We start from the raw sequence: 57,671 nt of genomic DNA, 5'->3' as shown, positions 1-57,671 counted from the left end.
TCGACACTCCGCCTAGATCAGCCAAACGAGGTTTTGGCACGGTGATTGTCGGCGCAATGGTTGAAAAGCAGCTTAAAGGACGTCTTCAGAAAATCTGGTCGGATGAAGGGCTGCTTATCGACATTGAGATCCCATCGGCAGGCTCGACCTCCGTGTGACGGCGCTTGTCAAATGGAAAGCGATATCAAGAACCCGCCATCGGGATCGAACGCTCCAATGTCCCGCTGCCCGAAGGCGGACCGAGGAAAGCGCTACCTCCTATTGACGCCAGTCATCTAGCACCGCGGCAACCATCGCCTCGGTGCGTCCTCCTGAACGAGATGCTTGGCGTCGGGGATGACTGTGAATAACGCGCCTGGGATGCGCCGCGCGAGTTCCTCGCCGTCCTTCAGCGGTATAAACTCGTCTTCAGCGCCCCCACAGGATGGTCACAGGGCAATGGATCTCACCTCTTCGCTATATTTGCCATCCATTTGGGCTATCTGGCGCCGGAACGCCTTCTGCGCTTCATCGTCAAGCCAGGCGTCGAGATGGAGCCGCATTTCCTCACCATGCAGCGCACGCTTGACCGTCGCACCGATATAGGCGCGCAGCATCGCTCCGTGGACCTAGCCGGCAGCCTGCGAATACCTGTCCGTGCGCCTTCGCGGCCTGTACAAGCGCTGAGCCGTGCGGGCTGATCGCAACTCTGAACACCATGCAGGATATCACCATCGGGGCTTGCTCGAGCGCTCATGACCAAGCATGTCGCTATAGAAAACCCGAACGAGGTCGCGCCAGCCACGGCGCGATCCCCCGCCACACACGCGAGGAAAATGGCGAACCATGCCATCACCACCGCAGGCGGCCTCTCGCCAATGACGGCCCAGGCGATGGCATTCCCGTTCATGGTCCTGACCCAGTGCCGCAATGGCTCCGCTCCTCATTCTCTCGGCCGAATTGAAGGTGGTGGGGTTGCACCCACGCAGGTAGGAGCAAGAACGCGGAAGCCAAGTTTGACAAGCTCGGGTGTGATCTTATCCCAACAGCGCACGTCATCCGGCCAGCCATGAACCAGCACGACTGGCTTTCCTTGCGGATTACCCGCCTCTTCGTAGGCGAGATTGAGATGAGGCGTTTTGATGTATTTCGTCATCAGCATGAAACCAAATATGTCCAACAGGAGTTTCAAATCTCGTCGCGGTGCAGCCGCTGAGCACGTCCGTCCAGATGGAAAGCGACTAGCTTTGCGGGTTCTGAGGCTAACCATCGGAGGCGGTGTTGGCTCCTGCACCTGGCGTTGCATGAAAACATGTTTCGGCTGCTTGTGAACAACAGCCGCCGATCCAGCATGGCGAGCATGACTTTAGACAGCGCTCGATGGTGCATTTCTCTACTGTTCAAACCGTGCTCGAGCGAGGCAAACGATGACAACATCATTCCAAGTGGAATGGTCACATGAAGCCGTTGAAACCCTGAGGGCGCAGGTGCGATTGTATCGTTTACCAGACTGGCCGGATGATGCCGACTGGTCCTACGGCTGTGATCCCCAAATACTGAGCGAACTCTGCGCCTATTGGACCGATCACTTCGATTTTGACACGATGGTCAGCGAACTTAACCGCTTTCCGCAGTTCACCGCTGAGATAGATGGACTCACGCTGCATTTCGTGCACGTTCGGGGCGAGGCTGAGGGCAAGCGCCCGCTGCTCCTGATCCATGGCTGGCCGGGCTCGGCTTATGAATTCTGGCCGGCGGTGGAAGCCTTGGCGTTTCCGTCCCGGGGTGGGGGACGTGCCGAGGATGCGTTCGACCTCATCATTCCGACGCTGCCGGGTTATGGCTTCTCCGCCAAGCCCAAACGGCCGATCAGTCCACAGGACGTCGGTGCATTGTTCGATAAGTTGATGTACGACGTCCTGGGATACGATCGCTATCTCGTCCACGGAACCGATTGGGGTGTGGTGATCGGAACATGGATGGCGCTAGACAAAACCCATTCAGTTCGCGGTCTGCACATTGATTATCTCGGCACCGTCCCCGAAGACGCGCCGCGGGACGACGCCGAGCGGCGGTGGATGCAGCAGTTTGCAGATTACGAGAAGCGGCTCGGAGCATATTCACATCTTCAGTCAACTCGGATGCAATCGCTCGCCTATGCAATGCAGGGCAACCCCGTCGCCCAAGCCGCCTGGATCCTTGAGCGTTTTCATGATTGGGCGGACCTCCGTGAGCGATCGCTCGTGGATGTGTTCGGCCGCAACGGATTGATCACCAGCATCATGCTTTATGTCATGACCAACAAGTTCGCGACATCGACGTGGATCTATACCGCATCGGAGCGAGAGAAGAGCAAGGTGCTGCCGAAGGGCCGCAGGATCGAGGTGCCCAGCGGCTATGCCTCCTGGCCCGACCCGCGGCACCCGGCGCCGCCACGGTCGCTTGTTGAGCGTGCCTTCGATCTCGTCCACTGGAGCGATCAGCCTCGCGGCGGCCATTTCGCAGCCACTGAGGAGCCGAAGGCCTTCGTGGCCGATATCCGCGCCTGGACTCACAATATCAGCATGTGATTAGCTATCCCTTCGTTGGCAACGGCCGCTGAACCAGGGTTGTCGGCAGTCGTGTTCTCGATCTCCAGCTCTGCGATGTGTCGGAAGCACCCGCGCGGCCCTGAACCTTCATTGTTTATCGCAGTGGGTCGGTCTCGCGTCGATTGCGCGCGATGTAGAGGAGGAGGCAATGCCACGTCTGCCAGGGGACCCCCAGCATAACAACTCACCCCGGCAGGAGACCTTTCTGACCGGAAGCTGGGAGACAGCGCCATTGTTGAAACCGTCCCCGACCTCCTGCGCCGTTTCAGTATCCCACCGGAGCAGGCGGCATAACTAATCAAAAAAATGATCATCCGAATTTCCCGGGAACTTCGATGGGACGAAGCGGTTCGGCGAGCGTTTCACTAGGAGATCTGATTATGATCGGAAGGCTTGAAGGCAAGGTTGCAATCGTCACTGGCGCGGGAGCGGGCATCGGCGAAGCGATCGCCCACAAATTCGCGGTCGAAGGCGCAAGACTCGTTCTCGCCGGCCTTCCGGATGATCCTGTCGAAGATGTCGCCTCGGCGATCTCAAGCCGCAATGGTGAAGCGACTGCCTATACAGGCGATCTTTCCGAAGAGTTCCACGCCCGATCCTGCATTGAGCAGGCGGTGCGGCAATATGGGAAACTGGATGTTCTCATCAATAATGCCGGCATGTTCCTCGAAGTCGCGGAATGTCAGGATTATTCCATCGAAAATTTCGATCTCACCATCGCCAACAACATCCGCTCCGTCTTTCTGATGACGAAATACGCGCTTCCTCATCTGGGAAAAGCCGCGGCGTAGTCCTGTCGGCCGGCTCCGAGGCCGGCGAAGTCGGAGAGCCGAATAATGCTCCTTATGGCGGCACAAAGGCTTTCGCCCATGCCTTCATGCGCGGCGTCGCCTTCGAACAGGGAAAATACGGTGTCCGAGCGAACTGCGTCTGCCCCGGACCGATCGATACCGCCTGGACCCATAAGGAAACGGGGCCGATGGATGAGCAGATGGAGGAGATGACGCTCGCCGGCACAGTCCTCGGCCGCCGCTGAACCACTGAAGAGATCGCCAATGTCTATGCGTTTCTCGCTTCCGATGAGGCGAGTTACGTGACCGGTGCGCTCTGGTTTGCCGACGGGGGGGCGACGATCGCCAAAGGCGGACCCGGTCGCCAAGTGCAGGATTTCGTCAAAATGCAACCGAAACCGACACTCGACCTTTCACATAGCCATGACGGCCTCAAGAACAAACAGACGGCAAATCGGCTGCAGTAAGCAGTCTAGCCGCCAATCCATCCGAAGACGGAGAAGGAGATGCGCCGACATCAATCCAAGCAACAGAAAGAAACCGTCGCCCGCGTAATGCATGAGTTCAAACAGGGCGAACTGAAAATCCGCGGCTCAGGACCGAAGGTGAAGAATCCCAAGCAGGCTGTCGCGATAGCCCTTCATGAAGCCGGTGCTACCCGCCAGGAGAGCCCGGCCGAAAACAAGCGGAACCTGCAGCGTACGAAAGCGAAGGAGCGCAAGGGCGAGACGGCGGAGGCCGAGAAGGAAGGCAAGACCGCGCAGCGCCGGACGATGGAAAAGCCGACGGCGCGGCGGACCGCGCCCCAGTCGGAATCGACCAAGGACGAGCTTTATGCCGAGGCGAGAAAGCGCGGCATCGAAGGTCGCTCGAAGATGTCAAAGCGCGAACTGGAGCGCGCGCTCCATTGATGGGCAGACGCCGCGGCGAAGGCTGGCAGGAAGACCGAACCGCCCACCTTTTCGGCCGAAGTGGTGAGAAGCAGAGAGATCGTCCTGCGGGCGCGGTGGCGCAACATCGTCTTTATTTGCGGGTCGATCGGCTTGATCGCCTCGCGCTGTTGCTGCGCTTCACGAAAAGCTGATCTCCTTCAGGCTGCTTCGCGATATCGAGAAATAAAGGCGAAGAATTCCTCGCGTGATGGATAGGACGCCTGAGCGCCTCGTCTGCCGACAGAAAATGAGGCGGCCGCGACACCCAGGCGAGCGGCCTCCAGATGTGAGTGTCCGTCAAGTAGAGCGACGGCGAGAGCGCCCATAAACGCATCGCCCGCTCCGGTCTTGTCGACCATATCGACATCGGGAGCCGCAATGAGCAATACATCGCCATTCTCGCACAGCACGCAACCGCCATTCGAGAGTTTTAGACAGACGGCATTGACGCCGTTCCCCGAGAGTTGCTTTGCCGCCGCAATGGCGTCCTCGGCTGTTTTGATTTCGCGGTTCAACAGAGCTTTCGCCTCGGTTTGATTGGGCGTGATCGTATCGAACCGCTCTAGCTGCGAAAGCTCAATCTCCTCCGGAAAAGTCGGATCAACGAAAATACGCATAGCCCGCCGCTCGGCACTTGCGAAGGCGGCGTCCAGAACGTTTCCTGGAATTTCAACACCTCCCGCTCCAAAACGGAAAGTGTTACCCATGTCTACGGTACAAAACGTCACCTACCTCTCAGGTCGGGCACGGTGTCCAGCTCTCGAGGACGCTTGCCTGTCAACGAGAGTCGCACTTGCTCAACCCAGAAGGGGAAGATCAGCTGCGAGGCTGCAGCAGCGCCAAGGCGACCGTCGATGCGGCTAGGACAGCGGTAACGGTCAAAGGACCGACAGCGCCGTAGTGATCGACGACATAGCCGCCGAAAACCGCGCCGATACTGATGGCGACCTGAAAAGAGACGACCATCAGGCTCCCCGCTGCCTCCAGAGCGTCGGGTGCTCCGCGGGACAGATTGGTCGGCAGCACCACCGGCGCCATGCCGAACGCCAAGCCCCAAAGTGAAACGAAGGCGAACGCAATGCCAATATAGGCACCCCAAAGCACCAAGGCGAGCGCCGCAATCGCCATCAGCGCGGCAGTGACACCAAGCGCCAGGCGGATACTTGCGTCGGCCATTCGGCCACCGGCGACGTTGCCGATCACAGAGGCGATGCCAAACCCAAGCAGCGCTAAGGCAATCCATTCGGTTTGAAGGAGCGTCACTTGTTCGAGGAAGGGTCGCACATAAACCGAGCCAGCAAAATGCCCCGTCATCAGCAAAAGGATGGCAAGCATTCCCAATTGAACGCCACGCCGGCCTGTGAGCCGGAACACGTCGGCAAGCCTGTTACTTGTGCTTGCGGGCAGCGTTGGCAAGCTGAGCGCCTGCAGCACCATGGCAAGTGCGGCAAGTCCGGCAGTCATCGCCATGGCGATGCGCCATCCCAGCCAATCGCTGATCAAAGCGCCCATCGATGGCGCAGCTATGGTGGCGAGCGAGACGCCGAGGGTGACAACAGCCATGCCCCGACCTGTTGCATTGGCGCCAACCAACCGAGCCACGACCGCGACTGAAAGCGCCCAGAAACCGCTAAGCGCGATGCCTAGCCCAGCCCGTCCCAACAACAATAGCCAAAAATCAGTCGCTAGCGCTGCGAGAATATTGGATGCGATCGCCAACGCGCTAAGACCGACCAGCACCGCCTTGCGGTTCAGTGTGCCGATAAGAACATTGCTCAATAGGGCCGTCACGGCGCCGACGGAAGCGGTCGCGGTGACGACCTGTCCGGCTGTTCCCTCGGTAATCCCGAGATCGCGCGCCATTGGGGTCAACAGGCCCGCCGGCAGGAATTCAGCCGATACCAGCGCAAAGCTGGTTGCGGCCATGGAAAGAACGGCAAACCAAGTCGCGGCACTCCAGGCGGCTGGCTCGCCGGTATCAAACTCTATCGCCGCGTCGTCGAGTTCTGATGTCGTGTCTGTCATTGAATTATCTCCACGTCTGGAGATTTGATAGACGAACTTCTTAAGATGATATGTATCTTAAAATCCGAAATTCATGTCCATTCGTCCAGAACTTGTGCGACGCACAATGCCCGGCGACACGCTGGTGATGCGCTTGAAGGCGCGAGCGAAGGATGCCTCGGATTCATAACCTAAACGGGAAGCAACTTCGGCAACTGACATGCCGCTTTGGCCCAGCAACTCGCTGGCAAGCTGCATCCGCAGACGGCCAAGATAACGTGCCGCGCCTTCTCCTAAGATAGCGCTGAAGCGCTCGGCAAAGATCGAGCGCGACTGGCCTGCCACGGCCGCGAGGCTTTCGAGGGTCCAGTTATGGCCGGGGTCCCGGTGCATCGCTGCCAACACACGACCGATGTGGGGGTCGCGGATGGCGGCGAGCCAGCCGGTGGTCGAGGCTCCGCTGCAATTCACCCAGCAGCGGATAAGCCGCGCTGCAAGCAAGTCTGCCATACGCGATAGGACGGTCGCGCTGCCCATCTGGGGCTGTGAAGCCTCCGCCGTCATCGCCGCCAGCAGGGGACCAACGATCGGGTCATTGCCGGCCACATCGCAGCCCTTGATGATTGGCGGCATCAAAGCGATCAAAGGATTAAGCGCATACGCGCTCAAAGCCATAGAACCGCAGAAGAGGGTACTGGTCGCGCCCGTTCCTTCCCGAACCACTTCGCAGACGTTGCTGCCCAGACTTGTTATCTGACAGCTTTTGAGGGAGTCGCCCTCAACATCTGGCGCGCTGGCCAATCGATGCGCGATACCTTGCGGCAGCAGAACGAGATCTCCGTCGTTCAACTCCTGCCACCCTTGAGCTTCGGTATGGATCCAGCACGGACCTTGGCTCACGAAGTGAAAACGAAGCAGCTGTTGTTTCGGAAAGGCGATGCTCCACGGATGTCTGAGTTCGCAGCGCCCATAGTTGACGCCACTCAAGCGAAAGTCTTGTAGTACTTCGCTTAGCGCATCCATGGGGATATTTGGCGGCGACAAAGGTCGAGACGAATGGTCAAGCATTCAGCCAATTTAGGTCTCGACCGTCTGGCATGCAAGTACGATCGTGTCGCAAGGCAATTGTCTTCTGGAAAACTGCACCGCTCCGGTGAAAGGCGCTAATGCCTTCTGGAGCCCGAAGTCGCCAGACGGTTCTCAAAGAGACGCTGCGAGGATTGGGCGGCGCATGATTCCATCACGATCAGGGCTGTTCCCACCTTGATTTTTCAAACCTGTTTCGCCATTTGATCGGCGCTAATTCGCTTTCCTGGAGAACCCGAGCACATGACAAAGACTGCAGAACAGACCGCCGAAAGCCACGTCTTTGAGGCCGACGTTGCCCGCCTTCTGCACATGATGGTCCACTCCGTCTATTCGGATAGGAATGTGTTTCTGCGTGAGCTGATTTCGAACGCAGCCGATGCCTGCGAGAAACTTCGATATGAGGCGATCGAGACACCGTCGCTCCTCGGTGCTGATGCCGAAAACCGGATCACGCTAACGCTGGACGAAGAGAACCGGCAGCTTATCGTCGAGGACAATGGCATCGGCATGGGCCGCGACGAAATGGTCGAGGCGCTGGGAACGATCGCGAGATCGGGGACCCGGGCGTTTATGGAGCGAATCGAAGCAAGCAAAGCCGCTGAAGGTGCTCAACTGATCGGGCAGTTCGGCGTCGGCTTCTATTCCTGTTTCATGGTGGCGGAGCGTGTCGATGTGATCTCGCGTCGAGCCGGAACGCAGGAAGCCTGGACATGGACTTCGGACGGCAAGGGAAGTTACAGCGTGAGCTCGGCAACGAGCCTCACTGAAGCTCCATCCCGTGGAACGCGTATCGTCTTGCATCTGATGGAGGACGCTAAGCAATATACCTCCCGCTGGACCATCGAGCGTATCGTCAAGGAACAATCCGGCCACGTGCCAGTTTCGATCCGCCTTATTGAGAAACCGGGCAAAGAGCCAGTCCAAATAACGGACGGCACCGCACTATGGACGAAGTCGAAGAGCGATGTCAGCAAGGAAGAGTATACGGACTTTTATCGTGGCGTCTCCGGGCAGTACGATGAACCGGCGCTGACCGTACATTTCCGTGCTGAAGGCCGGCAGGAATATACGGCTTTGGCGTTCATACCCGGAACACAGCCTTTCGATATGTTCGATCCCGAACGCAAAGGAAGAATGAAGCTATACGTCAAGCGGGTGTTCATAACCGATGATGCGGATCTGCTGCCGAGATACCTGCGCTTCGTTCGTGGGTTGGTCGATACCGCCGATCTGCCGCTCAATGTTTCTCGTGAGATGATCCAGGAAAGCCCTATCCTGGCGGCGATCCGCAAGGGCATCACCAGCAGGATCATCACCGCGATAGAAAAAGTCGCTGAAAGTGACGCCGACGCCTTCCTCAAGTTCTGGGAGAACTTCGGCGCCGTCCTCAAGGAAGGCATTTACGAAGATTTCGAACGACGCGCTCAACTCTTGGCGCTTGCTCGGTTTCGGACGTCCTCATCGAACGAAGGCTATCGTTCACTTGCCGACTACGTCAAAGATGCCAAGGAAGGCCAGAACGCGGTCTATTATGTGGCGGGCGGCAGCCTTGATCAGCTTAAGGCATCACCACAGCTTGAAGGGTTCCGGGCGCGCGGCATCGAAGTGCTGCTTTTGTCGGACTCAATCGACAGCTTCTGGACGATGAATGCTCCAGACTATGAAGGCAAGGCGTTCAAGTCCATCACGCAGGGTGCTGCGGATCTCGCACAGTTTGCGAAGCTTGACGGTCAGACAACGCAGGAAGCGGAAGACAACAGCACGGCGACCTTCCTTGTATTCGCCAAGCAAAAACTTGCCGACCAAATTGCCGATGTCCGGGCTTCGGACCGTCTGACGGAGAGTGCCGTCTGCCTCGTAGCACCCGAAGACGGCTATGACAGGCAGATGGAAAAAATCCTGCGGAACGCCGGTCGCCTTCAAGATGCGTCCAAGCCGATCCTGGAGATCAATTTGCTGCACCCTTTGATCAAAGCGATTGCGAGCGTGGAGGGTGATGCTTCGTACCAGGAGGACGCCGCGTTCTTATTGCTCGACCAGGCCCGTATTCTAGATGGAGATCGGCCAGCGGATCCACGCCGATTTGCCGAGCGGCTTGCACGGGTCTTTCAGAGGTCGGTGCAGTCGTAGCAACAAGCAGAGGGTGGGGTTGGTCTGATCCAGCCTTTCGCGAATATGCGGCGGATGTCGCAAGCGGCGCTTACCCGGCCGAGAAGCATAAGGTTGCGTTAGAGCCACACCAACTGGAGCTTTTTCTGACTAGGCTTGGGGGCGCTGCGGGATAAAAAATGGCGCGTTGCAGGATAAATTTCGATGACATGAACATGGAGATTTGCTGCGGGAGGCGAACCAGCACCCAGACGCCGAGATTGTCGGAATAACCGATACATCGGCAGAACGGGTGCAGCCAGCGCTCGCGGCCTTCAAGAGCTTGCGATCCCTCTCGAAAGTTCTTAGGTCGAGGGTCTCTGCATTGTGCAAACCCGTGCTTAAGAGACCGAGATGATCCTCATCCTTTCAGGTGTTCAAAAAGCGTATTCCACGGCCGAGGGCCTCATCGAAATCCTGAAGGGCATCGACTTGGAAGTCGCTGCTGGCGAAAGCGTCGCGCTCACCGGAGAGTCCGGCAGTGGCAAAAGCACATTGCTGCATCTGGCAGGCGGGCTCGACCGCGCAGACAGCGGCTCGGTCATGATGAACGGCAACGACCTGGCGCTATTTGGAGAGAACGAACGGGCTCGATACCGGAGAACAAGCGTTGGTCTTGTTTTCCAGCAGTTTAATCTCATCCCATCCCTGAGCGTCGCAGCCAACATTTCGTTCCACGCCAAGCTCGCGAACCGGTACGATCAGGCTTGGGAAGCGCAGTTGATCGAGAAACTGGGACTGCGCGAATACACCACTCGGTATCCCGAGCAGCTTTCCGGAGGCCAACAGCAGCGCGTTGCAATCGGGCGAACCTTGGCTGCCCGACCACCTCTCATCCTTGCTGACGAGCCAACGGGCAACCTGGATGAGCAAACGGGCGATGCCGTCCTCGATCTGATGCTCAATCTGGCTCGGACGGCCGGATCGGCTCTGCTTCTCGTCACTCACTCCACGAGGCTTGCAGCGCGTTTGGACCGAAAGGTCATCCTTCGCGGTGGGAAGATTGCCGAATGACCTTCGTTGCATTCGCAGCCTTGCTGTCACACTGGTGTCGGAGACCTCTCCAGCTGCTGACGCTGGTCATGGGCATTGCGCTGGCGACAGCTCTCTGGTCCGGCGTTCAAGCTATCAACGCCGAGGCGAGAGCGAGCTATGCCCGGGCGGCATCGGTTCTGGAGCAAGGCAACCTCCGGCAGATCGTCGCCAAGGACGGTGATGGCATAGCGACTGAGGTCTATGGCGGCCTGCGTCGAGCGGGCCTCAATGTTTCGCCCGTAATTGAGGGCAGCTACCGCTTCGGAAGCATAAGGCTCCGTTTGGTCGGGATCGAGCCTCTGACGATGCCAAGGGACTCCCCGAATGCGACGATCGCCAGCGGTTCAGATCTATCCGCCTTCTTTTCAGCCAGCGGACAGTTGCTCGTGTCGAGCGCCACTGCCGAGCGGCTTCGTGGTGCCACAAACATGAGCATCAAAATCGATGGCAACGTTCCCGACGGCGCCGCCTTCGTCGATATAGCGGTCGCCGATCGATTGCTCGAGAAGCATGGAAAAATCGACCGCCTGGTGGTCGCAGGCAATCAAAAGATTTCCGCCGAAGCAATCGACCAGGCGGGATTGACGATCCGCGAACCGCCTGAACAACCAGACGTCGCTCGCCTCACAGACAGCTTCCACCTCAACTTGACTGCCTTCGGCTTCCTTTCGTTCATCGTCGGGCTCTTCATCGTGTATTCGGCCACGGGCCTGAGCTTCGAACAGCGTCGAGGGACTTTTCGGACACTCAGATCGCTTGGTGTCTCGCTTCAAGCATTGACCACGATGCTCCTGATCGAGCTTTCGCTGCTGGCGCTGATGTCGGGCTTGATCGGCGTCATACTCGGCTACGTCATAGCATGGCTCCTCATGCCGGGCGTCGCCGCGACCCTCAGGGGCCTCTATGGCGCGAATGTGTCAGGCTCGCTTTCCATTCGGCCGGAATGGTGGTTGGCTGGACTGGCGATTGCTCTCGGAGGAACCGCTGTCTCGTCAGCTCAGAGCCTGTGGCGGGTTTGGAAACTGCCGATTTTGGCTGCCGCACAGCCGCGAGCGTGGGCAAGAGAGTCGGCCAGATCGCTTGCCTTTCAAGCGGGAATAGGTGGATTTCTGGTGATCTTGGCTGCTATCCTGGCGACTACTGCGTCCGGGCTGCTGGCGGGTTTTGCGACACTTGGCTGCCTGCTGCTTGGAACAGCTCTGATGCTACCTGGACTTATTGCGGTCATCTTGACCAGAGCGCAGCAATTGTCGCGAAGTGCCGTCATGGAATGGTTCTGGGCCGACACCCGCATACAGCTTCCCGGCTTGTCGCTGGCTTTGATGGCTCTGCTGCTGGCGTTGTCGGCAAACATCGGCGTCGGCACGATGGTATCGAGCTTCCGGCTGACTTTCACCGGATGGCTGGATCAAAGCCTGGCCGCCGAGCTTTACCTGACTGCCAAGGATGAGGAGCAAGCTGTGCGGCTCCGGGCCTGGCTTACCAAACGCTCGAGCGCGGTCTTGCCCATCTGGAGCGTGGACGGCGAGGTGCTTGGCGAACAGATCCAGATCTTTGGTGTCGCGGACGATCCAACTTACCGAGAGCACTGGCCCTTGATTGCTTCCGACAATGACGTTTGGGATAAGGTCGCCGCCGGGCAGGGTGCACTAATCAACGAGCAGATGTGGCGTCGTGGCGAAGCGAAGATCGGCCAGCCGTTGGCCATGCCCGGAGGTTGGAGCTTAACCGTGGTCGGCGTGTACTCAGACTATGGAAATCCGAATGGGCAAGTGATAATCGGGATCAAAACGCTGGTCGATCATTACCCCGATGTCCCGAAACTTCGCTACGGGGTCCGAGTGGCTCCCGAGCGAGCGTATGATCTCAAGCGCCAGTTGGTCGAGGAGTTTGGTCTGTCGGATACCGCCATCGTTGATCAGGCTTCGCTCAAGCGACAATCGAGAGCGATTTTCGACCAGACGTTCAAGGTGACGGGCGCGTTGAATGTCCTCACCCTTGCTGTGGCAGGATTTGCCATGTTCTCAAGTCTCCTGACGCTGTCTGCTATTCGGCTTCCGCAGCTCGCGCCGGTGTGGGCAATGGGTGTCCGGCGACGGGATCTGGCGCTCTACGAAGTTGCCCGGACACTTGCTCTTTGGCTGGCGACATTTATGGCTGCGATCCCGGTCGGTCTTGCCCTGGCGTGGGTTCTGCTTGCGATCGTGAACGTAGAGGCTTTTGGTTGGCGATTGCCAATGATGGTGTTTCCAATGGACTGGTTTTGGCTGGGAACAATCGCTCTTATTGCTGCATTGGCATCGGTGCTGGTGCCGGTTCGGCGTCTGGCCTCGGTAAATCCTGCGGACCTGCTGAGGATTTTCGCCAATGAACGGTAGATTGTCGGCATCTGTCCTGATAGCTGCGGCTGTGATCTGGGCGAACGGTCAGACATTTGCGCAGGGCTTTGCCGGATTGGGATCGGATGCGCAAGGTTTTGCGATCCCCGAGCGGGGCTCTATTCTTTCTTTCCCCGCCGATCATGGTGCTCATCCTGATTATCGCATTGAGTGGTGGTATGTGACCGCCAATCTCGAAGATGAGAATGGCAGGCAATATGGAGCGCAGTGGACGCTGTTTCGCTCTGCGCTGGCTCCGGGAGACAGGGTAGGTTTCGCGGATCCGCAGATCTGGATCGGGCACGCAGCGATCACCACTCAGGGCCATCACTATGTTGCGGAGCGCTTGGCGCGGGGAGGCGTCGGGCAGGCGGGTGTGGCCGCAACACCATTCCGGGCTTGGATAGACGACTGGCGGATGGAGGGTAGCGAGCGAACCAGCTCGGACGTCCTTGGCGACGTTTCAGTCTCTGCGGGCGGGCCGGACTTCAGCTACACCCTAGACCTCAAGGCCGACGGCCCGCTCATTCTTCAGGGAGACAACGGCTTTTCCGTGAAGTCGGCGAACGGACAGGCGAGCTACTATTACTCACAGCCTTTCTATGAAGTGGCGGGGACGATCACGACGTCCGGATCGCCGGTTAAGGTCAGCGGCAAAGCGTGGCTGGACCAGGAGTGGTCGTCGCAGCCGCTTGCGTCCAATCAGACGGGCTGGGACTGGTTCTCACTGCACCTGAATTCCGGCGAGAAACTGATGGCTTTTCGGCTTCGTGACGACAACAACGGATTCATCTCCGGGAACTGGATATCCGCGGATGGACGAACGACAGCTCTGTCGAAAGACGACATCCAACTGGAGCCAACTCGGAACGCAACCGTCGATGGCCGCCAAATGCCGGTAGCGTGGCGTATACGCGTACCGGGTAAGTCGCTCGATATCACGACCAAACCGTTGAACGACCGGTCCTGGATGGCGACCTCAACGCCCTATTGGGAGGGGCCGATTAGCTTCACGGGCTCTACGTCAGGGGTCGGATATCTTGAGATGACCGGCTACTAGCTGTTACCTTTCACAACGGGCAACAGCTCCTTCGTTGAAGGGTGCAAGCTCGCCAGCCCTTCGGTAAATTCCTGCAGGATCGATCGGAGTCTCGCCTATTCAGGAAGCGTCCGGTGATGTGTTGATTAGTGTTTCAGGGGTCGATCCGCCCGAATGGATCGGGCGGCCGAGCGTTGACGAAGGTCCTGAAGCGGTAGCGCGGGCTCAAGCGAGGAGCGGTCAGTGTCCTCACGCCAGGCTCGGTCATACTCGAACATGATCGTCTCGGCACCACGCATGCGATTACTCCGCGCCAGCCCGATTGGACGTGTGCGGCCGTGTAAGTCGAGATGAACTTCGAAATCAGCCATCACGCGACGATCGCTTCAGGTGGGCGTGTTTACGGAACTGCGCGCCGGCGAGCGACTGACCAGCTGTGATTACTAATGTCGGCGACCTGGCTCAGTGCAAGCCGAGTGCCTGTAGAACGCCTGCGTAGATGCCGATGCTGACATTGGTGTCCTCGGCTTCGATCTTTTGAAGCGTTGAGCGCGAGGTAAAGGCACGCTCGGCCACCACAGCCATAGGCAGGCGCCGACACCGGCGAGCGTCGTGTACGTCTGCGCCCTGTTTGCGTAGCGCGCGAAGCACGGCGGCCGGAGGATTATGAGGTGTTGGCGTTTGCCACCTTTTACTCCAGAGGAAGTTTAGGGGCTACGATCAGATCCCTTCGTCGTGCCGAGCCGAAGTCCGAATGTGCGAGACTCCTGGCTCTCAGCAGGCCACTTCGATTTGGTCATCCAGACCTACCAGCGAACGAGGCGCAGGCCGCGGCACCAAGTGCCGCTCGCCGTCAACGGAGACGATGCAAGCTTTTGGAAGGCTATACGAATAGATAGCATGCCTGATTCCAACGCATCTCTTCATTAGCGGGTACAAAAATGCTCTACTATGAGCGCCTGCTTAAAGGCAACGAGCCGCCTAACTCTTTGTGGTGCAACGGTTCCTTTACCACCCGCTGAAGGCGGGGCTTCTTCCTCTGCCGAGCTGCCGACTAGCGTCACGAGCCTCGCAGATGTCCAAGAGCAGCCGGGCAGTCATGTCTGATAGTCCGCTCACAATTGACGAAAGTCGTTACCACATGGAAGCCGTTCACAATGCCAGCTCAAAGATATAGCCGTTGCAAGAACCTCAATATTTACTGGACTGTGTTGGACAAAGTCATGGGACAGGCGGTTACCATCGATGGGTTTGTCATGGACATGCTCACCGCCGAGGAGGCCGATAACTTGGTCGATCTATTAAATCGTGGCAACCAAGAGAGCCTCTGGTGTCTTGCCGAACGGTGTTAGAAGCAACGGTCGATACCGGCGTGCTCGTGCGGCACTTTGACAGACTGAAAACCTTAATCTCGACGTCCTTTCGACCACGGCGTTCATTTGGATGCTGGAAAAATGATTCGGTGTGGAGAATGCAGCCGCCATTTGATTGATCATCAATATTGGCGCTGGCGTGAACGAGCACAGTAGACCTAGGATTCCCGGCCCATTTCCTGAGGACCCCATCCACGTCCGAAAGCCGTACTTTTCGCTTTCGGTTGCGGTAGCATCTATTATACAATTCCGGATAGTCCCTGGTCGGATTAGTTCCTTTAGAGATTTGCGAAGCCTGCCATTTTTTTCGGCCGTTGGACATGCATCGATGTGCTTGGACCTCAATTCCCTCGGCGAAGAACATTGAGGGCGTCTTGCAATCTAAGGGCAGCCAGCGCCTTCGTTGCCTCGTCGGCCGGCCATCCGGCTTCCATCGCCGCCGACAGCAGGGTGGCGTCGGTGTGAAGCTCAAGTCTCTCGTAGAGGGGCTCAAGCGCTTCTCGGGCGGTAACAACGTGCTCGTCCGCAGGCGTGATAGGAGTCGGAGATACCGTCGGCATTCTGCGTCCCTTCTTAACGGTTTTGGAACCTGAAAATTGGCCAAGGTTCCAATGTCTAGTCAATGGCTGCCGACGCCCGGTGCGAACATGACCAGCCTAGGGAAGCCTGCACTCATGAGAAAAATCTAAAACAAACCGCGTAGGTCCGCCATCATACTTGTGTATGCGCAACTTATACGGAGGCAGCACCAGGCGGGCTGCTAGAGAGTTATGCTCAGCTCGGCCGTGCGTTTCGAGCATGAAGCGTCTATACATTTCTCGACGAGAGCATCTCATCGGGAAGGAGCGGGTGGTAGTCTATCTGATTTCTGACCGTGGCCCCCGACGGGCGTCTCCTAAACCCCTGTATAAGGCATCCCCTCCCTCTTCGCTACCCGACCCTTCCTCAAGATCAATAGCAGGTCGAACTGCGCCCTGTTACGGTCGTCGTACTTCCTCCCGCGCGGCAATGTCATCAAGGTCGCAAAGGAGTTCATCGCCTCGCGATGCCTGCATCAAGAACAGACTTGAGCACAGTTCGCCAGGGGTAGGTGTCCGGCGAGCCGACGGGTCGGACCGTTTGCCTCTTCGCTCCCTAGCGTTCTTTCGAAGGATTGACACCATGATACACGACCTCCACCGCATCCAAATCGAGCTGATTCCATTGACGCTTTTTCCTAGAGCATCGGGGGAAGCTTGGCCGTGGGCTCCAGGCTCTCCGCTCCACACGCCGCCAGATATTGCATCACGGCCGTCCACGGACTTGGAGGCTCATTTGATGATGTTTTCCGTCATGCCACGCACCACGATGGAGTGTCCCTGGGGACAAGCTTTGCACGCCTGGAGATCTGCCTTCATCCTATACGTTACTGGAACGCAGTTCGATCTTTTTTGCTACTCCGCTGGGCTTGTCCGTCTTCTAGACGACTTCGGAAATCTCACTCCTTCAGCGATTTCCGTGAGCATGCATTAAGCCCGACCGCCTCTTGCGTGCAGAATTGAGGAGCAGCAAGCTTGGCGCCTGGCACCTTTAGCTGGTGCAGACATGTTGATGCTCTCCAACCCCGTCCAGTTTCCGGTTGCGCGATTTCGCACGGTGGTCGATGCGACCGTTGCTTTTCGCCAGTGCCATCGGCCCGATCGCGGCATCGTAGAGGTGAATCCAGCTCCGCTGCGCCTCGTCGTCTGGTGATGGCGACGAGGGGCTCTGCCTAAGGCCTAAACACTTCGCAGAGACCTACTTTCTGCGAGAGCTTCAGCCAGTTGTTAGTCCTACGCAGTCTCCCACGCCGCCATTTGGTCGGCTGGCTTTGCGCCGATGGTTTCGTCTCGTTCGAGAGGCAGGGTGAACAGAAACATTGCCCCACAAGTTCCATTGGCGGTTGCCCACATCCGGCCGCCGTGAGCCTCGATGATCGAGCGGCAGATCGCCAGGCCCATACCCATGCCGCTGGATTTGGTCGTGTAGAAAGCCTCAAATAGACGGTCCATGGTCTGCGGGTCGAGACCTGGACCCGAGTCGCGCACCCCGACGACCACGCCTCCTGAGGACTCTGACTCGGTGCTGATCAGCAGCTCGCGTTCTTCTGCGTCGATGCCGCTCATCGCCTCGATGGCATTCATGATCAGGTTTAGGACCACCTGTTGCACCTGGATGCGATCTCCTTTCACGGACGGAAGGCTGGTCGCGAATTCGGTTTGTAGCGTGACGCCTTGCCGATGCGCTTCACTGCTGGTCAACGCAATGACGTGACGAATGGCTTCATTGAGGTCGAACTGCCCATCGCGAGGCGGCTCTTTCTTGACCAAGGCACGGATCCGGCCAATGACGTCGCCGGCTCGATTGGCGTTCTCGGCGATTCGGCCGAGTGCCTGAGCCACTTCCTCCAGATTCGGCGGATGGGTACCTAGCCACCGCAAGCCGGCCTGGGCGTTGGTGAGCGAGGCGGCGAGCGGTTGATTGACTTCATGGGCGATAGAGGCTGTGAGCTGACCCATTGTGGCGACGCGGTTTGCGTGGGCCAGTTGCCCCTGCGCCACCCGCAATGCTTCCTCGCTCTCCCGCAACGCCTCTTCGGCCTGCCTGCGCTCCGTCAAATCGAGGACGAAAGAGACGCCTTCGTCCCTGCTTTCTTCCAATAGAGCACTGCCGATCAGCACGGGCAGACGGCTGCCATCTTTCCGAAAGTATTCCTTTTCGAACGGTTGCACTGACCCGATCTTCTTCAGCTCCGCGACGGTCCGTGCGTCGCGGTCGCGCCATTCGGCCGGCGTCAGCTCCGTCCAGCATAGCCGACCCGAGGCAAGATCGTCTCGGTCGTATCCCACCATGTGGAGAAACGCGTCGTTGGCCTCGAGGATGCGACCTTCGATATCCCAGATGACGATCCCGATGATGTTGGCCTTGACGAGGCGACGGATCTTGGCTTCGCGTTCAGCGAGATCGCGGTACAACCGGGTATTCTCGAGTGAGATCGCTGCCTGAGAGGCGAGCAGCTTCAGCACCGCGATCCTGGCCGGCGCGAAGACCCGAGGGGCGAGGTTGTTTTCGAGATAGAGTACCCCGGCCAGTTGGCCCTGATTGAGCAACGGCACACAAAGAACAGAACGAGCACGGTGTTGACAAATGTAGGGGTCCGCGGAAAACCGATTCTGAGCAATGGCGTCGTCGAGAACGACGCTTTCGCTTGTGCGCAAGACATAATGAAGGAGCGATTGCGGCAGGGTGTCTCCTGTCACGATCTCGTCACGCATCTGCACCAAGACCGTTTCGCCGCCCGTCGTGGCTTCTGCCGTGATCCGTGACTCACCGCCACGCGGCAGGATCAATAAGCCGCGCTCGGCGCCCGCCTGCTCAACGGCGGTGCGCAACACGGTGTCGATTAGCTTTTGAAGCACAATCTCGCCCGACACCGCCTGCGAGATTTTGATAACGGTTGCGAGATCGAGCTGTTCGACCGGTGCACCGATGGTGCTTGTTGGAGAGGAGGCGCGCTCTTCGCCTCTCAGGTCGGGATAGAGTTGGTCAAGTTGCCGCACCTTACCGTCGGCGCCCCAGCGCAGATAGCAGCCACGCGCGTTGCGGAGATAGAGACGAGCGAAATCCTCGAAGCCTCCCAGTTCATAAAAGCGGGCGGCGAGTTCATATGCGAGGGCTTCATGATGAACGAAGCCGTTAGCGCGCGCCGAGCGGATCGCTTGTTCATAAAGACGCACGGCGTCGATTTCGCGGCCTTCGAGGCGTGCTATTTCGGCGCCGACCAGCGCGGCTCGGTTCTCGAAGTTCTCCGGGCAATTCTTCGCATAGATCTGAAGCTGTCGGTGGTGGGCGACGAGAGCCTCGGTATGCCACGCCCGCTGCTCAGAGACAGCATGGTCGCAGCATGCGGCGCGGGCCAACGCACCGTAGAAATGATGCTCCGGCGTTTCCTCGAAATGCGACACCGATGTCCATGGCAGCCTCTGCGCCCGCAATGACGCATCGACGGCCGCCTCGTAGTCGCCGGCAAAAAACCGCGCCTGCAGTTTTCTGACAAAGTAGCAGGTTTCCGCAAGATTCGGATTTTCGGAAAACCGACGTTCGATCTCAAATTCGTCGAATCGCTCGTCGTCGAAGGAGCCGAATTTGCGGGTCAACCCGCGCAGGGTCCGGACGAGTCCGAGCTGCGCACTGGCGAGATCTACAACGAACTGGAACCGCACCTCCTGCGCGAACGTGAGGCCAATCTCCGCTTGGCGCTGCACTTCCATAAGCGGATCTCCCGCCGCCAGCAGGTTCGAATTCAAACTGACATAGCTGTATCCGGCAAACGTGAGGTCGCCGCTCTGGTTGGCGATGTCAAGCGCTCGCCGCAAGATGTCGCGGCCGGTTCTGACATGCCTCGTCCACGGTATGACGTGAGCCCCGAAGTCTTTGTAAGTCCTGGCCTGAAAGCGCTTCAGGTCGTGCTTTTCGACGAGATGGCAGCCTAGCTGACCGAACCTGAATCCGGCCTCATAGTCGCCGAAGCGCGGTCCGGCAATATAGCCAAGCGACACATAATGGTAGCAGGAGCCGTCGCTGTTGCCTCGCTCGAGGCTCAGGTTCACAGCCAGGCAGATTGCCATGCAAGCCAGATTCGCATCCGTATGCCATACCGCCCCAACCAGACGGGTGAGAATATCCAGCGTCGAGGAGGATGCTGGGTCGCTCATCAACGGCAGATCAATGAGTTCCTCGATCGCGCGGCTCCCGAGCTGCGACCATATTCGGCCGTATTCTCGTTGCACCTCCTCGTCGGCCGGATGCGGCGCCCAGTCGATGCCGAGATGTTGCCTCACATGGTCGAGACCGACTGCGGCCGACCGGCCGGTCTGACCGAGCGCAGCATAGAGTTCGATGCGCAGGCAGGCGACAGCAGCCTGATCGTCGGAGCAGACAGCACGATTGGAAAGCTGTGCTAATCGCTCCTCCGCGTCCGGCAACGCGCCAAGGTGGAACTCGCATTCGGCTCGGTTCAGCTCAAGTGCGAAGGCCAGTTGGCGCTGGCGCTCCCAGGCGTCTTGCGGCAGCAGCGTCGTGCCTGCTACAAAATAGTTGAGCGCCGAGGCGTATGCCGTCGACGCCTTTGCGCGCTTGCCGGCCAGCAGATTGAACTCGGCCAATTGCTCGCGCTCCTTAGTTGAGGTGATCAGTGCGGCTCCTCGATTGAGTTGACTGACAATCTCGAAAACATAATCGTCAATCAGCTCCGGCGCGGTGTTCGCAGCAAGCAGCCTCCCAATGCGGAGGTGCAACTCTCCGCGTCGCTCCTTCGGGATCAGCGAATAGGCGGCTTCCTGAACGCGATCGTGGACGAACCGGTATGCGTCTGCCAACCGCTCGAGCAGTTCATGAGCGATGGCAGGCGATAAGGCGCCGGCGACTTGCTCCTCTGATATCCCGAGGACGAGTGAGAGCGTCGCAATATCTGCTATGTTTCCAAGGCAGGCGAACTGCTGCAACGCTTCCCGCGTTTCGGGCGGCTGGCGCTCAAGCTTGCCGACCATGAGGTGCACGACGTTGTCGGTGTATCCCTTGGCGTGAATGCGCCCGAGATCCCAGGACCAGCATGCCGTGTCATGATCGAAGGCGAGCATTCCCTCTTCGGTGAGCGAAAATAGGAACTGACGGACGAAGAACGGATTGCCGCCGGTCTTTTCGTGCATCATTTGTGAGAGCGGGGCTGCACGATCGGTCTGACAGTGGAGCGCATCCGCAGTCAACTGCCGGAGATGGTCTTTAGTAAGCGGCGCAAGCGTGATCTCCGCGACCTTGCCACCGGCGGTTTTGATCGCGTCAAGTTTCCGCATGAGCGGGTGGGCGGCGGTGACTTCGTTGTCGCGATAGGCACCAACCAACATCAGGTGTTGCAGATCCGACCGCGTCAAGAGATCTTCCAGCAGATCGAGCGTCGCCGCATCAAGCCACTGCAAGTCATCCAGAAAAAGCGCCAGCGGATGTTCCGGCTGGGCGAAGACACCGATGAACCGCCGGAATACCAGCTCGAATCGCCGTTCCGCATCCTGTGGCGGAAGTTCAGCGACCGGCGGTTGGTCGCCGATGATGAGTTTTAGTTCGGGGACGAGGTCGACCATCAGTCGTCCGTTCGGCCCCAGCGCCTCTCTCAGCGTCTCGCGCCAGAGTGCCAAATCGGCGTCGCTCTTCGCGAGAAGCTCCCGGACAAGGCTCTGAAACGCCTGCGCCAGGGTCGCATATGGAATGTCGCGCTTGTACTGATCGAACTTGCCGGACGCAAAAAGGCCGCGCGGCGGCACCAGAGCTTTGTGGAGTTCATTGACCACCGCCGACTTGCCGATGCCGGAATAGCCAGAGACCAACACCAACTCCGGCGCCCCGCTCGACACCACGCGGTCGAAGGCAGTGAGCAACGTCTCGACCTCGTGCTCCCGCCCGTATAACTTCTCGGGAATCAGCAGGCGGTTCGGGATGTCGCGTTCGCCGAGCGGGAATGCGTCAATCCGGCGCTGCGTTTCCCACTCGCTGAGACAGCGGCTCAGATCGTGCTCGACGCCGCCTGCCGTCTGGTATCGTTCCTCGGCCGTCTTGGAGAGCAGCTTCATGACGATGGCCGAGACTGCCGGTGAAACATCCGCCACCCGCTCGTCGGGCGGTGTCGGCCGTCGTGCAATGTGGCAATGCACCCATTCCATCGGGTCGGAGGCGGAGAACGGCAGGCTGCCGGTCAGCATTTCGTAGAGCGTCACGCCGAGCGCATAAAGGTCGCTGCGGGAATCGACGGAGCGGTTCATGCGCCCGGTCTGCTCGGGGGCCATATAGGCGAGCGTTCCGGCGACCACTTGGGGCGGCTCGTGCGTCTGCCGCTCGCGGGAGAGACGCGAGGCGATCCCGAAGCCTGTTAGCCGCACCTCGGTGCCCGTGCCCGTTACCAGGATATTGGCCGGTTTGATGTCCTTGTGAACGAGACCGCGCTGGTGGGCCCCACCGAGCGCGGCGGCGATGCCGATCCCAATGCACAGGAAAAGCTCCGTTTCCATTGCCGTTCCGAGCCGCCCGGCGAGCGGCTCGCTCCCCGGATCTTCAAGCACCAGCATGGTACGCCCGCCTTCGCGTACCAACTCAAGCGGTCGCACCGCCCATGCGCTATCGAGCTCATCCTTCAATCCATATTCATGGTCGAGGCGGCCGAGGCTCGTAGGTGTCGGGTGTTCGAGCGCCGAAAGTACGACCAGTACCTGGTTCCACTTGCCGTCGGCACCCCGGCGCCGTTCACGGTGGAACACGCGATCACCATCCTCCCAAAGAACCTCCAAACTCCTATCTCCACCAACGCCGAAGAAAGAGGATGTGCTTCCGGCACTGCCACTTTCATTTCGGAGATCCGTCCAGTCAAATTGGCAAAAGCGAGCACATATGACGAACCTCGGCCACTTCCCCACCTCTTTAGCACATCTCGCCTGTTCGTCCCAACAACGAGCGGCCATCGCCCACCCGTTCGTGGTGCACCTATACGAAAGACCGCCCAGCGGCTGCTGGGCGGTCAGGCGGGTCATGGCCCCACAGAGCTTCGGATGGAGGAGCGCCGAAGCTTAGTGGTAGCAACGGGGGGATTCGCTACCTGCCCGAGGCAACGAGTAGACACTAGCGACGGAAGGGACGACGGGAAATTATACTGTGGTTTGGTCTTGCGATACCTTGGGATACCGGCACGGATACCCATCAGCGAACTTCCGCTCGGCGATCGACATGTCGGCGACGTCGTCCGGGTCCGACGACGATCGGGGTGACGGTCTCTCTCCTTGTCTTACCCAGCAGCCGGGCAGGTGGTACGGCCGCGGAGTCGCCTAAGATACAAGGCCAGCACATGGTCAACATCGGCGTGCCTCGGCGTGTCGTGCCAACGGTTGCGATTCGTTGTCGCTGTTGAAGACGAAAGTGTCTTGCCCGCTCTGAGGCCTAAAGGGAGCCAGAGCCTCCCGCCGCGTGGGGAGGCTCAAGGTGGGCCGATCGGGAGCGATACGGCCTGGGAGGAGGAGGTGGAGGACGAAAACCCGCATCATAGAGGAGGGCTCTCGCCGGGGCTATCGGCCACCAGGAAGGATCGATTACCAATGGGGAGGGGGTGAGCTATACGCAGAGCCAAGACTTTTACGAGTGCGTTTGCGGCTTTCCCGGCGCGAGCATCAGCTTGTCAGCCATACGCGCGAGTTCGGGCAGGGATCTGGTACCCATCTTCTGCATGACCTGGCTGCGGTGAACCTTCACGGTAATCTCGCTCACGCCTAGATCACTTGCAATTTGCTTGTTGAGTCGTCCGGTCACCACCAAAGCCATCACCTCGCGTTCCCGCGGCGTCAGGCTATCGAAACGCGCTCTGACCGTCGCCAAGGACTTTTCATTTTCAAGCCACGCGCGGTCGCGCGCCAGGCCGACGTGAACGGCATCGAGCAAATCCTGGTCTCGGAACGGTTTCGTTAGGAACTCGACCGCGCCCCCTTTCATCGCCTTGACTGACATGGGAATGTCGCCGTGCCCGGTGATGAAGACGATCGGCAACTGAATATTTTCTCGCGACAGCTCAAGCTGAAAATCAAGACCGCTTTGCCCCGGAAGGCGGACATCGAGCACGAGACAGGTCGGTCCGTTGGGTCGCCCAGATCTGATGAAGTCGCCGACCGAAGCAAGGAGGTTGACGGCAAAGCCGACGGAACGCAGCAGACCGCCAAGCGCCTCGCGGATCTCCGGGTCATCATCGATGACAATGATGGTTGCTGGCGCCTCGGTCAATCGTCAGAACTCCCAAGATGAATCGACGTTTTGGGATATATACTATCTACCCGCACTGCAGCAGCAGCGCGCCAAGCCCAACCAGCATAGGGCCGGTCACGCGATGAGAACACTCCTCCACTCTCCTTCGCTAATGCCGAAACGGGCCTTCTTTCGGACATCAGAATGCGCGATAACGACCTCGGCCACAAGGCTAGATGCGAGCGGCCGCAAAAGCGCTTGCGCGTCCAGCAGTCTGCCGTGGCTTGCCGATGCGCCACATGTCCGGCGATGAAGCGCGCGCAAGTCTTAGACAATCTATACGATTGTATAGCTTGCGACGCTTTTGTCGCCGTTCAATACTAAACCCCTCCAGTCAAGCGCGCCACAACGCTAATTCGGCACGATGCCGGCCGGCGAAGTTGGGAGGCGGCAGTGCCAATCAAGAGACCTCTGATTGCGATCGTCGACGACGACGAGTCGATGCGGGACGCTATAAAGGGGCTCATGAGGTCGATGGGATTTGACGCCGAGTCTTTTTCATCCGCTGATGATTTCTTGATGTCGCCTCATATCCGCCGCACGGCCTGCCTCGTGACGGACATCAATATGCCCGGAACGAGCGGACTCGATCTGCACCGCCGGCTCGTCGCACTGGGCAAGAGCATTCCGACTATTCTGATCACCGCCTTCCCGGAAAATAATATGGGCGCGTCAGCATTGGACGCGGATGTCGTCGGCTGCCTGACAAAACCGTTCAACGGACAGTTTTTGCTTGATTACATCCGTTCTGCGCTGGCTCCCAACGGCGAAGGCGAAAGCGGTTCTTGAGGTCGCAGAGATCTGTTGTGGGTTACACCACAAGGCCGACTTTCAGCATCTTGGAAAGAGAGGCTGTGAAGCCCGTGGTTCGTATCTCATCAAGAGCCGCAGCAAATGACTTCCGCATCTCTATCGATGCTTCGTTCAAAACCGCTTTACGCGTGCGTGCGTACCGCAGGTGGCCTCGGAAACACCAAAGCCGCCGTCCGCTCTTTGACGTAACGAGAAACAACCACCCGCAATTATCGCCTTTGCATTCCCGGATGAGGCGGCGCCCATTGCGCCCGGTGATCAAATCACTTGCCGAAACGGCGAACAGCGCAACGAGGTCGCCCGGGTCCTTAAGAGGCAGCAGCCACGTAAAACCGTCCTTGGTTTTGGATAGCACCTGCCGGGCGCGAGCCCTCTTGGCAATGTCGTGGACGATTTCGGAAGCTAGATCCGGGTAAGGCTGGCGAGCGTCTTCCGATAGGAAGAGCGTATAGATTGCTTCACGAAGGATCACCGCTTCTTTCAATGAGGCCTCGGCTCTGCGGGGGATGAGCTTTAGCAAACGCACTAAGTCCGGCCATTTGTTCTTCATCTATGAGGCCGGGCCGTGGTGCGAGGACGACGACATCATCATACGAGTGCAGGAGATCGGGTCCCCGTCGATCCCCCCGATTGTCGACCGTATTGGCGAAATCCAGGGCGGATGCCCACCGCCGTTCCGGGAAAGGTCGCAAACTGCACCCCTGACGCGCCGAGCCGGGCTCAAGGCTGAACTCAGCTCGGCATCCACCTGTCGCATCAGGTGACGTCGAAATTCCGCAGTCTCGTCCGCGCATTCGACAGACGAAGGGACAAATTGCGGGTCGAATTTCGGCCTATTCAATCGCGGTGGATCTTGACGTTTGCTGTTGCTGCCGGCTCCTCAGCCGGCCCGGCCTCATGGGGCGGCCTCTTTGCCTCCGTTGGCACTGATCAAAAAAGCCGATCCGAGATCATAGAGCGGGCAACATCTGAAATCGCCAGCTTCATCGGAACTGTCCTAGGGCATTAGGAATTACCATGATGGCCGCCTGCCATCACTCAGGAGGTGATGGCGCAGTGCCATGAGGAGCGACATGACGGGGAATGACGCACTCCGCGAGGAAATCTATCGGCTTGCCGCGGTGGCCGAAACCGACCCAGCAACAACGTCGAATTTGAAGTCGCTGGCCGTCCAACTCTGGGCACACTTCGACGAGTTCACTGTCGAGGACCTGGAAGATATACTGAGGGACGAATGGAGGACTCGCGGCCTACCGTTCAACGACAACGCGGAAATATAGTGATCGCTCAACGTCGTTCCCGGCGGCGGTGCCCCACCAACTCGGTTTATCGCCAGGCGCTCGGAACCATGTGACGCCTTTTGCGGTAGAACACACGTCATCGCCCGGCTATAAAGATATGCTGCGTTGGCTTTTTAGCGGTAACCGATGCCCAATTCTCCCGAATCCTCAGATGAAAGCGTTAGCAACTCGAGCTCGGCTCGCAATCAGACAGTAGATTCGGCAGCGCAAGCGGCCGCCTCGGATTCGCCGGGAACCATTCAAGTCGACGACCCGCAACCGCCCCATCGATCCTTTAGCCAAACTAGACGAGCCGTCGGGACGCTGTTCCGTGCGCTGCGCCAAGATCTGCAGGCAAGTTCAGCTTTGACAAAGATCAACACGGCCGCATTGGCTTGGGGGGCGAAGCTAAAGACATGGACGCCGTTCACGTCATCTCCCTACATGTGGATTACGACTGCTTTGGTCGAAGCAGGGCGCCGTTTTCGCAATCAGCATTCAAAGCCGCGTGAAAGTCGCCGCAGCGCTTCGCTCGTTGCCGGCTGGCGGAAATTCGCTGTTGGATTCGCGCTTCTTGTCTGCCTCCTCGCAGGAAGCCTGCTGGCGTGGGCACTCAAGGACGTGCCCTGGAGCGAAATCCGGGATGGAACGTTAAAGCCGGTGGTGGTGCTGGAAACCGCTGACGGGGCGCCGTTGGTGAGACAGGGACCTTATCAAGGGCCATATGCTCGATACGACCAGTTTCCGCCCCATCTGATCGATGCCGTCCTTTCAATTGAAGATCGCCGGTTCATGCATCATTTCGGCATCGATCCGAGGGGCATCGGGAGGGCGCTTCTGCGGAACCTGGAGGCGGGTTCCGTGGTGGAGGGTGGCAGCACGATCACCCAGCAGCTCATCAAGCTGCAATACCTCGACAGCGACCGAACAATAAAACGAAAGGTTCAGGAGGTTGTCATCGCGGTCTGGCTGGAGTGGAAGCTCGGCAAGAGGGAAATCCTGACGCGCTATCTCAATAGCGTCTATCTCGGCGCCGGCGCCACCGGCATGCCTGCGGCCGCGCGGATCTATTTCAACAAGGATGTCGGTGACCTCAACCTGCCGGAGTCGGCGATGCTGGCGGGGTTGCTGCGGGCGCCGAGCCAATGGAATCCCATCGACAATTTCGAAGGCGCCCGGCAGCGCACCATGGTCGTTCTCGACGCGATGGCGGCCAATGGCAAGATCACCGCACCACAAGCGGCTCAGGCCAAGACGAGCTTTGCCAGGCTGCAACCTACGACGCCCACGCCGCGCTCCGGAAGTTGGTTTGCCGACTGGATTTCGCCGCAAGCGAGCGAAATCGCCGGCTCCTCACCAGGTTCGACCACGGTGCGCACCACGCTGGTGCCGCAGTTGCAGCTGATCGCCGAAAGGGTCGTGAAAAGTGCTCTCGACAGTCAGGGAAAGACGGTCGGAGCATCGCAGGCCGCGTTAGTTGCGATGATGCCCGATGGCGCGGTCGTTGCCATGGTTGGCGGGCGTGACTACAAGGAAAGCCAGTTCAATCGTGCGGTCTCTGCGATGCGACAGCCCGGTTCTACCTTCAAGCTGTTCGTCTATTACGCAGCATTGAAGGCTGGGCTCACCTTGTCTGACCAGGTTTTGGACGCGCCAATCGACATCAATGGCTGGTCGCCTGAAAATTCCGGCGGCAGCTATCGCGGTTGGGTGACGCTTGCTGAGGCGTTCGCGCGATCGCTCAATACCGCGTCAGTGGCGCTTGCCGAAGAGGTAGGTCTGGACAATGTGATTGCCGCGGCGCGCGAACTCGGCATCGATGCGCCGCTGGCCAACACGCCGTCTCTGGCGCTTGGCACATCCGAAGTTAATCTGCTCAACCTCACCAGCGCCTATGCGTCTGTCCAGCTCGGTAGGGCACCCGTCAAGCCCTGGGGCATCATCGACTTTCAAGCGGCAGGGCAGCCTAAGGCCTTTCGAATTGGCTTACAATCAAAGCCGAATGTCGATCTTTCGCCCTACCAATCCGATCTCCTCGGCCTCCTTCAGTTGGTGGTCGAGCGCGGGACTGGACGTGGGGCAGATCCCGGCACGTTTGCGGCCGGCAAGACCGGCACGAGCCAGAACAATCGTGATGCCTGGTTCATCGGCTTCACGGAAGCGCTCGTCGTCGGTGTCTGGGTTGGCAATGATGATGACGCGCCGATGAAGGGAGTGACGGGCGGCGCCCTGCCAGCACATATTTGGCGGGATTTCATGCGCGAGGCGGCGACCGAACCGATGCTGAACGGAGTGCGATCGACAGAAGCGGCGAGCGATGGTCAAGGCGCACCGCAATCTTGCAATATAAACGCCTGCTCGCGCAGTTACCGCTCCTTTCGTCCGTCCGATTGTACTTATCAGCCATATTCCGGAAGCCGACGGCTTTGCGAAAAGTGATGCGGCCCGGCAGAGATCGAGCACCGGTCGTCCTTGCCTCACGCCTTTAGGCTGAACGTCATTGTTTAATGCGACGACCTCTTGCTGCGAGCGGTCGCGCTGCCCAGTTGCTCTGCATCCATCTGTCAACAACCTACAGCTCACACTCACCATAGACCGCAAAGAGCGTGTCTCGGATCTAGCAGAATCCGTTCAGCTTGAGGATCTTATGGGCGTCGATTGCCGCCCGGAGTTCATCTTCGGAGTTTCGATCTCCTCGGTTAGCGTCCGGATGGTGCATCTTGAGCATCAGTTTGTAGCGTCGCCTAATTTCCACAGGCGTCGCGTCCTGCGAAAGGCCAAGCGTTTCGAAAGCTTTTGCTTCCAATACCTTGAGCTTACGCTGCTGGAGATCGGCTTTCGTGGCCTGATGTCGTGCAGCAATCTTGCGTGCGTTAAGAGTTTTTGCCGTACCGGAGCGAACGGTCGAAGGAAGCGGCGTCTCTGTCGCCGGCTCAACGCGGGTCCCCCACGTCTTTCGGCTGCCGTTTGCTGCTTCCCTCTGATAGCGGGCGGTCACCGGATCAGACAGATTGCTCGCGAAATTATAACCCTTATTGTATTCCCTCGCATGTTGAGGACAGAACATCAGGTACAAACCTTCTGCATCTCGCCCAACGGGCGCACGATTGGTGCCGCCGCTTTCGCAACCGTCCCACTGGCATTTCTGCTGGTAAAGCTCGCTGAGCGGAGCTGATTTTTTGCGCGTTGGCCTCAGGCCTACGAAAATCTTCGAATCAAACGTCATCGCGCGTTATATGGCGATCTGCAGAGAGGCGGCAAGCAACCATGCAGGAGGGGTTCCTGTTTCGGCATTTTGACTTCTTGCTCGTCACCGGCCCTCAGTACCTCGCGCACTATATCCTCGTCCTGACCCGCCTCGGTGTCTGCAGCGACGGTCGTCTCGATTTCCCGTGTTCTGATGCCTGCGAAGTGTCTCCCAGGTGGCGCCTAGCAGGCTCGAGACACTGGCAGAGGTTCGGGGCGCGATGCACATCTTGACAGCCGCGCGTTCAGGACGGCAATCCAGGCGTTAACGTCCAAGGGGCGAAGTTCTCTTGAAACTTCATCGCGGACATTAAACGTATACACGTTGTGGGAGCGCCGAGCACGCCTCCACGGCGTGCTCGCTTATACTTTTCGCTGAACTCGTCGAGGCGCCGAAACCGGCAGCACAATCCGTCAACCGTTGAGGCTCCGAACAGCCGCGGCGCTAGCTCCGCCGGCAGCCCGGCGCGTAGGAAGCGCCTTGGCCGAAAGGAGTGCGTAAATGATCAGCGGAAGGCAGACCAGATAGGATATCCGGATTCCAGCATGCTCGGCAATAAAACCGAGCAGCGGCGGCGCCAGGAAGAAAACGACAAAGGTCATCTGGCCGAGGGCGGCGACGTTGAGATGCGCCGCTCGATCTATGCGCTGGGCCGCCGCCGAGACGGCGAGGGGATATACCGCACTGCAACCAGCGCCCATCAAGGCAAAGCCCGCCAGCGCGATATAGGGATGCGGCGCTCCCGATACCGCGCAGATGCCAATCGCCGAAAGAATAAGCAGCATCGTGGCGACGGCCCGCGCGCCAAACCGATCGACCAGCGGATCGACGAACAGGCGCGCCAGCGCCATGCAGAAAGTAAAGAGCGTCAATCCCAGTCCGCCAATGAAGGGCTCGACCGAAAAAACGTCGCGCATATAGATCGCCGACCAGTCGATCCCGGCACCTTCGACGAGAAAGGCCGCGATGCCGATCACGCAGAGCGGCATGAGGCCCCAGGTGGGAAGCGCTACCGGCGGTGCCTTGCCTTCATGCAACGCGATCCGCGCCGGCGCATTCCGCATGCCGGCAATCGTCCAGATACCGATGACAAGAACCGCGACAAAGGTCACGGCGAGATGGAGTTGCATCGAAATGCCGGCTTGGCGGACGATTGAGGAGACAAGTGCTGTGACGAAGAAGCCGAGGCTCCAGAAACCATGCGCTCTGTTCATCACGCCGCGTCCTAGCTGCGCTTCGATGCGGTCGATCTCAACGTTGAGATTGATCTCCAGCGCTCCGGCGAGCAGCCCCTCGACGAAAAGCACACAGAATACGACTGGCGCCGCACCGATCCAAGGCACCAGCGACAGCAGCGCAGACGTGCCGAGAACAGTAATGAATGCGGTCGTACGCGCGCCGAGCCGGGCGATCAAGGGCGAAGATAAGGTCAACGAAATTAAGGCGCCGATGGCAGCCCCTATCAGCGTTAACCCAAGCTCGGATTTATTGACGCCAAGTGCAACCTGCAAATCCGGCATCCTCGACAGCAGCGCCCCCAGCGACACAGCGAAGAGAAAGAAGCAGACATAGATCCGCTGCTGCGGCGCGATTATCATGATGCAACTCCGGGGATTGGCGCGTCCAAGCAGAACACGCGCTTATGGCGCCTGTGATGTCTATCTCACGGGGCCGGAGATCGAAACTTGTTTCTCAGTGGAGTATGGTCGAGAAATGATCTCACAACAGGGCGCAATTATTGCAGAGCGGGTTTGAAATGTCTCGAGAAAATAGCCTGAATTCTGCATTGCTTGCCTCGAACCAGAAGCGGTAATGGATCAAATGTTCCGCCTCAACCAGAAACGGTCGGCGGCCGTTCGTGACCGAAGAGCGTCACAATGGGTCTTCATCCCCACTCATTGCCGCGGCCGTTCCAATATCAGCGATGTCGCGAGTGGCGTTCGTACTCAGCGGTCGAGACAATCAGTCAGTGAAGGCCCTGCAACCTATTCCGGCGCTCGCTCAATAACTCCCGTTGAACCAAGGCCTTAGCGTGCTCGCGAAGACCGTTCGGTCCGGACAGGCCGAGTTCAATAAACCTCGTTTCTATTTCTTTGGGCATACTATTCGCTTCGTGCTGGCAAAGCCGCACCAGCCACTTCCATTCATCGTTGGTTAGCTGCGTTCGCGTGATCGTCATCTGTTTCCCCCCGGAAGACGATTATCGCAGGTTCAGAGAGAGCTGCAAGACCGATATGCTTGGAAATGCGGCGAATCCAGATCCGGCGGCACCGCGTTTTCCGTTTCGCCATTGATGAGCCGTGGGTTGGCCGTGTACACGCCTCAGCCGCCAGCCGCTCGACGACGCTAATCTGGGGTGCGTGCCTAAGTATTTCCTACCGGATGCGCGGCATGCCACCCCGACCATCGGAATGTCGGCATGCCTTCGGGACACGCCAGTTCCATAAATAAGGGTTATCCAACTCGAACTGTGTAGCGACTATTTAGTAATGCGACAGTTGGGCCAGTTAGAGATGCGACAGTCGTCGCCTCTTCATCGACTCGAGCGGAAACCCCGTCGGCAGAGAATACTTGTCGAGGATACGGTCTGAAGACCGGGGCGTTGCGGGCGCGCGACTAAGCCTCCGGAAGCGAATAGCGCGTGAGAACCGCGTCCTCGCCATCGAGGCTCACTTCGACGACCTCGTTCACCATATCCTGTGCCCCTGCCAAGTCCTGCAAGATGAGCGCAAACAGATCTCGTTGCAGCGCAGGTAGCACCTGGGGAACTATTATCACCAGACCCGCATGCAACGCCTCTTTTGCGTAGAGCTTCCGGAAGTCGCGCGCATTGTTCGTTACGAACGTGAAATCCTCTGCTACGATGCGAGGCATCAGATCCCAGTCGGTCTCGCCGCTCAGCCCCAGCCAATTCACATGAAAGCAATCGTGACCATGCACTTGCGCCACGGCGACGAGGGACGTGTGAAGGCATTCATCAATAAGAAACTTCACGAAGGTGAGCCGGAGGGCTTAGCAGCACTTTCGCTGCGAATTCGCAGACGCTTCTCAGACTTCACCTTCAGGCCCTGCTCCGAGAGCTTCCGCGGCCGTCCCCTGGCGGGATGGGCCACAGCCCAGATCTCGGCAAGCTCCACCATGCGCTCGGTGAGCGAAGGGTAACCCTCGACAATTTCCGCGGTGCTTGCGCCCTGGGTCTTCATCGCGGCAATCGTTCGCACTGGAACACGGGTTCGCTTGAACACCGGCTCGCCGCCCACGACGCCCTTCACACTCTGGATCATTCGTTCAGCTTCTCGAAGCGCCTCGGCACGTGCGGCCAGTTGCTCCCTTGCCCGCGCGACATCGACGATAAGATAGTCGTCCGCCCTAACGGTATCGGCATTCGGGTTCTGGTCTATGGTATCAAAAAGACGTTTGCGGCGCTCGGCGGACAAGATCGATCCGACGCCATACCAGAGCTTCAACCGAAGCAGATCCTCATCAGTAAGCGCTCTACCCTTGCCGCCGATGAGATGAGTCGCGATGATCCGCTTGTCGATCGCATTGTGCACCGACTTCACAGCGATCCCGCTGACTGCTGCGGCCTCGGCGGGCGTGTAGGCGTACGATGCGTTGGCCATAATCATTCTCCTTGAGGAGAATATATAATGCAGGTGCCGTCCCCGGTAAAGATCGACCGAGCGTTTCGATCTCGCTTCTAGTCAGCTTGTTGGTGGGCACTTCTTCTCAAGCGGCCGTTCGGTCACACGAAACAGTGTTTCCGCCCAGGCGAGGGACTTGCTTGCGCCGGATCGTCACTTGGATGCCTTGAAGATCAAGAGCCGGGAATTTCACAAGATTGGCTCTCGCTGAGTGTTGTAATTGCACGGCTATCGGTTCTGCTGCCATCAAGGCGTGCATCGATGGTTTTCGCAATGGCGGCTGAAACAATGCCAAACGAAGGCTCTGCACCCTCGTTGAGCCGTGACATCACTCTCGCCTTGCCTGAAAGCTGTGATCGGCTGACCGCCAATGCCATGCCGGTAAGTGGAACGAGCGCACAATTGCGGTAAGATGTTTCGTTTCCGGTTCTTGAGGTCCAATGTCTGACGTCGATTGGTTAAGCCATCTCCTGCAAATCGTCACGGTAACCGGTCAGCTCGAGGTGCGCTGTGCCTATGGTACGCCGTGGCGTCTGACGTGGAGCCGGGCGGCGGCGAACGAAATTCCCTACCACGTCATCGTCAAGGGCCGGGCCATCTTCGAGGATCCGGAGACGCGAACGGCGAGGGAGCTGGTGAGCGGGGATATCGTGCTGCTTCCTCACGGTGCGGCGCACGTGCTTCACGACGGTAGCGGACAAACGCCAATCCCCACCCAGCAGCGCAAAGGCTCTGCCGGATGGATGTTGAGCGAGAACGACAGTCAGGGCGAGCAACTCGATTTGTTGTGTGGGCGATTTTTCATTGCACCGCCCCACGATCGGCTGATCCGCAATTACCTGCCTACGAACCTTGTGGCGCGAACGATCGGCGGCCTCGGAAAAGACGGTATCGGATCGGCTGCCGATCAACTGGCCAGCCTGGTGGGACTGATGCGGATGGAGTCTGCCGGCGACCGCGCAGGAGGGCGGGCCGTTCTCAACGCCCTTTCTTCGGCCCTGTTCACGCTGGTGCTGCGAGCGGCGAGCGAATCCGACAAAGCTCCCGAAGGCTTGTTGGCCCTGGCCGGCCACCCGCGATTGGCTCCGGCAATTGCCGCCATGCTCGCCGATCCGGCCCAGCCATGGAAACTGCCCGATCTGGCGGACTTGTGTGGCATGTCACGCGCCACATTCATGCGGCACTTTCAGGACAGGCTGGGTTGCTCCGCGCTCGACCTGTTGACCGATCTCCGCATGAGTTTGGCCGCCAACGAGCTAAAGAAGCCAGCAATCAGCACCGAGGCTGTGGCCGAAACAGTCGGCTATCAATCTGTCTCGGCATTCCGTCGTGTATTTACTGAGAGAATGGGAATGACCCCCGGGGAATGGCGCCGACAAGCGCATACCGGACCGGCACGCGGCGAGGAATGATCCTTTCGCGCATCATATTGAGGTAATTCAGTCTCGATATTCGCACCGATGGCCGTAAATTAGGCTCCGTAATCACTTGATGAGGAGCCACCCAATGAACTACATCAGCAACGCAGCCAACGAACTGACGCCGACGAACGCCGTCATCGAAACCATCCTGAGCCGTAGTGCTGCCAAGTACTATGACCGCGCCGCCACCCTGAGCGACGATGAGATCCGCAACCTGGTGCGGATCGGCACGTCCGCACCGACATCGTTCCACCTGCAGAACTGGCGGTTTATCGCCGTCCGTACGCCTGACGCCAAGGCACTGCTCCATCCGATCGCCTGGAAGCAGCCCGCGATCCTCGACGCCGCCGTTACTTTCATCATCGTCGGCCAGTTGGCCGATGCCAGCACGGTCCCCGCGCGCCTGGCGCCGGTCGTGGAAGCCGGCATCATGCCGGACCATCTGGTGCCGGAATGGGAAATCCCCGCTCGCGGCCTGTATGACGACCAGCCGCAGCGCCAGCGCGACGAGGCGGTGCGCTCCGCTACCTTCGGCAGCGCCGCAATCATCTATGCCGCCCGTTCGCTCGGCCTGGGTTCGACACCGATGATCGGCTTCGACGCAGAGGCCGTGCATCGCGAATTCGGCCTGGCCGAAGACGAAATCCCGGTGATGCTGCTGACCGTCGGGCCGGAGCGGGCCGGCAACTGGCCGCAGAAGCCGCGCATGCCGGTGGCCGACGTCCTGTCCTTCGCCTGATTACCAATCCAATCAAACAATAGGAGATTACAATGTCCAGAACCGTTGTTCTGACGCCGGAACAGGTGCCGGCTGAGTCGAAACAGACGCTCGACACGTTCACCAGGAACATCGGGTTCACGCCGAACATGATGGCGGCCTTTGCGCAGAGCCCCATTGCGTTCAACGCCTGGGCCACCCTGCTCGGCTCCCTGAGCAAGGCGCTCGACGTAAAGACACGCGACAGCATCGGCCTTGCCGTCTCGGAGGTGAACGGGTGTAATTACTGCCTGACTGTTCACAGCTTCACCGCTGAACATATGGCTAAACTGCCGGCCGATGACATCATTCTCGCGCGCAAGGGTCATGCTACCGACCCGAAGCGGGACGCCGCCGTCCAGTTTGCACGCAAGGTCGTCGAGACCCGCGGGCAAGTCAGCGACGCCGACCTGAAAGAGGTCCGGGATGTCGGCTACACCGACGCCAACATCATCGAGATCATCGCACTGGTGGCGATGTATTCGCTGACGAACTTCTTCAACAACGTCTTCGATCCCGAGAAGGACTTCCCTCTCGTCACTCCGGCTGGCTCGATCTGAGCCTTCGACTGCGCAACCTTTTGAAGCTTTGGGATCATTGACATGAATATTCTCCATATCGATAGCAGCCCGAGACAGGGATCGCACAGCCGCCAGCTTTCGGCGGCGATCATCGAAAAGCTTCTTGAGGTTGCGCCCGGCGCGAGCATCATTCGACGTGACCCTGGGGGCTGAACCCCTGCCGCAAACCGAAGCCATCTACGCCGTTGCGTTGGCGTCGCCGGCAACGTTGGCCGCCCCGCCGATGGGTTCTCTCGATCTTTCCGAAGCGCTTATTCGGGAAGTCGAAGCGGCCGACGCGATTGTCATCGGAACGCCGATGCACAATTTGACGATACCCTCGGTCCTCAAGGCGTGGATCGATCAGATCCTGCGTGTCGGCCGCACAATGAAGTCGACGCCATCAGGGAAGGTGGGAATGCTCCGGGACCGACCGGTCTATATCGGCGTGGCTTCCGGTGGCTTCTTCACCGGCGAGCGCGCCAACCAGCCGGATTTTCTCACACCCTATCTGTCGCTGGCACTCAGCTCCATCGGTCTGAAAACGCAACAATTTCTCCCGCTTCAAGGGACCGCCTTCCTGGATCGGAGCCAGGCGCCGTTAGCGAGGGACAAAGCCCTCGCCGCTCTCGACCTGACCGCCGCTGAGCATTTTCGAGAATTCCACGATCGTCCTGCGGTGCTTACGAGCGCTGGCAGACCGTTTCGCGATCCCCTCTGCTCAGGAGAGCGTCGCCAGCAGCATTCTGACCGCGCGCCGCAGGTTCTTGGCACGCCCGTATCTCAACCTCCGGCCGCCGCCGGACCGTGAACATGAGGTCTCGTTATGATTTTACCTACCAATGCGTTTCCCCAAATCGGCGACAGGATCACCGGCAAATCAGCATCGCCTGATGACAGCGCCGTCCGCGAATGGATCGGAGCAGAAGCGTTCGGCCATTGGACCGAACTGCGGACCTGGATTGACGAATTCTATCCGGGAGTTTTCGCGCCGGATTGGCTCTACGGCGGCAAGAACCGCGGTTGGTCCTTGCGCTATAAGAAAACGAAGGCGTTCACCACCTTGGTGCCGGAATACCGGCGGTTTTCGGCTCTTGTGGTTATGGGTGGAGCAGAGCGTGAGAAGTTCGAGGAGCGGCGTTATGTCTGGCGCCCGCAACTGGTCAAGCTTTACGATGAAGCCAAAACATATATCGATGGGAAATGGCTGACACTTGCCATCTCATCGGCAGACGATCTGCATGATGTGACGGACCTTCTGACGATGAAGCGCCCGCCACCACCCCGTAGTTGAAGCCGAATAAGCCGGGCTGTGCCGCGCGGTATCACACAGCAGTTCGATAACAAGGTCTTCGCGGAAGGCGTCAAGTCGATAACGAGTTGCGCGAGAGATCGAAAAGACCTTCCACGCCTGCAATTTACCCCAAACCAACAAATATCTGAGGAGACAATTCCATGAAAGCGATCGTAGTGACCGACCAGGCTGCGGGAACAGCCGGAATGAAGCTGCTGGAGCGGCCCGAGCCGCAGGCCGCGATAAACGACGTCGTTGTTGAGGTCCATGCAGCGGGGTTCGTCAATACCGAACTGGACTGGCCTTCGACCTGGACCGATCGGACCTTCCGTGATCGGACGCCATCGATCCTCGGGCATGAGCTGGCCGGTGTGATCACCGCGCTGGGCTACGGCACCACGGGGCTGTCGATCGGTCAGCGGGTGTTCGGCCTGTCTGACTGGTATCGCGACGGCACACTTGCCGAGTACATAGCCGTCGAGGCACGCAACCTCGCGCCGCTGACGGGCGACGTCGACTTCACAGTTGGCGCAAGCCTGCCGATATCTGGCCTGACCGCGTGGCAGGGGCTGTTTCAACATGGCCGCCTTCAAGCCGGGCAGAGCGTCCTCGCACACGGCGCGGCTGGCGCCGTCGGCTCGATCGTGACGCAGCTTGCGCGGGAAGCCGGCGCCTATGTCATCGGTACCGGACGCGCCGCTGACCGCCAGAAGGCTCTGGACTTCGGTGCAAATGAATTCGTCGATCTTGGAAACGACACCTTAGAAGACGTGGGTGGCGTCGATCTGGTGTTCGACGTTATCGGCGGCGATGTTCAGAGGCGGTCCGCAGCGCTGATCCGGTCCGGAGGTACGCTGGTGACCGTCGTCGGACCGGCTGAGGCGCGGCCCGCCGACGGCCTTGCGATAGACTTCGTCGTCGAATCTGATCGTGCCCAATTGAGTGAGATCGTCCAGCGGGCGCGGGATGGACGCCTGCGGACGAACATCGGCAAAGTCTCGACCCTCGACGACGCTGTTGCGACCTTCAACTCGAAAGAGCGACGCGGGGGGAAAACGGTTATCCGCGTTACCCCGTGAGGACTCGGGGAGGGAGGGCGTTCCTCTCTCCCCGACTATCGTTTAAGGGGCAGCGACCTTCGGCTCCGTAAGCTGTTGCGCGAGCAAGCCGGCGTTAGGCGTGAGCGTGGAGAAATCACGCGCACAAAGATGAAGCCGCCTAAGCGCCCAGGGGTCTCGCAGCGGTACCATTGACAAGCCGATCTGCCCCAGATCTTTGGTGGAAGCCTCCGATAAAATGGCGATCCCAACACCGGACTCGACCAACATCGCGACGTCCTCAATCCGTCTGAGTTGAATGCGGTAGTAGATCTGGCGACCCAGGCGAGCTGCACGTTCTCCCAAATGAACTTCCAGTGCGGCGTCGGACAAGCCGACGAACGGCTCGCCCACGACGTCCGCAAAAGCGATCGATCGTTGGTCGCTGATGCGATGCTTTTCGCTCACCACGACGACAAGCTGGTCTTGCGCAATAACGCGAGTCTCCAACGCTGCCAAATCGGCGATGTCGGCCACAACTCCTAAATCAGCTCGGCCTTCCGCGATAGCCAGGGCAATCTCCGTGCTTGGCCGTTCATTGAGATCAATGGAAAGATCCGGATAAGCGACCAGGAACCGGCCGAGTTGATACGGTAGAAAAGCAGCCAACCCGGCCGTGTTGGACAAGAGCCTGATGCGCCCTTTCAGGCCAGTACCGTAGCCGCGCAGTTCTCCACGCATCTGCTCCACTTGCTCCAGGATCAAACGGGCATGGCGAACCAGGGCATCACCGGCCGCAGTCGTCGTGACCCCCCGCCTATTTCGCTCCAGGAGCTGCGCGGCAAGCGAAGATTCCATTCCGGAAATACGTTCGCTCACGGAAGCGAGAGCCAGATTCATGGTCTCGGCGCCCTTGGTGAGGCTGCCTTGCTCCACCACAGTCAGGAACAACCGCATATCCGTCAAATCGAAGCGCAAAATCTTTTCCTTCGGCGTTGCCGAAACCACCCTTCGGAAATGGCCAATTGTGGCGTTTGGCCGGCGAGTGTATCTAAGTACATCCGACGCCATATTCGCCGATTTTTGGTGATAGAGCAAGAATTGGATAGTCGCGTCCTGATGAGAGCTACGTTTGCTCGCCGATCTGCCATGCCATATGCGCGCGGCTGCCATCGGCTCGCTCGAAGTCTTCAATGCAACACAGCGCTGTTCGAGTGGATCAAAATGACTGCTTATCTTTCGTCGCATGTACTACTTGTCGTGTTGACGTTTTTCCTCGCCGGGATCGTCAAGGGCGTGGCCGGGATGGGCCTGCCGACCGTCGCCATGGGTGTCCTCAGTGCGATCATGTCGCCGGTCAGCGCAGCTTCGCTGTTGGTCATTCCATCGTTTGTCACCAATTTTTGGCAGCTATTCACGGGGCCGAATTTCCTGACCCTGATAAGAAGGCTTTGGCTGATGATGCTCGGCATCATGGTTGGCACACTCGCCGGCTCATGGCTGCTGACGAGCGCCAATACGGAATACGCAAGTGTCGGATTGGGCTCCGCCTTGATTCTCTATGCGATGCACGGCCTGTGGGCGAAGCCATTGTCGGTACCTGCGCGCCTTGAGCGTTTATTGTCGCCTGTTATTGGGTTGACAACCGGGGCGATCAACGGAGGAACTGGGATTTTCACACTTCCTGCGGTTCCCTATCTCCAGGCTCTCGGCCTTGCTAAGGGCGATCTAATTCAGGCACTGGGACTGTCGTTCACGGTTTCAACAATTGCGCTTGCGATGGGCTTAGCTCTTGGCGGAGCTTTCCACCTTGGAAACATGACCTTGTCCGCACTTGCGGTCATTCCCTCATTGCTGGGCATGTGGGTCGGAACAGCAGTCCGTGAGCGCATAAGTGCAGCAACCTTTCGGCGCTGGTTCCTGATCGTCCTTGCCATTCTTGGCCTGGAACTCGCCGTTCATCCATTCTTCCTCTGAGGCAGAGGACGATGCCCAGATCGCAAGCCCGTATGTTTCATCGGGCGTCGCCACCATCAACGGAGAAGAACATGTCCCGCATCGCTATCCCTGGGCCAGGCGAGTCGCCCGCCGAATCGCAGGCAATTCTGGACCACGTCAGCAAGACGCTCGGCTTCCTGCCGAACCACTATCGTCTCATGTCCATCAGTCCGAACGCCCTCGGCGGTTGGGCGGGCCTGATGGGGCCTGTGTCGAAGACCCTCGACCTGAAGACGCGGGAGGGGATGGCGCTCGCGGTCTCGGAGGCGAACGGCTGCGACTACTGCCTAGCTGCGCACAGCTACGTCTCGACGAAATTGGCGAAGATTCCGTCAGAGGAGATCGCGCTGAATCGGCAAGGCCAGTCGGGCGACCCGAAGCGGCAAGCTGCAGTGGCCTTCGCGAAAGCGCTCATCGAGACGCGGGGTAAAGTCTCCGATGCGCAGTTCGCGGCGGTCAAGGACGCTGGATGGACCGACGCCAACGTCGTCGAGATGATAGCGTTGACAGCCCAATTCCTGCTGACCAACTTCATGAACAACGCGGTGCAGACTCCGATCGATTTCCCTAAAGTCAGCCCTGCCTCATAGTGTTATATCGTAAACGTAGTACCTATCTTCATCGTTCGTGGGCCGGAGCCACGCCACAGTATCCGGAATCCCTCCATCGTATCCGGGGCTTGCCGGCAGTTCGCCACGACCTTCCAATCGCCTGTGGGGATACCCAATTCCGACAGCAAGGCGCTCTTCGGCAACTACATCGTCTTTGACAAGTTTGACTGAGAGACGCCACCTGCCATGCAACGCCGAGACTAACGCGCGACTATTTGTATGAAACAAAGAATTCTCATCTGCTGAAATATTCCATCACTGATAGTTATCGCTGGAAACTTACTACACGCCTACAGTTTTGACGGAATCGTCGTGGCAGGGATTGTTAAATCAGCCGATGCTGATTGACAGCGGCCGCAACAAGCGTGACGGTGGTTTCCAATTGGGGGATACCATGGGCGAACCTGATCAGGGAGCAAGCGTCTATATTCTTGGGCATTCAGACCATGAGCTGGAGCGGTTGCGACGTCAGGCTCAGCTGATTGATCCGATCACCCGAGGTTTTCTTATCGAAGCAGGAATTGGCCCCGGGATGAGCGTCCTTGATGTCGGCAGCGGGGCTGGCGATGTCAGCTTTCTTGCTGCGGAATTGGTGGGGGCCTCCGGACAGGTTGTCGGAGTTGATCGATCGGCGATAGCTGTTGCTAAGGCTCGTGAACGTGCCGAGCAGCGTTCACTGAACAACATCACATTCGAACAAAACGAATTGTCATCGATGGTGTTCGACCGCACCTTCGATGCGGCGATTGGCCGTTATGTCCTTTGCTTCCAATCCGATCCCGCCTCGCTTGTTCGGTCGATTGCGAGGCTTGTGCGTCCGGGCGGAACCATCCTGTTCCATGAGCCTGACAGGTCACTTATGCGCTCGTATCCACCTGTGCCGACTTATGATCGTGCCTGTGAATGGGTGGGCGAGACCTACCGCCGGTCCGGCGTCGACGTGAGAATGGGCATTAAACTCTATTCGGCATTCCTCGATGCTGGTCTTTCGGGGCCTAGTATGCGGTTGCACGCGATCATAGGTGGTGCGAACGCGTCCGATGAATTACACTTGGATGCCGATCAGGCGGTTACTCTCGTCGCCGACATGGAGCGCCTGGGAGTGGCAATGGCAAGCGAAGTCAGCGCCGAAACGCTAGTTGAGCGGATAACACGGGAACTCACCGAAAATCAGGGCGTCATTATCGGCCGCGCAGAGATCGGAGCCTGGTCGCAGACGTAAAGGCGGCGCGACTTTTGCTACCACGAGTGCCCGTTCGTCAGAGGCACGGTTGCCGGCTTGTTTTCCGGATGCGCCCAGCGATTGCTGCAGCAGCCCGAAATCCGGCCGCCCCTCCGCATCCAGCACGACGGCTTCGCCGTCGATGATCATCGTCGCCGGCCCGAGCGCTCGGGCGGCCTCTGCGATTGCCGGAAACCGATGCGTCCAGTCATGGCCGCCGCGGGTGAGGATCCTGATCCCCCGCGGCTCGATATGAACGGTAAGGCGATAGCCATCCCATTTCAGCTCCCAGCTCCACTCGCTTCCCTTTGGGGGACGGGACTTCAGTTGCGCCAGCGCGGGCTCGACACGCTCGGGCATCGGATCGAACAGCAGCTGCGGTTGGGCTGGATTGCGCCTGCCTCGCGGCCGGGAACGGATCGGGGCCTCGGTGTCACGAAGGAGGGGTTTTGATCTCGGAGGCTTCGGCATGCCGACAGTTCAGCAGAAAAATCTTAAAGACACTGTGACGATGCCGACTTGTCCCCGCAATTCACACAAAGGGATTAGCGCTCGCAAACGCTCGGAAAAAAATACGCCGTCCGCTATTCAGCTGATTCCCATGAGTATTCTGCTGATTTCTAATGTTCAGGATAATATTCCCATTCCTCCGGTTGCTTGACTCTTTAATTGCGTCGGAACAGAAAGAGAACATCCGCATTTGTTCGACATGATGTCGGCCGACAACACGACCTTGAAGGGAGCCGTGAACGATGACTGCTGCCCGTGAACGGGTGATTTCCGATTTGCGCGAGCGCATCGCCTCGCTGGAGGGCGTGTCAGCCAGAAAGGCTGGCTGTCTGTCCTTCGGCGTATCGGAAATCGATGCGGTGCTGCCGGGAGGTGGTCTGGCCTATGGCGCCCTGCACGAATTTGCCGGCGGCGGAGCAGGGACCGTCGATGGTGCGGCGGCAGCGCTCTGTGCGGCAGGGATCGCGGCCCGCACCAAAGGCCCGATCGTCTGGTGCCTGACGCGCCCAGATCTGTTCTTTCCGGCGCTCGCCCAGGTCGGACTCCACCCCGACCGGGTGATCTTTGTCGAATCCGACAAGGAGGAAGACGTTCTGGCAAACATGGAGGAGGGGCTGTCCTTCGGTGGGCTCGGCGCCGTCGTCGGTGAACTCGTTCGCCTGCCTATGGTCAGCTCCCGCCGGCTGCAGCTGGCAGCTGAGCGGACGGGCACGATGGCGCTCGCTGTCCGACGCTGGCGACGGCAGACGGAGGCGAATGATTTTGGCCAACCGACGGCGTCGACCACGCGATGGCGGGTGAGCGTCATGCCGTCGGAGGAATTGCCAGTGCCGGGCGTCGGAAGGGCTCAATGGTTGCTGGAATTGATGCGCGTGAAAGCGGGTGAATGTGCTGAGTTTCTCGTGAGGGCATGCGATGACAAGGGTCGTCTCGATCTATCTCCCGGATCTGCCGACGGATCGCATTCGTCGCGCCGATCCGTCTATTCCGCCTGAACAGGCGATCGCCGTGATCGCCAGGAGCGGCTCGAAACGCTGGGTGTCGGCCGCCGACGCGGCCGCCAGAAAAGCCGGCGTGCACATCGGCATGCCGGCGGCGAAAGCACAGGCGCTGTTCCGCGGCCTGATGCTGGTCGATGCGGATCCTGTAAAGGATGCAGCAGCACTCGAACGCATTACCCTTTGGGCACTGACGCTCTATTCGCCGATCGTCGCAGTCGACGGGATCGACGGGATCGTCATGGACACCGAGGGTGCCGATCACCTGCAGGGCGGCGAGCTCGCCATGGTGACGAAGATCGCCAATCAGTTCCTGGCCAAAAAACTCACCCCCCGTGTCGCGATCGCCGACACCTGGGGTGCGGCCCACGCCTGCGCCCGTGCCATCAGCCGCGAAACGGTCATCGTGCCTTCAGGTGAGACCGTCCGCGCCGTCGAAAAGCTGCCGATATCGTTGCTGCGCCTTCCCGGGAAAGTCGTCAGCGATCTGCGCACGCTTGGCTTCCAGACCATCGGCGAATTGGCCAACACGCCGCGTGCACCGCTGACGCTCCGTTTCGGTCCGGAGATCGGCCGGCGGCTGGACCAGATGTTCGGCCGCGCTTCCGAACCGATCAATCCGATCCGCACCGCCGAACTGATCGAGGTGAGCCGCGCCTTCGCCGAACCGATCGGTGCTGCCGAAACCATCAACAAATATGTCGGCCGGCTGGTCGTGCAACTGATCGAGGAGCTGCAAAGGCGCGGCCTTGGTGTTCGGCGCGCCGACCTGATCGTCGAAAAGGTCGACGGTACGCGGCAGGCAATCCGCGCCGGCACGGTGAAGCCGGTGCGCGATGTCGCCTGGCTGACGAAGCTGTTTCGCGACCGGACAGAGAAGATCGAGCCCGGCTTCGGGATCGAGAAACTCAACCTGGTTGCGGTGATGGCTGAGCCCCTGGAGGAGCGCCAGAAATCCTCCTCGCTGGTCGAGGAGGAAGTGAAGGACGTGACTCCGCTGATCGATATTTACGGCAACCGTGGCCAGCGTGTTTATCGGGTGGCACCCGTTGCATCCGACGTGCCAGAGCGCTCCGTCCAGCGCATCAGTCCCGCTGCCGATCCGGTCGAGGTCACCTGGGTCAGTCATTGGCGCCGGCCGGTGCGGCTGCTGGTCCGTCCCGAACTGATCGAGGCCATCGCCTTGCTGCCGGACCGCCCCGCCGGTCTCGATCACCTGGCGCGGCAGGCGCCGGAAGGTCAAGCAGGCCGATGGTCCGGAACGGATCTTTGGCGAGTGGTGGCAGCGCGACGCTGAGATGGAGGCGGTGCGGGATTACTTCGTCATCGAAGACGAGGCCGGCGAGCGTCTCTGGGTGTTTCGCTCCGGTGATGGCATCGATCCTGAAACCGGAAGCCATCGCTGGTTCATGCATGGGATCTTCGCATGAGTTATGCCGAGCTGCAGGTCACGACCCATTTTTCCTTCCTGCGCGGTGCAAGCTCGGCGCAGGAATTGTTCGAAACCGCCAAGGCTCTCGGCATCGAAGCCCTCGGCGTGGTCGATCGCAATTCGCTGGCGGGGATTGTCCGGGCACTCGAAGCATCCCGTGCCACCGGTTTGCGTTTGGTCGTCGGTTGCCGGCTTGATCTGCAAGACGGCATGTCGTTGCTGGTCTACCCGACCGATCGGGCTGCCTATTCCCGGCTGACGCGACTGATCACACTTGGCAAATCGCGCGGCGGCAAGAACAACTGCATCCTGCACTGGGACGATGTCGTCGCATACAACGACGGCATGATCGGCATCCTGGTGCCGGATCTGCCGGATGACGCCTGTGGAATCCAGCTGCGCAAGATGGCCGAGGTGTTTAGCGATCGGGCCTATGTGGCGCTCTGCCTCCGGCGCCGGCAGAACGACCAGATGCGGCTGCATGAGATTTCCAATCTCGCCGCGCGGTTCAAGGTGAAGACGGTCGTCACCAACGACGTCCTCTTCCATGAACCAGGTCGACGGCAGCTGCAGGACATTGTCACCTGCATTCGGACCCGCACGACGATCGACGAGGTCGGCTTCGAGCGCGAGCGCCATGCCGACCGCTATCTGAAGCCGCCGGAAGAAATGGAGCGGCTGTTTCCCCGATATTCAGAGGCCTTGGCACGAACCATGGAGATTGTCCGTCGGTGTAAATTCTCGCTCGAGGAACTCACCTACCAATATCCGGAGGAGGCGATCGTGCCGGGCAAGGATGCTCAGGCCTCGCTGGAGCATTATGTCTGGCAATGCGTGCCCGATCGCTATCCTGAAGGACTACCGCCTGATGTGTTGAAGGTTGTGCGGCACGAGCTCGATCTGATCCGCACCATGAAATACGCTCCTTATTTTCTGACCGTTTTCTCGATCGTGCGTTATGCGCGGTCTGAAGGTATCCTCTGCCAGGGAAGGGGTTCTGCCGCCAACAGCGCCGTCTGCTACATTCTCGGCATCACCAGCATCGATCCCTCGACAAACGATCTTCTGTTCGAACGCTTCGTCAGCCAGGAGCGCGACGAGCCGCCGGATATCGATGTCGATTTCGAGCACGAGCGGCGCGAAGAGGTGATCCAGTGGATCTATCGCACCTATACACGGGAAAAGGCAGCGCTCTGCGCCACCGTGACCCGCTACCGGGCGCGCGGCGCGATCCGTGGCGTCGGCAAGGCGCTCGGCCTGCCGGAAGACGTGATCAAGGCGCTGTCTTCGGGCATGTGGGCCTGGTCGGAGGAGGTCTGCGATCGCAATGTCCGCGAGCTCAATCTCAATCCAGACGACCGGCGTCTCGTGCTGACCTTGAAACTCGCGCAGCAATTGATGGGCGCCCCGCGGCACCTCGGCCAGCATCCGGGCGGCTTCGTCCTCACCCATGATCGGCTCGACGATCTCGTGCCGATCGAACCGGCGACGATGAAGGACCGGCAGATCATCGAGTGGGACAAGGACGACGTCGAGGCGTTGAAGTTTATGAAGGTTGATGTTCTGGCGCTTGGGATGCTGACCTGCATGGCGAAAGCGTTCAAGCTCATCGAAGAGCACAACGGTCGGACACTTGACCTTGCCGTCGAACAAGAGGATCAGGCGACCTATGCGATGATCCGCAAGGCCGATACGCTCGGCACGTTCCAGATCGAAAGCCGCGCGCAGATGGCAATGCTGCCGCGGCTGAAACCCCGAACCTTCTATGACCTCGTGGTGCAGGTCGCAATTGTCCGGCCAGGCCCGATCCAGGGGGACATGGTGCATCCCTATCTGCGCCGGCGCGAAGGCAAGGAGGCGGTCGAGTATCCGACGCCGGAGCTTGAGGCGGTGCTCGGCAAGACGCTGGGCGTGCCGCTGTTTCAAGAGTCGGCGATGAGGGTGGCGATGGTCTGTGCCGGCTTTACCGGCGGCGAGGCCGACCAGCTTCGCAAGTCGATGGCGACCTTCAAGTTCACAGGCGGCGTCTCGCGGTTCAAGGACAAGCTGGTATCGGGAATGGTGAGGAATGGCTACACGCCGGAATTCGCCGAGAAGACCTTTTCGCAGCTCGAAGGCTTTGGCTCCTATGGTTTCCCGGAGAGCCATGCGGCGTCGTTCGCATTGATCGCCTATGCGTCGAGCTACATCAAATGCCATTATCCGGAAGCCTTCTGTGCGGCGCTCATCAATTCGCAGCCGATGGGATTTTACGCGCCGGCGCAGATTGTCGGCGACGCGAGAGCCCACGGCGTCGAGGTGCGGCCGGTCTGCATCAATCGGTCCCGATGGGACTGTACGCTGGAGCGCATCGGCAATTCTGGTCGCCATGCCGTACGGCTCGGTTTCCGGCAGGTGAAAGGATTGGCGGTCGCTGACGCCGCGCGCATCGTCGCGGCGCGCATGAACAGCATCTTTGCCTCTGTCGATGATATGTGGCGACGATCCGGCGTGCGATCGGAGGCGCTCGTCCAGCTTGCCAAGGCCGATGCCTTTCTGCCGTCGCTGAAGCTCGAACGCCGGGACGCCCTCTGGGCGATCAAGGCGCTGCGCGACGAACCCCTGCCGCTGTTTGCGGCGGCTGCCGAACGGGAGAGGGCTGCAATCGCCGAGCAGCGGGAGCCTGAAGTCCTGCTTCGACAGATGACGGACGGGCACAATGTTATCGAGGACTATAGTCATACCGGACTGACATTGCGGCAGCATCCGATCGCCTTCCTACGCAAGGATTTATCAGTGCGCAACATTATCACTTGTGCCGAGGCGATGAACTCGAGGGACGGGCGTTGGGTCTATACCGCCGGACTTGTGCTGGTGCGGCAAAAGCCCGGATCGGCCAAGGGCGTCATGTTCATCACCATCGAGGACGAGACCGGGCCGGCCAACCTCGTCGTCTGGCCGACGCTGTTCGAAAAGCGGCGGCGGGTCGTTCTCGGATCCTCGATGATGGCGATCAATGGCCGGATCCAACGGGAAGGGGAGGTCGTGCATCTTGTCGCCCAGCAGCTGTTCGACCTGTCAGGCGACCTGACGGGCCTTGCCGATCGCGATGAAGAGTTCAACCTTCCAGCCGGCCGTGCTGATGAATTCGCCAGAGGTGGCGGACCCGATCCACGGGACAAACCGAAGTCGGTTATGGCCGCGCGAGACATGTTCGTGCCTGACCTTCATATCGATACGCTGAAGGTGAAGAGCAGGAATTTTCATTGACGGTCTGGTTTTTGGCCTGAACGCGCAAAAAGCAGCACCTCTTTCCCATAGTGGTGAGTGGTGAGTGGAGACGACGAACTCATGGCGGCCGAGCGTCGTTCCCGAGAAGGCATTGACAAACGTGCCGGCATGTCGCCACCTCGTTTCAACGCATGGAGAGTTGCGACTGGCATCTTTGAGAATTACGCTGAGCGTATGAGTTCCCTAGCCCCACGAGAACATGTTCCTTGCGCAGCGCTAACGGTCCTCTGGCTTTTCTAGGTCATCGTTCCGTCGCTTCGAGGTGCCCCTCTTCTTTGGCGCGAGGAACGTCATCTCGAGGGAATTGGGCGGCTCGGCGACGATAAGACATCGCACGAACTCTGCAATCACGGGAGAGGGCCAAATACGTCCTTACGAAACCCGTGGGACCAGCCTCATAGCAGAAGTGAAGCTTGGAACCGCGCTTGGAAAGCTTGTTGACCATTGAGGCCACCCAGGTCGGCTCCGAGGAGATGTCGCCCAAAAACCGCACTTCGCCGTTGCGGGATCCGTCGGCAATGGCCACCGAAATCTTTCACTTCGACGTATCCAAGCCAATGAAAATTACGCTATCGTCTGTCATGGTTCGCCCTCGCTAAGCTTGGGGCAAGGCTCCGGCCTATCCAGAGCAACCCCCGAAATCAGCTTACCGCGGGGGCGGGCCACTTTCTCCCCACGAACATGCGGTCTAAGGCGCCGGAGCGTCGCGGCGCGAAACTAGGATCATCATGTGGCGAAGGCAATGGTGATTGCGATGGGCCGTATATCATCGGCTGAGGCGCCGCGAGCAACTGGCTGTGAGATCGTGGTAGGCATAGACATGGCGTAGCCTCTGATGCCCCCCTTGTCAGTTCATGCGCACTCGCCGGCCAATGTGCGACAATCCGAAGCGTACATTTGATCGCACAGCTTTAAATCACCCGTATTCCAAAGATCGTGGATTGCCCGAACCAGGCCGATGTTATCTACTGGCGTCCTCCCTATAACAACTTCGATGTGCTGTCGGTGTCAGGCGAGTGCGCACAGCTTTTAGCGAAAACAATGATCGCGCACATAGCGTCGGTCTTCGGGCCTTCTCGGCGAGGAACGCCCCGGTCTGCTCGTGCTGCCCCTTGCCCGCGAAATTATTGCTGCCTCGCCGGTTATGTGCGGGGACTAACTGTTCGTCAATATTTGCGCGTCGCCCGTGCAGACTCGGCTTGCAATGCTGCCAGCAGATGCAATGCTCGGTCAGCTAAGCCCGTCGGCACAAAAATGTGATCGTGGTGATATGCTGCCACCATGTTGCACGGAATGCCAGCGTCTGCGAGACAGGCAGCGACGCCCGCCGTAAGGCCGACGCCGTCGAGCGCAGAATTCACGTTGAGGGTGATCTGGCGCATCGCAAGCGAAGTTTCGAACCCCGCTTCGTGGGCTTCTCCTTTCTCAAGGACCACTGCCAAGCCTTCCCTTTCTTGGAATGTCGCAATCGGATTCAGATCGTGAACTTTGCTCCCATCATTAGGTATCGAGCAGAACACATACTCGCCGTCTATGAGCGAGGGCGTCATGTTCGACAGCATTTCGAACTTGTCTCGCAAAACAGTAGTCATTTTTGGCGGCCTCCGTTGTCTATCATCAGGTGTCTTAGAGCCTGACCGAAAAAGAGTTGAGTGAAACCAGGCCGTTGTGATTCTGTTTGTTTGCTTAGGACGAACGGAGACCACAATGGGCTGGACTGATTTCACCCGTCGGCAATATGCCCGACGGGCAATGCGGTATGCAAGCGATCTGACGGACCGGGAATGGGGATTGATCTCGCCTTGCCTGCCTGAACCGAGGCGGCTGGGCAGGCCGCGCAGTACCGATCTTCGCGAGGTCGTGAATGCGTTGCTTTACATCGCCGCGACTGGGTGCCAATGGCGGATGCTGCCCAGGGATTTTCCGCCTTTTACAACTGTGCAGTCATACTTCTACGAATGGCGAGCGACAGGGCTGTGGGGTCGGATCAATCATCGTCTTGTAATGGCGACGCGTGAACTGGAAGGCCGGGAAGCCTCCCCGTCTGCGGGCGTGATCGACAGTCAAAGCGTAAAAACCACGGGATCACGCCTTCGGCAGTGTCGTAGCGCATAAGGGCGCTTGAGGAAAAGGTTGGCGCGGTCTTGATCATCCGACGCCATCAGTGCCGGCCCACCCCAATTGGAGAGCGTCACGCTGAGGAAGTGGGTCTACTCTTATGTTCGTTTTCAAGCTCTTTGGTCATGATTTTTCCTTTCCGACTTTGATGACGAAAGCACATGCATGAACTGATGAACAAAGGAGGAGACAGAGCATTTAGACGACGGATGGCATATCCACGCGGCATCGGACTGGCCTACCGCCTCGATGGTTCGCCGCGTGCCGAGTCGCTCTGATCAAGTCCGCACAGGGTGTTGTGCGAGCGAGGATCGGACACGTTCTGCAGCCTGTGGAGTTGGAAGCCAAAGGTTAAGAGCGGGCGACCGGACCGTTGCGGTCGCTGTCGAAGATCCGCGTAACGCGGTGAGGGCAGATCGCTGTCCATTCAGCGACGAATGCTGTGGAAGGATTCGGGCACTAGCCACGATGGCGACGGCGCCGCCTATACCGAGTTACCGAAGCGCTATTGAGAAAGCAGGCGCGGAACTGGAAAGTCTAGTACTTTGTCCGTGTAGCTTTCGACCAAGGCGCTAAACGGCGTGCCGTCCTGAAGTTTCAGTACAGCACGATGTTCGAGCAGGAACGGCGGCAGGCTAAGGGAACTTGTTTGATGCGCTATTAAGCCCTCCATGTCCCAGCCTTCGGATAGAGGGGACCAGAGCAACTTGGCAGACAGGTTTGTGCGAGTGAAATTAAGAGCCTGAACGGCTCTGCCAAACGCGATGTCGCTGGTCTTCAACGTCTGATTCACCTCTGCAGTTAATTTTGCGGGTACATACCAATTGTCGGCTTCCGACAAGACGCGGTCGCCGCAGACCAGGCGGACGCGGCGATAAGCGATCAGCTCACCGGGTCCGACGGTCAGAAGTTCACGGATGTGCTCATCGGCCGGCTTGTCTTGCCCGCCCACACGCTGCGCTACAATCTTGGAACCTTCCGGTGCAAGCTTGTGCGCGGCGCACCAGCGATCAAGGGTCAACGTAGCACTGGCGTTACTCAGGAGATTGGCATTCAAGGTCTGAAGGACCGCAAGCGCTTCCACTCGAGATGTCGGCGAGTTCAGCCACTGAGACCCTATAGACGGTTCTTGCGCAATTGCGATCTGGGTGCCCAGCACGATGGCAGTCGCTGCAAGTGCGGCGATGCGAATGCGTTTCGAAGAACAAAATGACACGGAGAACGAAATCCTTTCTGCAGTAAATTTGATGGGCGAACCCTGCGCGTCAAGTTTCGTTGATTTTGGTGGCGACCGCGCGTTGTCAGCGTATTTGATACCGGCCGCAAGATTTGAACTGCGCCTTGCGGGTACCGTTTAACGGTCGGGTTCCCGATAGACTTTCTTACCATCTTCCGATGTTCCTGCCGTGCTGGTTCACACCTGTTGAAGCCTGTGTGCCCGGGCCGTCCTTTGCTTGCGTCGCATCAAGGTCGTTCATGATATCCTCCATCCGCTCGCCGACCTGTTGTTGGAGTTTGCAAGCGTTGGCCACCGAGCCGGCGCTTCCACCCTGTAATATGGAAACCCGATAGACGTGGATTTCAAATGAGGAACATGGCGGCCGGTCCGAATCTTCCTCATCATATATCGTAACTCTCGCTTAACGGTTCAGCGCCTTTGTCGCCCCTCCCTCGTTGCGGAATGTTCATATAGCTGGAGCGGATAAAATAGCTCGCAACCGACAGCAAAATCGAGGAGCAATTGTTGGAAAAAGGTCTTCTTCGGCGACGCAGAGCCCTCCTTCCGGTCGAGTGACAATTGTAGACCAGGCAGCGACACGCCGTCGATGGTTGCCAGCCGCAGATGCGAATAGCCAAGACGCTTGGCTGATGTCTTTTGGTGATCCATGTCGTCGTGCTCCTTGTGCAAGCCTCCCGACGATGACGTCGCCGGCAAGATTTCAGGATTCATCGGAAAGAATTTTCCTGTTGCACTATCGTAACTCATCATAACAGGACACTTTACGAAAACGACGAACAACGCAACAGATGTGTGGGATATATGTTAAAGTATATCTCTTCCAATTTGTCAGCTCTTACTTTCCGCTTCGAAAACGCGTAAGTTGGGGAATACGTTGTAATATATGTTACTATATACATCGCGCTTCATATCTTGGCGGCCGGATGAAATGGCAGATCTCTAACGGGTACGGCAAACGCTCGCTGGTCGAAACGGCACGATACAAGTCCATCCTCGGGCGGCGTCTGCGGGCGAGGTCGCGGCCCGGTCAGCAGACGAAGGCGTCATCAACTGCGCCGTTCTCAACCCATGCTTGACTGCGCACGTCCAAATCCGTGGGCCGCAAGGCACCACGGTATGATCAGCCGTTTCAAAAGACCGGCAAGGATATGAGCAAGGTCGTCGTGGGCGGCGTCGACGCCACGCAGGACGCGGAGTTTGCTCGCATCCTGTGTGGCGTTGGAAGATCCACAATCTCCAAGGTGCCAAGACTATGAACGACCCCTGAGCTCAGGCCGCGCTTGATCCCGATGCGCCGTTCTTCGGCGATCTCTTCAAGACGACGGCCGATCAACAGCGCCCGGCAGGTTTCGCACACGCTCTGGCCAAACCTGCCGGCCATGAGCGTATCACGCCGAGGCAATTCTCGAATGTTTGTCCATCGCTCGCCGCTTGGAAATGATCAGTACACCACTTCCCACGAGCCCCCTTCCGGGGCGAACGCTCCTGCCAGATCGGAAGCTGCTTGTGGGCCTTCGTGAGTGTGCGCCGCAGCTGTGAGCTTGGGTTACCTCTCGTCCGCTGCCATGCAAGGGTGGTTGTCCGCCCTGGTCGCGTCAGACCTGTACTCCGCTGCACAAACTGATAGAAAGAGCGCCCGCGGAGATCGAAGAAACTGTCCGTTGCCGGACGCGGTCGGCAGCGGTGGAACTAGAAAACGGATGCACGTTTTCCGGCCGCCAAAAGGAGCCCTAAACGACATGAACATGGTCCCGAAGATTGCGAAATCCCCAGCTGCCCCGTCCGTTGGCGCTCTGCTTGCAGAAGCTCGCCTGGCTCGCGGCTATTCGCTGGACGACGTCGCAGAAACCACTGGTTTGACTGTGGCCGAGGTGACAGCTCTAGAGAACGACGCGGATTTCGACGCGTCGAGGATCCGAAGGACCGCATCCGCTCTAAGGATTCTAGAAAAGATATGCGATGCGCCGCGCTGACATCGTTGAACAGCTTCTTCCACCGCTGCAACTCTTGAAGGAAGATGGGTGCAGAAACTCACGGGTCGCGCTTCAACGGGATGCTGTTCTAACTCCGGCGCAGTTTTTAAAACTTCTTGGGCCACGGACGGCAACCACAAAAGTCTCCATGGAAAGACGATCACCGATTGGGGTGGGGAGAAAACATGGGAACCGAACAGCTGTTACGATTGATCGTCCAGTAAGCTTCTTGAAGGACTCGCTCAATAGGAATGAATGACGTGACGATAGTTGACGACTTGATCGTGCTTGCCACTCGCATGGGGGCGGCCTCGGGGTAGTGTCAGCAGATGCGTGCCGCCGATGAAGACGTCGAGGCGATCGTCGAACAGACACACCGCAGCCGGTGGCCGATCAGGCGGGAAGGCACGGTGTAGAAGAGCTTGCGCAACGCGAAGCCGCCGGTGCTCGATACGGTGACGATGACCTCTTCGAAGTCGGTGGTGCGACGATCGGCAAGAGCTTGCAGATGCGTGCGCTTGGCATCGATGCGCTTGCCATGTGCGGCATTGCGACGGCTGACGATCTCATCGATGAAGGCGCGATAGGATCCGAGGTCGCCAAAGTCCCTGTTCCGCGCATCAGCAGAGCATCGCGGATGCATTCTTGAGATGGCCGTGGGAACTTTCGATCGAGCCGTTCTCGTGCGCGACGCCCTTGTTGTTGCGCGTCGGTATCATGCGGCAATGAGCGCACAGTTCGTCGTAGCGCTGCGTCAGATCGACCTTGGCGTCGGCATCGAGGTTGCGGAAGGCGGCCGAACCGACCGCAGGGCGTTCTGCAACCCCTCGGCCAGAGCGACGAAGCTCTCTCCACCCAGGACGACATGGGCATGCTCGAAGCCCGACCAGACCAGCCGGAAGTGATAAAGCAGATGATCGAGCGATTGGCCGGCGATCGTCACGCCGAGGCTGCCCATGTCGGTAAAATCCGACAGTCCTAACCGACCGGGTTCGTGCATCTGACGGAAGATCACTTCCTGCTCCTGACCGTGAACAGCCCGCCATGATCGAATACGACGCTCAATCGTACGGCGAACACCTTCTGACAACTCTGGATGAGGCCGCAGCATCTCGTTGTAAACGGCGACTGCTCGGATGCCGGGCGCGGCCTTGAGAAGCGGAACAATCTCGGCGTCGAAGATGTGCTCAAGGGGATCGGGGCGACGCCGGTCGCGCGGCGGCTTGGTCTGCGATGGGAGACGCTGTGTTGTCGGTACTTCATAAAAAGCCTCGTCTGATGATCGGTTAAATGGCGACCCGGCACAAAGTTGATTCTCCATTCTCAGAAAATCACCGACGCTACGGGGCCCAACCGCGATCATGAGACGCCGAAAAATTGCACCGCGGCGGGGGTGTAACTCCGGTCGGGCTACGCCCTCCCTTCGTCACACCCCCGCCGCCGAGTCTCATCCTGATTGACGCTGAGTCTCAACTTGTTTGTCGCAGCGCAGCCTGCTGCGCGCTAGACTGTCATGGAAGCGTTCCTGTCAAATTCCAGACCGTCCCGCTGTCCATGCTCTGACGGAGCACCGAGATGGTGCCGTTGGCCGCTCCCCTTTGATGGGCGGGATCCGTCGTCTGTTGCACGGAATTGAAGATCATTGCAGCAGCGACCGTACGTCCACCCATCTGGACTTGGATGTTCGCATCACCCGCCGCGGTTCGTCCCTGTATGTCGACACGGGCAACGCCCACGGTGTGCAGTGTGCCAGCCCCACGTCCCAGATCGGCGAAAGTGATTTGTGCAATGGCAGCGCTACAGTCATTCCGCTGCTCATGGTTCGGGGTAACTCCTCCCCGAATTGCGTTGTTGGTGTTCGTCTTGGTCAACGGCATGATGAACTCCTTCGTGCTTCCTGATGATGTATGACGGCAACGAAACACTTAGGTTCTGTTTTGGACATCTTTAATCTCCAGATCGCCTCGAGCTCAGAAAGCCTTGGCCGTGCGTGAAGCATGATACGTCTTCGGCGCCGCTCCGACATCGACATCCTCGTCGCGGATGCCGGCGAGCACGTCCACCCCCTTTTGGGACTTGCCGACATTCTCGGCGAGTTGCCAGTTCCGCCACTTCCCGCCATAGTTTGTGTCCCTTCATGTGTTCAGCCCAATGAGGTTATCCCGCAACGCGGATGCCGCGGCCGTTCCGCTGCCTCGCAATAGCTCTCAAGATTCGTGCCAACCAGGATGATACAGCCGACGAACAATAAATTGCTGCTATTTCAACTTCCTAGCGGAAAATACGTGATTGGGCGAAGACGAATGCGTTTCGCGAAGCCGACAAAGGTGACGACAATGTCGTAAGTTGGACGTGGAGAATCTCGGTTAATCGGGCCGTCCGGGACTGCGACTTACGGTCCGTGCAGAAGAAATTGAGCGGAGATCGCATTGTCTTGAATTTCTAGGGGGAGGCCGATTGCTGATTTTTGTTGCAAAGCAGGAGCATCTGACGCGGCAACCACCGGCGTGCTTCCCCAGCTTTTCTTTCAAAGATCACCCGCAAGTACCCGGATTTCCGCAAGCGGCTCGGCCGGTCGATACCGCCCGAATAAATCGCGCTCGGCGTCTGAGGATCAGAGTACGCCTGCGGATCATCGTCTGATAAATGCGCCGCGGCGTAACTCCATTCATCACATCTCTGCACGCCGTGCCACACCCTGACTGACGCTGAGGGTCACCCGTTCATCGTCTACAACGTTGGCTCCCACAAAAGCGACAGGCTAATCAATTGGTCAAAGAAAAAAAGCGCCCGGCTCCTCGTCTTGCCCGCCATTCGCCCGACCTCAATCCAATCGAAATTGGTTTTCCAAGTTCAAGGGTCTTGCTGCAACGAGTAGCCCGAATTTTTGAATCCATCACCTAAGACCTCGGTGGGGTCGTCAGCCTCTTCTCGATGCAATCGCTCGCCATGTGGGTCGTAGAGAGTTGTGCACTTCGTGCGACGAGTGCCGGGGCCGGCGAAAACGCGAAGTAGTCACAAGAATCAGTCACAGTGAGCGGCGTCAACGGAACTAAATCCGACGGCTGCGATTCGATCGTTTTGTCACGGTTGCGTCCATAAGTGGTTTTCTGCGATTGGAGCCGCGTGTGAGCCGAATACTTAAAAAGGATAGACCGAATGGACGGCAGTCGTTATCTGAAAGGCTTGTTGCGATGGCTGAAGACGTCGCTGAAAAATTACCACAGACACCAGAGGCTTCTTTAAAGTGAAAAAAGTGCAGCGCAGCTTTGCCGTGGAGTTCAAATCAGGTCGGCGAAAACTGAATTCCAAACCGAACTCGATTTGGGGAGACACCGATCTCAAGTCCGTTGCTCAAGATCTGCAGGACGAGGCAATGCCATTTATGTCACTAGCTCCTCACGCAAAAAGTAGCGAGATGCTTGTATCCGGAGAAGAACAGGCCGGGCCGTTATTGACACTGCCGATTGAGCAGGAGAAAAATGCATCGGCTTTACAGGAGACCATAATGGCCGACGAAAACGATACGATGACCAATGCTAACACGCCGGCCGCCGCGGCGCCCGATGTACCGAAGAAGGTGCGCAAACCTCGCGCCAAGAAGGTGGTCCCTGCAACGGCCCCAGTCACCGTTTCGGCGGAACCGGCAGTTGCTTCGGGTGCCGCAGTTGGAAAACAAAAAAGAGGACGTAAGGCAAAGCCTGACGAAGGTACGCCGAGTGCCAAGCGCGCGCCTGTCAAACGTGCTCCGAAGGCTGTGTCGACAGCGGCGGCACCGTCGGTGGCGGCAGTTGATGAGATCGCGGATCTTCTGCAGCTCGAAGAGGAAAACCAGAGACTGCGCAAGCTGCTGGCGGAAAAGCTCCGCGCTGAAAATGCCGATCTGCGAAAGCGACTGAACCTCGGTTGATCGGCAGCAGACGGTCACGCGCTGGCCGCACTCTCATGCTTATTGAAGTGAATATTTTGGCGGCGGATCCTTCTGCCGCCGACGTTTTTTGCTCGCAGTTTGCATACGCAGTAGAATTCGAGGTCGAATA

Annotated in this window: 47 protein-coding genes and 9 pseudogenes (1 of these 56 cut by a window edge); 31 read left to right on the top strand and 25 right to left on the bottom strand. The window is 58.8% G+C overall.

Annotated features, from left to right (window positions below; all coding sequences use genetic code 11):
* On the top strand, positions 1–158 hold the 3' end of the coding sequence (locus N2A41_RS19890) for an HWE histidine kinase domain-containing protein (RefSeq protein ID WP_162115693.1). The gene continues 880 nt to the left of window position 1, outside the view; 158 of the gene's 1,038 nt are visible here — the last part of the coding sequence; its start codon lies off the left edge, out of view; it ends in the stop codon at positions 156–158.
* 270 nt (positions 159–428) lie between these two features.
* Here N2A41_RS19890 and N2A41_RS19885 read toward each other — a convergent pair whose 3' ends face one another.
* The gene (locus N2A41_RS19885) at positions 429–596 is read right to left on the bottom strand and encodes a hypothetical protein (RefSeq protein WP_260109535.1); all 168 of its coding nucleotides are present in this window, start codon (positions 594–596) and stop codon (positions 429–431) included.
* A gap of 326 nt (positions 597–922) precedes the next feature.
* Positions 923–1,141: an alpha/beta fold hydrolase gene (locus tag N2A41_RS19880; RefSeq protein ID WP_260109534.1), complete on the bottom strand. Its 219-nt coding sequence runs from the start codon at positions 1,139–1,141 to the stop codon at positions 923–925.
* Between the two features lie 265 nt (positions 1,142–1,406).
* Between N2A41_RS19880 and N2A41_RS19875 the strand changes: the two genes are divergently transcribed.
* From N2A41_RS19875 to N2A41_RS19855, 4 genes and pseudogenes are all read left to right on the top strand, one after another.
* Positions 1,407–2,549: an epoxide hydrolase family protein gene (locus tag N2A41_RS19875; RefSeq protein WP_260109533.1), complete on the top strand. Its 1,143-nt coding sequence runs from the start codon at positions 1,407–1,409 to the stop codon at positions 2,547–2,549.
* A 356-nt stretch (positions 2,550–2,905) separates the two neighbouring features.
* Positions 2,906–3,642, top strand: a pseudogene (locus N2A41_RS33450) (SDR family NAD(P)-dependent oxidoreductase); the annotation flags it as partial.
* Between the two features lie 21 nt (positions 3,643–3,663).
* Positions 3,664–3,828 (top strand): hypothetical protein, encoded by a 165-nt coding sequence (locus N2A41_RS19860; RefSeq protein WP_260111133.1) that lies wholly within the window; start codon positions 3,664–3,666, stop codon positions 3,826–3,828.
* 39 nt (positions 3,829–3,867) lie between these two features.
* On the top strand, positions 3,868–4,272 hold the full coding sequence (locus N2A41_RS19855) for a DUF6496 domain-containing protein (protein WP_260109531.1): 405 nt from the start codon (positions 3,868–3,870) through the stop codon (positions 4,270–4,272).
* A 179-nt stretch (positions 4,273–4,451) separates the two neighbouring features.
* Here N2A41_RS19855 and N2A41_RS19850 read toward each other — a convergent pair whose 3' ends face one another.
* The 3 genes from N2A41_RS19850 to N2A41_RS19840 form a co-directional block, all read right to left on the bottom strand.
* Positions 4,452–5,021, bottom strand: a complete 570-nt coding sequence (locus N2A41_RS19850) for a PfkB family carbohydrate kinase (RefSeq protein ID WP_260109530.1) — start codon at positions 5,019–5,021, stop codon at positions 4,452–4,454.
* 88 nt (positions 5,022–5,109) lie between these two features.
* The gene (locus N2A41_RS19845; RefSeq protein WP_260109529.1) at positions 5,110–6,318 is read right to left on the bottom strand and encodes an MFS transporter; all 1,209 of its coding nucleotides are present in this window, start codon (positions 6,316–6,318) and stop codon (positions 5,110–5,112) included.
* A 57-nt stretch (positions 6,319–6,375) separates the two neighbouring features.
* Positions 6,376–7,365 (bottom strand): AraC family transcriptional regulator, encoded by a 990-nt coding sequence (locus N2A41_RS19840; RefSeq protein WP_260109528.1) that lies wholly within the window; start codon positions 7,363–7,365, stop codon positions 6,376–6,378.
* A gap of 261 nt (positions 7,366–7,626) precedes the next feature.
* Between N2A41_RS19840 and htpG the strand changes: the two genes are divergently transcribed.
* The 4 genes from htpG to N2A41_RS19820 all read left to right on the top strand — a co-directional run bounded on the left by htpG (position 7,627) and on the right by N2A41_RS19820 (position 14,007).
* Positions 7,627–9,516, top strand: coding sequence for a molecular chaperone HtpG (gene htpG, locus N2A41_RS19835; protein ID WP_260109527.1), 1,890 nt, complete (start codon positions 7,627–7,629; stop codon positions 9,514–9,516).
* A gap of 372 nt (positions 9,517–9,888) precedes the next feature.
* On the top strand, positions 9,889–10,548 hold the full coding sequence (locus tag N2A41_RS19830; RefSeq protein ID WP_260109526.1) for an ABC transporter ATP-binding protein: 660 nt from the start codon (positions 9,889–9,891) through the stop codon (positions 10,546–10,548).
* Positions 10,545–12,947, top strand: a complete 2,403-nt coding sequence (locus tag N2A41_RS19825; RefSeq protein WP_260109525.1) for an ABC transporter permease — start codon at positions 10,545–10,547, stop codon at positions 12,945–12,947. The genes N2A41_RS19830 and N2A41_RS19825 overlap by 4 nt, the downstream gene beginning before the upstream one ends.
* On the top strand, positions 12,937–14,007 hold the full coding sequence (locus N2A41_RS19820; RefSeq protein ID WP_260109524.1) for a lipocalin-like domain-containing protein: 1,071 nt from the start codon (positions 12,937–12,939) through the stop codon (positions 14,005–14,007). The genes N2A41_RS19825 and N2A41_RS19820 overlap by 11 nt, the downstream gene beginning before the upstream one ends.
* A 188-nt stretch (positions 14,008–14,195) precedes the next feature.
* On the opposite strand, the pseudogene N2A41_RS19815 reads toward N2A41_RS19820, so the two are convergent.
* A pseudogene (locus N2A41_RS19815) lies at positions 14,196–14,357 on the bottom strand (type II toxin-antitoxin system HipA family toxin); the annotation flags it as partial.
* Positions 14,350–14,637: pseudogene (locus N2A41_RS33340) on the bottom strand (hypothetical protein). The pseudogenes N2A41_RS33340 and N2A41_RS19815, both read right to left, overlap by 8 nt.
* A 506-nt stretch (positions 14,638–15,143) precedes the next feature.
* Between N2A41_RS33340 and N2A41_RS19805 the strand changes: the two are divergent.
* Positions 15,144–15,338 (top strand): hypothetical protein, encoded by a 195-nt coding sequence (locus N2A41_RS19805; RefSeq protein ID WP_017967288.1) that lies wholly within the window; start codon positions 15,144–15,146, stop codon positions 15,336–15,338.
* Between the two features lie 362 nt (positions 15,339–15,700).
* Here the strand turns inward: N2A41_RS19805 and N2A41_RS19800 are convergent, their stop codons facing one another.
* The 3 genes from N2A41_RS19800 to N2A41_RS19790 form a co-directional block, all read right to left on the bottom strand.
* Positions 15,701–15,919: a hypothetical protein gene (locus tag N2A41_RS19800; protein ID WP_017967289.1), complete on the bottom strand. Its 219-nt coding sequence runs from the start codon at positions 15,917–15,919 to the stop codon at positions 15,701–15,703.
* A gap of 1,251 nt (positions 15,920–17,170) precedes the next feature.
* Positions 17,171–22,711, bottom strand: a complete 5,541-nt coding sequence (locus N2A41_RS19795) for a trifunctional serine/threonine-protein kinase/ATP-binding protein/sensor histidine kinase (RefSeq protein WP_260109522.1) — start codon at positions 22,709–22,711, stop codon at positions 17,171–17,173.
* Positions 22,712–23,546: 835 nt separating this feature from the next.
* Positions 23,547–24,185, bottom strand: coding sequence for a response regulator transcription factor (locus tag N2A41_RS19790; RefSeq protein ID WP_170258927.1), 639 nt, complete (start codon positions 24,183–24,185; stop codon positions 23,547–23,549).
* Between the two features lie 414 nt (positions 24,186–24,599).
* On the opposite strand from N2A41_RS19790, the gene N2A41_RS19785 reads away from it, so the two are divergent.
* Entirely contained in the window at positions 24,600–24,995 is a 396-nt protein-coding gene (locus N2A41_RS19785) for a response regulator transcription factor (protein ID WP_170258925.1), read from the top strand.
* Between the two features lie 22 nt (positions 24,996–25,017).
* Here the strand turns inward: N2A41_RS19785 and N2A41_RS19780 are convergent, their stop codons facing one another.
* Complete coding sequence (locus N2A41_RS19780) at positions 25,018–25,569, bottom strand: ABATE domain-containing protein (protein WP_260109521.1); 552 nt, start codon at positions 25,567–25,569, stop codon at positions 25,018–25,020.
* A 523-nt stretch (positions 25,570–26,092) separates the two neighbouring features.
* On the opposite strand from N2A41_RS19780, the gene N2A41_RS19775 reads away from it, so the two are divergent.
* A complete protein-coding gene (locus N2A41_RS19775; RefSeq protein ID WP_026154474.1) occupies positions 26,093–26,299 on the top strand; it encodes a hypothetical protein in 207 nt (68 codons plus the stop codon).
* A 147-nt stretch (positions 26,300–26,446) separates the two neighbouring features.
* A complete protein-coding gene (locus N2A41_RS19770) occupies positions 26,447–28,738 on the top strand; it encodes a PBP1A family penicillin-binding protein (RefSeq protein ID WP_260109520.1) in 2,292 nt (763 codons plus the stop codon).
* A gap of 178 nt (positions 28,739–28,916) precedes the next feature.
* Here N2A41_RS19770 and N2A41_RS19765 read toward each other — a convergent pair whose 3' ends face one another.
* The 5 genes from N2A41_RS19765 to N2A41_RS19745 form a co-directional block, all read right to left on the bottom strand.
* Positions 28,917–29,525 (bottom strand): J domain-containing protein, encoded by a 609-nt coding sequence (locus N2A41_RS19765; RefSeq protein WP_222386950.1) that lies wholly within the window; start codon positions 29,523–29,525, stop codon positions 28,917–28,919.
* 434 nt (positions 29,526–29,959) lie between these two features.
* The gene (locus N2A41_RS19760; RefSeq protein ID WP_170259929.1) at positions 29,960–31,144 is read right to left on the bottom strand and encodes an MFS transporter; all 1,185 of its coding nucleotides are present in this window, start codon (positions 31,142–31,144) and stop codon (positions 29,960–29,962) included.
* A gap of 1,018 nt (positions 31,145–32,162) precedes the next feature.
* Entirely contained in the window at positions 32,163–32,540 is a 378-nt protein-coding gene (locus tag N2A41_RS19755; RefSeq protein ID WP_131643049.1) for a DUF5615 family PIN-like protein, read from the bottom strand.
* The gene (locus N2A41_RS19750; RefSeq protein WP_222351348.1) at positions 32,537–33,169 is read right to left on the bottom strand and encodes a DUF433 domain-containing protein; all 633 of its coding nucleotides are present in this window, start codon (positions 33,167–33,169) and stop codon (positions 32,537–32,539) included. The genes N2A41_RS19755 and N2A41_RS19750 overlap by 4 nt, the downstream gene beginning before the upstream one ends.
* 194 nt (positions 33,170–33,363) lie before the next feature.
* Complete coding sequence (locus N2A41_RS19745; protein ID WP_260109519.1) at positions 33,364–33,519, bottom strand: hypothetical protein; 156 nt, start codon at positions 33,517–33,519, stop codon at positions 33,364–33,366.
* Positions 33,520–33,630: 111 nt separating this feature from the next.
* Here N2A41_RS19745 and N2A41_RS19740 point away from each other — a divergent pair, with 111 nt between their 5' ends.
* The 6 genes from N2A41_RS19740 (at position 33,631) to N2A41_RS19710 (ending at position 38,301) form a co-directional block, all read left to right on the top strand.
* Positions 33,631–34,602 carry an AraC family transcriptional regulator gene (locus tag N2A41_RS19740; RefSeq protein ID WP_260109518.1) on the top strand — a complete coding sequence of 324 codons (972 nt, stop codon included), beginning with the start codon at positions 33,631–33,633 and terminating at the stop codon, positions 34,600–34,602.
* A gap of 94 nt (positions 34,603–34,696) precedes the next feature.
* Positions 34,697–35,350, top strand: coding sequence for a nitroreductase family protein (locus N2A41_RS19735; protein ID WP_260109517.1), 654 nt, complete (start codon positions 34,697–34,699; stop codon positions 35,348–35,350).
* A 32-nt stretch (positions 35,351–35,382) separates the two neighbouring features.
* Entirely contained in the window at positions 35,383–35,928 is a 546-nt protein-coding gene (locus N2A41_RS19730) for a carboxymuconolactone decarboxylase family protein (RefSeq protein WP_018068136.1), read from the top strand.
* A gap of 157 nt (positions 35,929–36,085) precedes the next feature.
* On the top strand, positions 36,086–36,739 hold the full coding sequence (locus N2A41_RS19720) for an FMN-dependent NADH-azoreductase (protein WP_260109515.1): 654 nt from the start codon (positions 36,086–36,088) through the stop codon (positions 36,737–36,739).
* 15 nt (positions 36,740–36,754) lie between these two features.
* Positions 36,755–37,222: a DUF3788 domain-containing protein gene (locus N2A41_RS19715; protein ID WP_260109514.1), complete on the top strand. Its 468-nt coding sequence runs from the start codon at positions 36,755–36,757 to the stop codon at positions 37,220–37,222.
* Between the two features lie 161 nt (positions 37,223–37,383).
* Positions 37,384–38,301 carry an NADP-dependent oxidoreductase gene (locus N2A41_RS19710; RefSeq protein WP_260109513.1) on the top strand — a complete coding sequence of 306 codons (918 nt, stop codon included), beginning with the start codon at positions 37,384–37,386 and terminating at the stop codon, positions 38,299–38,301.
* Between the two features lie 42 nt (positions 38,302–38,343).
* Here the strand turns inward: N2A41_RS19710 and N2A41_RS19705 are convergent, their stop codons facing one another.
* Positions 38,344–39,237 carry a LysR substrate-binding domain-containing protein gene (locus N2A41_RS19705; protein ID WP_260109512.1) on the bottom strand — a complete coding sequence of 298 codons (894 nt, stop codon included), beginning with the start codon at positions 39,235–39,237 and terminating at the stop codon, positions 38,344–38,346.
* A 246-nt stretch (positions 39,238–39,483) separates the two neighbouring features.
* Between N2A41_RS19705 and N2A41_RS19700 the strand changes: the two genes are divergently transcribed.
* The 3 genes from N2A41_RS19700 (at position 39,484) to N2A41_RS19690 (ending at position 42,090) form a co-directional block, all read left to right on the top strand.
* Positions 39,484–40,236, top strand: coding sequence for a sulfite exporter TauE/SafE family protein (locus N2A41_RS19700; RefSeq protein ID WP_260109511.1), 753 nt, complete (start codon positions 39,484–39,486; stop codon positions 40,234–40,236).
* 71 nt (positions 40,237–40,307) lie between these two features.
* On the top strand, positions 40,308–40,847 hold the full coding sequence (locus N2A41_RS19695; RefSeq protein ID WP_222277500.1) for a carboxymuconolactone decarboxylase family protein: 540 nt from the start codon (positions 40,308–40,310) through the stop codon (positions 40,845–40,847).
* A 358-nt stretch (positions 40,848–41,205) separates the two neighbouring features.
* The gene (locus N2A41_RS19690; RefSeq protein ID WP_260109510.1) at positions 41,206–42,090 is read left to right on the top strand and encodes a class I SAM-dependent methyltransferase; all 885 of its coding nucleotides are present in this window, start codon (positions 41,206–41,208) and stop codon (positions 42,088–42,090) included.
* Between the two features lie 36 nt (positions 42,091–42,126).
* On the opposite strand, the pseudogene N2A41_RS19685 reads toward N2A41_RS19690, so the two are convergent.
* Positions 42,127–42,561: pseudogene (locus tag N2A41_RS19685) on the bottom strand (ATP-dependent DNA ligase); the annotation flags it as partial.
* On the opposite strand from N2A41_RS19685, the gene N2A41_RS19680 reads away from it, so the two are divergent.
* The 4 genes and pseudogenes from N2A41_RS19680 to N2A41_RS19665 all read left to right on the top strand — a co-directional run bounded on the left by N2A41_RS19680 (position 42,560) and on the right by N2A41_RS19665 (position 48,279).
* Entirely contained in the window at positions 42,560–42,751 is a 192-nt protein-coding gene (locus tag N2A41_RS19680; RefSeq protein ID WP_260109509.1) for a hypothetical protein, read from the top strand. The pseudogene N2A41_RS19685 and the gene N2A41_RS19680 overlap by 2 nt on opposite strands.
* Positions 42,752–42,842: 91 nt before the next feature.
* The gene (locus tag N2A41_RS19675) at positions 42,843–43,595 is read left to right on the top strand and encodes an ImuA family protein (protein ID WP_260109508.1); all 753 of its coding nucleotides are present in this window, start codon (positions 42,843–42,845) and stop codon (positions 43,593–43,595) included.
* Positions 43,516–45,028, top strand: a pseudogene (locus N2A41_RS19670) (Y-family DNA polymerase). The gene N2A41_RS19675 and the pseudogene N2A41_RS19670 overlap by 80 nt, the downstream one beginning before the upstream one ends.
* Positions 45,025–48,279, top strand: a complete 3,255-nt coding sequence (locus N2A41_RS19665; RefSeq protein WP_164011321.1) for an error-prone DNA polymerase — start codon at positions 45,025–45,027, stop codon at positions 48,277–48,279. Before N2A41_RS19670 ends, N2A41_RS19665 begins: the two are co-directional and overlap by 4 nt.
* Before the next feature lie 346 nt (positions 48,280–48,625).
* Here N2A41_RS19665 and N2A41_RS33335 read toward each other — a convergent pair.
* Positions 48,626–48,832 (bottom strand): annotated as a pseudogene (locus tag N2A41_RS33335) (IS110 family transposase); the annotation flags it as partial.
* Positions 48,833–49,466: 634 nt separating this feature from the next.
* Positions 49,467–49,892, bottom strand: coding sequence for an ACT domain-containing protein (locus N2A41_RS19660; RefSeq protein ID WP_003551151.1), 426 nt, complete (start codon positions 49,890–49,892; stop codon positions 49,467–49,469).
* Positions 49,893–50,007: 115 nt separating this feature from the next.
* On the opposite strand from N2A41_RS19660, the pseudogene N2A41_RS19655 reads away from it, so the two are divergent.
* Positions 50,008–50,388: pseudogene (locus tag N2A41_RS19655) on the top strand (IS5 family transposase); the annotation flags it as partial.
* A 535-nt stretch (positions 50,389–50,923) separates the two neighbouring features.
* Here the strand turns inward: N2A41_RS19655 and N2A41_RS19650 are convergent.
* Complete coding sequence (locus N2A41_RS19650) at positions 50,924–51,634, bottom strand: hypothetical protein (protein WP_020486867.1); 711 nt, start codon at positions 51,632–51,634, stop codon at positions 50,924–50,926.
* Here N2A41_RS19650 and N2A41_RS19645 point away from each other — a divergent pair.
* A complete protein-coding gene (locus tag N2A41_RS19645) occupies positions 51,609–51,776 on the top strand; it encodes a hypothetical protein (RefSeq protein ID WP_260111132.1) in 168 nt (55 codons plus the stop codon). The two genes, N2A41_RS19650 and N2A41_RS19645, sit on opposite strands and share 26 nt — an antisense overlap.
* A 290-nt stretch (positions 51,777–52,066) precedes the next feature.
* Here the strand turns inward: N2A41_RS19645 and N2A41_RS19640 are convergent, their stop codons facing one another.
* Positions 52,067–52,369, bottom strand: coding sequence for a hypothetical protein (locus tag N2A41_RS19640; RefSeq protein WP_017991543.1), 303 nt, complete (start codon positions 52,367–52,369; stop codon positions 52,067–52,069).
* A gap of 206 nt (positions 52,370–52,575) precedes the next feature.
* Here N2A41_RS19640 and N2A41_RS33445 point away from each other — a divergent pair.
* Positions 52,576–52,810 (top strand): annotated as a pseudogene (locus N2A41_RS33445) (hypothetical protein); the annotation flags it as partial.
* Here the strand turns inward: N2A41_RS33445 and N2A41_RS19630 are convergent.
* Positions 52,788–53,039 carry a hypothetical protein gene (locus N2A41_RS19630; RefSeq protein ID WP_131604704.1) on the bottom strand — a complete coding sequence of 84 codons (252 nt, stop codon included), beginning with the start codon at positions 53,037–53,039 and terminating at the stop codon, positions 52,788–52,790. The pseudogene N2A41_RS33445 and the gene N2A41_RS19630 sit on opposite strands and share 23 nt — an antisense overlap.
* A gap of 358 nt (positions 53,040–53,397) precedes the next feature.
* Here N2A41_RS19630 and N2A41_RS19625 point away from each other — a divergent pair, with 358 nt between their 5' ends.
* Positions 53,398–53,631 (top strand): helix-turn-helix domain-containing protein, encoded by a 234-nt coding sequence (locus N2A41_RS19625; RefSeq protein ID WP_131604703.1) that lies wholly within the window; start codon positions 53,398–53,400, stop codon positions 53,629–53,631.
* Between the two features lie 248 nt (positions 53,632–53,879).
* On the opposite strand, the pseudogene N2A41_RS19620 reads toward N2A41_RS19625, so the two are convergent.
* Together N2A41_RS19620 and N2A41_RS19615 are read right to left on the bottom strand one after the other, a co-directional pair.
* A pseudogene (locus N2A41_RS19620) lies at positions 53,880–54,936 on the bottom strand (IS21 family transposase); the annotation flags it as partial.
* A 206-nt stretch (positions 54,937–55,142) separates the two neighbouring features.
* Positions 55,143–55,508: a hypothetical protein gene (locus N2A41_RS19615; protein WP_260109507.1), complete on the bottom strand. Its 366-nt coding sequence runs from the start codon at positions 55,506–55,508 to the stop codon at positions 55,143–55,145.
* A 1,370-nt stretch (positions 55,509–56,878) separates the two neighbouring features.
* On the opposite strand from N2A41_RS19615, the gene N2A41_RS19610 reads away from it, so the two are divergent.
* The gene (locus N2A41_RS19610) at positions 56,879–57,541 is read left to right on the top strand and encodes a transcriptional regulator (RefSeq protein ID WP_017991538.1); all 663 of its coding nucleotides are present in this window, start codon (positions 56,879–56,881) and stop codon (positions 57,539–57,541) included.
* Positions 57,542–57,671: the final 130 nt, after the last annotated feature.

It is taken from the genome of Rhizobium sp. SRDI969, assembly GCF_025152725.1.
GTDB classification, from domain to species: Bacteria; Pseudomonadota; Alphaproteobacteria; order Rhizobiales; family Rhizobiaceae; genus Rhizobium; species Rhizobium leguminosarum_I.
This window is presented reverse-complemented; position numbering and strand designations above follow the sequence as displayed.

Bases quoted from the DNA above. Each gene is read 5' to 3' on its own strand.
- N2A41_RS19885 (WP_260109535.1), bottom strand. From the start codon at position 596: ATGCTGCGCGCCTATATCGGTGCGACGGTCAAGCGTGCGCTGCATGGT.
- N2A41_RS19880 (WP_260109534.1), bottom strand. From the start codon at position 1,141: ATGCTGATGACGAAATACATCAAAACGCCTCATCTCAATCTCGCCTAC.
- N2A41_RS19875 (WP_260109533.1), top strand. From the start codon at position 1,407: ATGACAACATCATTCCAAGTGGAATGGTCACATGAAGCCGTTGAAACC.
- N2A41_RS19855 (WP_260109531.1), top strand. From the start codon at position 3,868: ATGCGCCGACATCAATCCAAGCAACAGAAAGAAACCGTCGCCCGCGTA.
- N2A41_RS19845 (WP_260109529.1), bottom strand. From the start codon at position 6,318: ATGACAGACACGACATCAGAACTCGACGACGCGGCGATAGAGTTTGAT.
- N2A41_RS19840 (WP_260109528.1), bottom strand. From the start codon at position 7,365: ATGCTTGACCATTCGTCTCGACCTTTGTCGCCGCCAAATATCCCCATG.
- htpG (WP_260109527.1), top strand. From the start codon at position 7,627: ATGACAAAGACTGCAGAACAGACCGCCGAAAGCCACGTCTTTGAGGCC.
- N2A41_RS19830 (WP_260109526.1), top strand. From the start codon at position 9,889: ATGATCCTCATCCTTTCAGGTGTTCAAAAAGCGTATTCCACGGCCGAG.
- N2A41_RS19825 (WP_260109525.1), top strand. From the start codon at position 10,545: ATGACCTTCGTTGCATTCGCAGCCTTGCTGTCACACTGGTGTCGGAGA.
- N2A41_RS19820 (WP_260109524.1), top strand. From the start codon at position 12,937: ATGAACGGTAGATTGTCGGCATCTGTCCTGATAGCTGCGGCTGTGATC.
- N2A41_RS19805 (WP_017967288.1), top strand. From the start codon at position 15,144: ATGCCAGCTCAAAGATATAGCCGTTGCAAGAACCTCAATATTTACTGG.
- N2A41_RS19800 (WP_017967289.1), bottom strand. From the start codon at position 15,919: ATGCCGACGGTATCTCCGACTCCTATCACGCCTGCGGACGAGCACGTT.
- N2A41_RS19780 (WP_260109521.1), bottom strand. From the start codon at position 25,569: ATGAAGAACAAATGGCCGGACTTAGTGCGTTTGCTAAAGCTCATCCCC.
- N2A41_RS19775 (WP_026154474.1), top strand. From the start codon at position 26,093: ATGACGGGGAATGACGCACTCCGCGAGGAAATCTATCGGCTTGCCGCG.
- N2A41_RS19770 (WP_260109520.1), top strand. From the start codon at position 26,447: ATGCCCAATTCTCCCGAATCCTCAGATGAAAGCGTTAGCAACTCGAGC.
- N2A41_RS19765 (WP_222386950.1), bottom strand. From the start codon at position 29,525: ATGACGTTTGATTCGAAGATTTTCGTAGGCCTGAGGCCAACGCGCAAA.
- N2A41_RS19760 (WP_170259929.1), bottom strand. From the start codon at position 31,144: ATGATAATCGCGCCGCAGCAGCGGATCTATGTCTGCTTCTTTCTCTTC.
- N2A41_RS19750 (WP_222351348.1), bottom strand. From the start codon at position 33,169: ATGGCCAACGCATCGTACGCCTACACGCCCGCCGAGGCCGCAGCAGTC.
- N2A41_RS19745 (WP_260109519.1), bottom strand. From the start codon at position 33,519: ATGTCACGGCTCAACGAGGGTGCAGAGCCTTCGTTTGGCATTGTTTCA.
- N2A41_RS19740 (WP_260109518.1), top strand. From the start codon at position 33,631: ATGTCTGACGTCGATTGGTTAAGCCATCTCCTGCAAATCGTCACGGTA.
- N2A41_RS19735 (WP_260109517.1), top strand. From the start codon at position 34,697: ATGAACTACATCAGCAACGCAGCCAACGAACTGACGCCGACGAACGCC.
- N2A41_RS19730 (WP_018068136.1), top strand. From the start codon at position 35,383: ATGTCCAGAACCGTTGTTCTGACGCCGGAACAGGTGCCGGCTGAGTCG.
- N2A41_RS19715 (WP_260109514.1), top strand. From the start codon at position 36,755: ATGATTTTACCTACCAATGCGTTTCCCCAAATCGGCGACAGGATCACC.
- N2A41_RS19710 (WP_260109513.1), top strand. From the start codon at position 37,384: ATGAAAGCGATCGTAGTGACCGACCAGGCTGCGGGAACAGCCGGAATG.
- N2A41_RS19700 (WP_260109511.1), top strand. From the start codon at position 39,484: ATGACTGCTTATCTTTCGTCGCATGTACTACTTGTCGTGTTGACGTTT.
- N2A41_RS19695 (WP_222277500.1), top strand. From the start codon at position 40,308: ATGTCCCGCATCGCTATCCCTGGGCCAGGCGAGTCGCCCGCCGAATCG.
- N2A41_RS19690 (WP_260109510.1), top strand. From the start codon at position 41,206: ATGCTGATTGACAGCGGCCGCAACAAGCGTGACGGTGGTTTCCAATTG.
- N2A41_RS19680 (WP_260109509.1), top strand. From the start codon at position 42,560: ATGCCGACAGTTCAGCAGAAAAATCTTAAAGACACTGTGACGATGCCG.
- N2A41_RS19675 (WP_260109508.1), top strand. From the start codon at position 42,843: ATGACTGCTGCCCGTGAACGGGTGATTTCCGATTTGCGCGAGCGCATC.
- N2A41_RS19665 (WP_164011321.1), top strand. From the start codon at position 45,025: ATGAGTTATGCCGAGCTGCAGGTCACGACCCATTTTTCCTTCCTGCGC.
- N2A41_RS19660 (WP_003551151.1), bottom strand. From the start codon at position 49,892: ATGACTACTGTTTTGCGAGACAAGTTCGAAATGCTGTCGAACATGACG.
- N2A41_RS19645 (WP_260111132.1), top strand. From the start codon at position 51,609: ATGCGTTTCGAAGAACAAAATGACACGGAGAACGAAATCCTTTCTGCA.
- N2A41_RS19640 (WP_017991543.1), bottom strand. From the start codon at position 52,369: ATGAATCCTGAAATCTTGCCGGCGACGTCATCGTCGGGAGGCTTGCAC.
- N2A41_RS19630 (WP_131604704.1), bottom strand. From the start codon at position 53,039: ATGGCCGGCAGGTTTGGCCAGAGCGTGTGCGAAACCTGCCGGGCGCTG.
- N2A41_RS19625 (WP_131604703.1), top strand. From the start codon at position 53,398: ATGAACATGGTCCCGAAGATTGCGAAATCCCCAGCTGCCCCGTCCGTT.
- N2A41_RS19615 (WP_260109507.1), bottom strand. From the start codon at position 55,508: ATGCCGTTGACCAAGACGAACACCAACAACGCAATTCGGGGAGGAGTT.